General features: G+C 67.3%; 56 protein-coding genes (2 of these 56 only partly in view). 33 read left to right on the top strand and 23 right to left on the bottom strand.

Annotation, left to right across the window (positions count from 1 at the left end):
• The 7 genes from ACZ6O0_RS36575 to ACZ6O0_RS36545 form a co-directional block, all read right to left on the bottom strand.
• Positions 1-633 carry the 5' portion of a sigma-70 family RNA polymerase sigma factor gene (locus tag ACZ6O0_RS36575; RefSeq protein ID WP_465769630.1) on the bottom strand. The gene continues 327 nt to the left of window position 1, outside the view, so 633 of the gene's 960 nt are visible here — the first part of the coding sequence; the start codon lies at positions 631-633; its stop codon lies beyond the left edge, outside the window.
• A gap of 790 nt (positions 634-1,423) precedes the next feature.
• Positions 1,424-2,347, bottom strand: coding sequence for a phosphotransferase family protein (locus ACZ6O0_RS36570; protein WP_465769629.1), 924 nt, complete (start codon positions 2,345-2,347; stop codon positions 1,424-1,426).
• A gap of 156 nt (positions 2,348-2,503) precedes the next feature.
• Complete coding sequence (locus ACZ6O0_RS36565; RefSeq protein ID WP_465769628.1) at positions 2,504-3,280, bottom strand: phytanoyl-CoA dioxygenase family protein; 777 nt, start codon at positions 3,278-3,280, stop codon at positions 2,504-2,506.
• A gap of 159 nt (positions 3,281-3,439) precedes the next feature.
• Positions 3,440-3,595, bottom strand: coding sequence for a hypothetical protein (locus ACZ6O0_RS36560; protein ID WP_465769627.1), 156 nt, complete (start codon positions 3,593-3,595; stop codon positions 3,440-3,442).
• A 349-nt stretch (positions 3,596-3,944) separates the two neighbouring features.
• Positions 3,945-4,109: a hypothetical protein gene (locus ACZ6O0_RS36555; protein ID WP_465769626.1), complete on the bottom strand. Its 165-nt coding sequence runs from the start codon at positions 4,107-4,109 to the stop codon at positions 3,945-3,947.
• Positions 4,110-4,130: 21 nt separating this feature from the next.
• A complete protein-coding gene (locus tag ACZ6O0_RS36550; RefSeq protein ID WP_465769625.1) occupies positions 4,131-4,895 on the bottom strand; it encodes an SDR family NAD(P)-dependent oxidoreductase in 765 nt (254 codons plus the stop codon).
• The gene (locus ACZ6O0_RS36545) at positions 4,888-5,730 is read right to left on the bottom strand and encodes an SDR family oxidoreductase (RefSeq protein ID WP_465769624.1); all 843 of its coding nucleotides are present in this window, start codon (positions 5,728-5,730) and stop codon (positions 4,888-4,890) included. The genes ACZ6O0_RS36550 and ACZ6O0_RS36545 overlap by 8 nt, the downstream gene beginning before the upstream one ends.
• A 158-nt stretch (positions 5,731-5,888) precedes the next feature.
• On the opposite strand from ACZ6O0_RS36545, the gene ACZ6O0_RS36540 reads away from it, so the two are divergent.
• Positions 5,889-6,800, top strand: a complete 912-nt coding sequence (locus tag ACZ6O0_RS36540; protein ID WP_465769623.1) for a helix-turn-helix domain-containing protein — start codon at positions 5,889-5,891, stop codon at positions 6,798-6,800.
• 24 nt (positions 6,801-6,824) lie between these two features.
• On the opposite strand, the gene ACZ6O0_RS36535 is transcribed toward ACZ6O0_RS36540, so the two are convergent.
• Positions 6,825-7,433 carry a TetR/AcrR family transcriptional regulator gene (locus tag ACZ6O0_RS36535; protein ID WP_465769622.1) on the bottom strand — a complete coding sequence of 203 codons (609 nt, stop codon included), beginning with the start codon at positions 7,431-7,433 and terminating at the stop codon, positions 6,825-6,827.
• A 127-nt stretch (positions 7,434-7,560) separates the two neighbouring features.
• Between ACZ6O0_RS36535 and ACZ6O0_RS36530 the strand changes: the two genes are divergently transcribed.
• The 7 genes from ACZ6O0_RS36530 to ACZ6O0_RS36500 are packed head-to-tail and all read left to right on the top strand — an operon-like array spanning position 7,561 to position 14,246.
• Positions 7,561-8,616 (top strand): Gfo/Idh/MocA family protein, encoded by a 1,056-nt coding sequence (locus tag ACZ6O0_RS36530; protein ID WP_465769621.1) that lies wholly within the window; start codon positions 7,561-7,563, stop codon positions 8,614-8,616.
• Positions 8,613-9,398, top strand: coding sequence for a hypothetical protein (locus tag ACZ6O0_RS36525; RefSeq protein WP_465769620.1), 786 nt, complete (start codon positions 8,613-8,615; stop codon positions 9,396-9,398). The genes ACZ6O0_RS36530 and ACZ6O0_RS36525 overlap by 4 nt, the downstream gene beginning before the upstream one ends.
• Positions 9,395-10,705 (top strand): ABC transporter substrate-binding protein, encoded by a 1,311-nt coding sequence (locus ACZ6O0_RS36520; RefSeq protein ID WP_465769619.1) that lies wholly within the window; start codon positions 9,395-9,397, stop codon positions 10,703-10,705. Before ACZ6O0_RS36525 ends, ACZ6O0_RS36520 begins: the two co-directional genes overlap by 4 nt.
• Positions 10,702-11,646: a carbohydrate ABC transporter permease gene (locus ACZ6O0_RS36515; protein WP_465769618.1), complete on the top strand. Its 945-nt coding sequence runs from the start codon at positions 10,702-10,704 to the stop codon at positions 11,644-11,646. Before ACZ6O0_RS36520 ends, ACZ6O0_RS36515 begins: the two co-directional genes overlap by 4 nt.
• Positions 11,643-12,494 (top strand): carbohydrate ABC transporter permease, encoded by an 852-nt coding sequence (locus ACZ6O0_RS36510; RefSeq protein WP_465769617.1) that lies wholly within the window; start codon positions 11,643-11,645, stop codon positions 12,492-12,494. The genes ACZ6O0_RS36515 and ACZ6O0_RS36510 overlap by 4 nt, the downstream gene beginning before the upstream one ends.
• 24 nt (positions 12,495-12,518) lie before the next feature.
• Positions 12,519-13,400 (top strand): sugar phosphate isomerase/epimerase family protein, encoded by an 882-nt coding sequence (locus ACZ6O0_RS36505; protein ID WP_465769616.1) that lies wholly within the window; start codon positions 12,519-12,521, stop codon positions 13,398-13,400.
• 9 nt (positions 13,401-13,409) lie between these two features.
• Positions 13,410-14,246: a 3-keto-disaccharide hydrolase gene (locus tag ACZ6O0_RS36500; protein ID WP_465769615.1), complete on the top strand. Its 837-nt coding sequence runs from the start codon at positions 13,410-13,412 to the stop codon at positions 14,244-14,246.
• Between the two features lie 91 nt (positions 14,247-14,337).
• Here the strand turns inward: ACZ6O0_RS36500 and ACZ6O0_RS36495 are convergent, their stop codons facing one another.
• From ACZ6O0_RS36495 to ACZ6O0_RS36485, 3 genes are read right to left on the bottom strand one after another with little or no spacing between them, the layout of a single operon-like run.
• The gene (locus ACZ6O0_RS36495; RefSeq protein WP_465769614.1) at positions 14,338-15,609 is read right to left on the bottom strand and encodes an ABC transporter substrate-binding protein; all 1,272 of its coding nucleotides are present in this window, start codon (positions 15,607-15,609) and stop codon (positions 14,338-14,340) included.
• Positions 15,610-15,646: 37 nt separating this feature from the next.
• Positions 15,647-16,468 (bottom strand): carbohydrate ABC transporter permease, encoded by an 822-nt coding sequence (locus ACZ6O0_RS36490; RefSeq protein WP_328519772.1) that lies wholly within the window; start codon positions 16,466-16,468, stop codon positions 15,647-15,649.
• Positions 16,465-17,418, bottom strand: a complete 954-nt coding sequence (locus tag ACZ6O0_RS36485) for a carbohydrate ABC transporter permease (protein ID WP_465769613.1) — start codon at positions 17,416-17,418, stop codon at positions 16,465-16,467. Before ACZ6O0_RS36485 ends, ACZ6O0_RS36490 begins: the two co-directional genes overlap by 4 nt.
• A gap of 159 nt (positions 17,419-17,577) precedes the next feature.
• On the opposite strand from ACZ6O0_RS36485, the gene ACZ6O0_RS36480 reads away from it, so the two are divergent.
• From ACZ6O0_RS36480 to ACZ6O0_RS36450, 7 genes are all read left to right on the top strand, one after another.
• Entirely contained in the window at positions 17,578-18,630 is a 1,053-nt protein-coding gene (locus tag ACZ6O0_RS36480) for a LacI family DNA-binding transcriptional regulator (RefSeq protein ID WP_465769612.1), read from the top strand.
• A gap of 123 nt (positions 18,631-18,753) precedes the next feature.
• A complete protein-coding gene (locus tag ACZ6O0_RS36475; RefSeq protein WP_465769611.1) occupies positions 18,754-19,806 on the top strand; it encodes a LacI family DNA-binding transcriptional regulator in 1,053 nt (350 codons plus the stop codon).
• A gap of 93 nt (positions 19,807-19,899) precedes the next feature.
• Positions 19,900-21,267, top strand: coding sequence for an ABC transporter substrate-binding protein (locus ACZ6O0_RS36470; RefSeq protein ID WP_465769610.1), 1,368 nt, complete (start codon positions 19,900-19,902; stop codon positions 21,265-21,267).
• On the top strand, positions 21,264-22,166 hold the full coding sequence (locus ACZ6O0_RS36465) for a carbohydrate ABC transporter permease (RefSeq protein WP_465769609.1): 903 nt from the start codon (positions 21,264-21,266) through the stop codon (positions 22,164-22,166). Before ACZ6O0_RS36470 ends, ACZ6O0_RS36465 begins: the two co-directional genes overlap by 4 nt.
• Positions 22,163-23,014, top strand: a complete 852-nt coding sequence (locus tag ACZ6O0_RS36460; protein WP_465769608.1) for a carbohydrate ABC transporter permease — start codon at positions 22,163-22,165, stop codon at positions 23,012-23,014. The genes ACZ6O0_RS36465 and ACZ6O0_RS36460 overlap by 4 nt, the downstream gene beginning before the upstream one ends.
• A 26-nt stretch (positions 23,015-23,040) precedes the next feature.
• A complete protein-coding gene (locus ACZ6O0_RS36455) occupies positions 23,041-25,089 on the top strand; it encodes a beta-galactosidase (protein ID WP_465769607.1) in 2,049 nt (682 codons plus the stop codon).
• A gap of 155 nt (positions 25,090-25,244) precedes the next feature.
• Entirely contained in the window at positions 25,245-26,078 is an 834-nt protein-coding gene (locus ACZ6O0_RS36450; protein WP_465769606.1) for a DeoR/GlpR family DNA-binding transcription regulator, read from the top strand.
• Between the two features lie 2 nt (positions 26,079-26,080).
• Here the strand turns inward: ACZ6O0_RS36450 and ACZ6O0_RS36445 are convergent, their stop codons facing one another.
• Genes ACZ6O0_RS36445 through ACZ6O0_RS36425 form a run of 5 tightly spaced genes read right to left on the bottom strand, consistent with a single transcriptional unit; the run spans position 26,081 to position 31,435 of the window.
• A complete protein-coding gene (locus ACZ6O0_RS36445; RefSeq protein ID WP_465769605.1) occupies positions 26,081-26,950 on the bottom strand; it encodes a carbohydrate ABC transporter permease in 870 nt (289 codons plus the stop codon).
• Positions 26,943-27,917 (bottom strand): carbohydrate ABC transporter permease, encoded by a 975-nt coding sequence (locus ACZ6O0_RS36440; protein ID WP_465769604.1) that lies wholly within the window; start codon positions 27,915-27,917, stop codon positions 26,943-26,945. The genes ACZ6O0_RS36445 and ACZ6O0_RS36440 overlap by 8 nt, the downstream gene beginning before the upstream one ends.
• Positions 27,914-29,200: an ABC transporter substrate-binding protein gene (locus tag ACZ6O0_RS36435; RefSeq protein WP_465769603.1), complete on the bottom strand. Its 1,287-nt coding sequence runs from the start codon at positions 29,198-29,200 to the stop codon at positions 27,914-27,916. The genes ACZ6O0_RS36440 and ACZ6O0_RS36435 overlap by 4 nt, the downstream gene beginning before the upstream one ends.
• Positions 29,197-30,372, bottom strand: coding sequence for an NAD(P)/FAD-dependent oxidoreductase (locus ACZ6O0_RS36430; protein WP_465769602.1), 1,176 nt, complete (start codon positions 30,370-30,372; stop codon positions 29,197-29,199). The genes ACZ6O0_RS36435 and ACZ6O0_RS36430 overlap by 4 nt, the downstream gene beginning before the upstream one ends.
• Positions 30,359-31,435 carry an amidohydrolase family protein gene (locus tag ACZ6O0_RS36425; protein ID WP_465769601.1) on the bottom strand — a complete coding sequence of 359 codons (1,077 nt, stop codon included), beginning with the start codon at positions 31,433-31,435 and terminating at the stop codon, positions 30,359-30,361. The genes ACZ6O0_RS36430 and ACZ6O0_RS36425 overlap by 14 nt, the downstream gene beginning before the upstream one ends.
• A 279-nt stretch (positions 31,436-31,714) precedes the next feature.
• Between ACZ6O0_RS36425 and ACZ6O0_RS36420 the strand changes: the two genes are divergently transcribed.
• Positions 31,715-33,781 carry a glycoside hydrolase family 36 protein gene (locus ACZ6O0_RS36420; protein WP_465769600.1) on the top strand — a complete coding sequence of 689 codons (2,067 nt, stop codon included), beginning with the start codon at positions 31,715-31,717 and terminating at the stop codon, positions 33,779-33,781.
• Positions 33,782-33,793: 12 nt separating this feature from the next.
• On the opposite strand, the gene ACZ6O0_RS36415 is transcribed toward ACZ6O0_RS36420, so the two are convergent.
• Positions 33,794-34,549: a DeoR/GlpR family DNA-binding transcription regulator gene (locus ACZ6O0_RS36415; RefSeq protein ID WP_465769599.1), complete on the bottom strand. Its 756-nt coding sequence runs from the start codon at positions 34,547-34,549 to the stop codon at positions 33,794-33,796.
• Between the two features lie 206 nt (positions 34,550-34,755).
• On the opposite strand from ACZ6O0_RS36415, the gene ACZ6O0_RS36410 reads away from it, so the two are divergent.
• The 6 genes from ACZ6O0_RS36410 to ACZ6O0_RS36385 are packed head-to-tail and all read left to right on the top strand — an operon-like array spanning position 34,756 to position 41,371.
• Positions 34,756-36,054 carry an ABC transporter substrate-binding protein gene (locus tag ACZ6O0_RS36410; protein ID WP_465769598.1) on the top strand — a complete coding sequence of 433 codons (1,299 nt, stop codon included), beginning with the start codon at positions 34,756-34,758 and terminating at the stop codon, positions 36,052-36,054.
• A 2-nt stretch (positions 36,055-36,056) separates the two neighbouring features.
• Complete coding sequence (locus ACZ6O0_RS36405; RefSeq protein ID WP_465769597.1) at positions 36,057-37,016, top strand: carbohydrate ABC transporter permease; 960 nt, start codon at positions 36,057-36,059, stop codon at positions 37,014-37,016.
• Complete coding sequence (locus tag ACZ6O0_RS36400) at positions 37,013-37,849, top strand: carbohydrate ABC transporter permease (protein ID WP_465769596.1); 837 nt, start codon at positions 37,013-37,015, stop codon at positions 37,847-37,849. The genes ACZ6O0_RS36405 and ACZ6O0_RS36400 overlap by 4 nt, the downstream gene beginning before the upstream one ends.
• 23 nt (positions 37,850-37,872) lie before the next feature.
• Positions 37,873-39,237 carry a family 4 glycosyl hydrolase gene (locus ACZ6O0_RS36395; RefSeq protein WP_465769595.1) on the top strand — a complete coding sequence of 455 codons (1,365 nt, stop codon included), beginning with the start codon at positions 37,873-37,875 and terminating at the stop codon, positions 39,235-39,237.
• Positions 39,234-40,382, top strand: a complete 1,149-nt coding sequence (locus tag ACZ6O0_RS36390) for an SIS domain-containing protein (protein WP_465769594.1) — start codon at positions 39,234-39,236, stop codon at positions 40,380-40,382. Before ACZ6O0_RS36395 ends, ACZ6O0_RS36390 begins: the two co-directional genes overlap by 4 nt.
• Positions 40,379-41,371 (top strand): N-acetylglucosamine kinase, encoded by a 993-nt coding sequence (locus tag ACZ6O0_RS36385; protein ID WP_465769593.1) that lies wholly within the window; start codon positions 40,379-40,381, stop codon positions 41,369-41,371. The genes ACZ6O0_RS36390 and ACZ6O0_RS36385 overlap by 4 nt, the downstream gene beginning before the upstream one ends.
• A 25-nt stretch (positions 41,372-41,396) precedes the next feature.
• Here the strand turns inward: ACZ6O0_RS36385 and ACZ6O0_RS36380 are convergent, their stop codons facing one another.
• On the bottom strand, positions 41,397-41,858 hold the full coding sequence (locus ACZ6O0_RS36380) for a MarR family winged helix-turn-helix transcriptional regulator (RefSeq protein ID WP_465769592.1): 462 nt from the start codon (positions 41,856-41,858) through the stop codon (positions 41,397-41,399).
• 124 nt (positions 41,859-41,982) lie between these two features.
• Between ACZ6O0_RS36380 and ACZ6O0_RS36375 the strand changes: the two genes are divergently transcribed.
• A complete protein-coding gene (locus ACZ6O0_RS36375; protein ID WP_465769591.1) occupies positions 41,983-42,246 on the top strand; it encodes a hypothetical protein in 264 nt (87 codons plus the stop codon).
• Here the strand turns inward: ACZ6O0_RS36375 and ACZ6O0_RS36370 are convergent.
• The gene (locus tag ACZ6O0_RS36370) at positions 42,202-43,251 is read right to left on the bottom strand and encodes an RNA polymerase subunit sigma-70 (protein WP_465769590.1); all 1,050 of its coding nucleotides are present in this window, start codon (positions 43,249-43,251) and stop codon (positions 42,202-42,204) included. The two genes, ACZ6O0_RS36375 and ACZ6O0_RS36370, sit on opposite strands and share 45 nt — an antisense overlap.
• A 128-nt stretch (positions 43,252-43,379) precedes the next feature.
• On the opposite strand from ACZ6O0_RS36370, the gene ACZ6O0_RS36365 reads away from it, so the two are divergent.
• On the top strand, positions 43,380-43,952 hold the full coding sequence (locus tag ACZ6O0_RS36365) for a dihydrofolate reductase family protein (protein WP_465769589.1): 573 nt from the start codon (positions 43,380-43,382) through the stop codon (positions 43,950-43,952).
• Complete coding sequence (locus ACZ6O0_RS36360) at positions 43,952-45,361, top strand: MFS transporter (protein ID WP_465769588.1); 1,410 nt, start codon at positions 43,952-43,954, stop codon at positions 45,359-45,361. Before ACZ6O0_RS36365 ends, ACZ6O0_RS36360 begins: the two co-directional genes overlap by 1 nt.
• Here the strand turns inward: ACZ6O0_RS36360 and ACZ6O0_RS36355 are convergent.
• The gene (locus tag ACZ6O0_RS36355; protein WP_465769587.1) at positions 45,308-45,604 is read right to left on the bottom strand and encodes a putative quinol monooxygenase; all 297 of its coding nucleotides are present in this window, start codon (positions 45,602-45,604) and stop codon (positions 45,308-45,310) included. The two genes, ACZ6O0_RS36360 and ACZ6O0_RS36355, sit on opposite strands and share 54 nt — an antisense overlap.
• 172 nt (positions 45,605-45,776) lie before the next feature.
• Here ACZ6O0_RS36355 and ACZ6O0_RS36350 point away from each other — a divergent pair, with 172 nt between their 5' ends.
• Complete coding sequence (locus ACZ6O0_RS36350; RefSeq protein ID WP_465769586.1) at positions 45,777-46,325, top strand: CHRD domain-containing protein; 549 nt, start codon at positions 45,777-45,779, stop codon at positions 46,323-46,325.
• An 11-nt stretch (positions 46,326-46,336) separates the two neighbouring features.
• On the opposite strand, the gene ACZ6O0_RS36345 is transcribed toward ACZ6O0_RS36350, so the two are convergent.
• Positions 46,337-47,527 (bottom strand): hypothetical protein, encoded by a 1,191-nt coding sequence (locus tag ACZ6O0_RS36345; protein WP_465769585.1) that lies wholly within the window; start codon positions 47,525-47,527, stop codon positions 46,337-46,339.
• Positions 47,524-48,609: a HesA/MoeB/ThiF family protein gene (locus ACZ6O0_RS36340; RefSeq protein WP_465769584.1), complete on the bottom strand. Its 1,086-nt coding sequence runs from the start codon at positions 48,607-48,609 to the stop codon at positions 47,524-47,526. The genes ACZ6O0_RS36345 and ACZ6O0_RS36340 overlap by 4 nt, the downstream gene beginning before the upstream one ends.
• 283 nt (positions 48,610-48,892) lie before the next feature.
• Between ACZ6O0_RS36340 and ACZ6O0_RS36335 the strand changes: the two genes are divergently transcribed.
• The 7 genes from ACZ6O0_RS36335 to ACZ6O0_RS36305 all read left to right on the top strand — a co-directional run bounded on the left by ACZ6O0_RS36335 (position 48,893) and on the right by ACZ6O0_RS36305 (position 55,510).
• Positions 48,893-49,639, top strand: a complete 747-nt coding sequence (locus ACZ6O0_RS36335; protein ID WP_465769583.1) for a P-loop nucleotide/nucleoside kinase family protein — start codon at positions 48,893-48,895, stop codon at positions 49,637-49,639.
• Positions 49,640-50,166: 527 nt separating this feature from the next.
• The gene (locus tag ACZ6O0_RS36330) at positions 50,167-51,537 is read left to right on the top strand and encodes a hypothetical protein (RefSeq protein ID WP_465769582.1); all 1,371 of its coding nucleotides are present in this window, start codon (positions 50,167-50,169) and stop codon (positions 51,535-51,537) included.
• A 54-nt stretch (positions 51,538-51,591) separates the two neighbouring features.
• Positions 51,592-52,584, top strand: a complete 993-nt coding sequence (locus ACZ6O0_RS36325) for a D-cysteine desulfhydrase family protein (RefSeq protein WP_465769581.1) — start codon at positions 51,592-51,594, stop codon at positions 52,582-52,584.
• A 73-nt stretch (positions 52,585-52,657) separates the two neighbouring features.
• Positions 52,658-53,425, top strand: a complete 768-nt coding sequence (locus ACZ6O0_RS36320; protein ID WP_465769580.1) for a maleate cis-trans isomerase family protein — start codon at positions 52,658-52,660, stop codon at positions 53,423-53,425.
• Entirely contained in the window at positions 53,422-54,045 is a 624-nt protein-coding gene (locus ACZ6O0_RS36315; protein ID WP_465769579.1) for a VOC family protein, read from the top strand. The genes ACZ6O0_RS36320 and ACZ6O0_RS36315 overlap by 4 nt, the downstream gene beginning before the upstream one ends.
• Positions 54,042-54,287, top strand: a complete 246-nt coding sequence (locus ACZ6O0_RS36310) for a hypothetical protein (RefSeq protein WP_465769578.1) — start codon at positions 54,042-54,044, stop codon at positions 54,285-54,287. Before ACZ6O0_RS36315 ends, ACZ6O0_RS36310 begins: the two co-directional genes overlap by 4 nt.
• Positions 54,284-55,510, top strand: coding sequence for an alpha/beta fold hydrolase (locus ACZ6O0_RS36305; RefSeq protein WP_465769577.1), 1,227 nt, complete (start codon positions 54,284-54,286; stop codon positions 55,508-55,510). The genes ACZ6O0_RS36310 and ACZ6O0_RS36305 overlap by 4 nt, the downstream gene beginning before the upstream one ends.
• 6 nt (positions 55,511-55,516) lie before the next feature.
• Here the strand turns inward: ACZ6O0_RS36305 and ACZ6O0_RS36300 are convergent, their stop codons facing one another.
• A protein-coding gene (locus ACZ6O0_RS36300; RefSeq protein WP_465769576.1) for a TetR/AcrR family transcriptional regulator crosses the window boundary here: on the bottom strand, positions 55,517-55,683 show its end. Its footprint extends 577 nt past the window's final position; the window shows 167 of its 744 coding nt (coding positions 578-744); the start codon falls outside the window, past its right edge; the stop codon is at positions 55,517-55,519.

The raw sequence follows: 55,683 nt of genomic DNA, 5'->3' as shown, positions 1-55,683 counted from the left end.
CGCTGCCGCGAACCGCTCGACGAGTCCACGCCGCTCCGCCTCGCCGGGCTCCGCGACGTCGTCGACGGCCGGCGTCGCGCGGGCCACGTCGGCACGGGCCCTCCGCAGCGCGCTGTGCACGGCGGTCGGGGTCGTCTCCAGCAACTCGGCAACCTCGGCAGCCGACCACTGCAGGACATCGCGCAGGATCAGGACGGCGCGGGACCGGGCCGAGAGATGTTGCAACGCGGCGACGAACGCGAGCCGGATCCCCGCTCGCGACATCGCCACCGCCGCGGGGTCGTCCGGCAGGTCACCGAGGAGAACGTCCGGGTACGGCTGAAGCCACGCCACGCCGGGTCCGGCCACCAATGGCACGTCCGGGTCGGTGCTCGGTGCGCCGAGACCCGATGGCAGCGGCCGACGGCCACGGCGCTCGATCGCGGTCAGGCAGGCGTTCGTGGCGATGCGATACAGCCACGTCCGCGCCGATGACCGGCCCTCGAAGCCGTCGTACGACCGCCAGGCCCGCAGGTAGGTCTCTTGCACCGCGTCCTCGGCGTCGTCGATCGAACCGAGCATGCGGTAGCAATGCGCGAGCAACTCGCGGCGGTACACCCCGGTGAGCTCCGTGAACTCGACACTCGTCGTCACAGCTTCCCAGGCTACGACCACCACCTGTCCGCGTTCGTCATCGCCGCGATCGGGGATGCGGCCAGGATCGAGTACGAAGCAGTAAAGGCAGCGCGCCGCCGGCCCTCCTGCACCACGCTCGATACGATCATGGATGCTCGCAGTGCCGGCTGCCGAGCTCGAGCACTACGTGACGATGACTTGGGACTGAATCGTGAGCATGCCTATTACCGGAGTCCCGGCACACAAAGGCTTAACCACCCTGCCAGGATCCTTTGGTACATGATCCAAGGCGGCGGCTCGGTAGCACAATCCGCCGCGGTCGTCGCCCGCTCGCAGCTAGCCGTTGTCCACATCGGCGCGCCGAACGAGCTGCACAGCCGGTTCCAGCACCTCGGAGTATGTAACCTCGCAGACGTCACCCGGCAGCGTCCCACGGCAAGGCCCAAGCGCTGCGGTTCATCAACCTGCACCACGTCACGCTGCCCCCAGTTCCGCAAGCTGGCGACGGCGCGCGGACATTCAGGTACGGCGCCGCCGGCGCGACGACCGTCTAGCTCCAGCGACGGCCGATCAAGGCACAACCCGGCACTGTCCTGGTCCTCGACGCGAGTGCTCCAACGATGGCGGTCGTCAGGACGGCAACCCTCGTCGACGTCGTTGCCCGCCGCGGGCCGACCGGTCGGCGCGTTCCTTGGATCTTTGGCTGACCGTGACTGTGCGTCACATCACATCGCTTCGCATCGCCGGTTGTCGGTCGCCGGGACTTCCGAGCCTTCTGGTCCCACCGCAGGGCATTTGAATGCTGCAGTCACACGAGGAGCGTCTCGAGGTCTGGGAGTCGGGCGAACAGGTCGGGTAGGCCGCGTACGCCGTTGCGCGCGGACTCGTGTGACAGGGCGAGGTCGGGGCCTGTGCTCGCCTCGGCTCCGGCCAGGCAGCGGAGGATGTTCCACCTTGTGTGCCCGAGCCAGCCGCCGATCATGTACACGAACCAGCTCGGCCCCGGCGGCGGCAGCGCTCCGCCGCCTTCAACGTAGCCGTCGAGGACCGAGCGGAAGATTGCGGGCTCGATGGTGTCGAAGCCAGGGCCCTTCGCGAGGCTTAGCGCGGTCGAGCCGAGTTCACCGGCCAGGTCGAGCATCCCCGAGAGCTCCCAGTCGAGCACGACCGGCCGACCGTCTCGAGCGAGCAGGTTCCACGGCTGGATGTCCTTGTGGGTCAGTACAACGGGGCCTCGCCGTTCGCAGGTGTCGACGAAGTGCGCAATCGCAAGAAAGGTCTCGACATGGGACGCGAGTTCGTCGGCCCACGGCTGCCCGGTCGCCGCCGCCCGCTCGGCAAGCTCGGGCCAGTCCCGCGGCGCAGGGTCGTCGATCGACACGTCGGTCCACTCGACGTTCAGCGCGTGTATGCAGGCGAGAATCTCACCGATCTCGAACGCGTACGCCTCCGACACTGGTGCTTCGGGCACCTTCTCTCCCTCGACCCACCGGTGCACGAGCGTGTGGTGGCTGGCTGAGATCGGCTCTGGCATCGGAATGCCGGCGGCGAAGGCCGCCCGCTCGAACCTGAACACGTCCTCGATGCGGTAGGTCCAGCGGCGGTCGACGAGGTTCAACTCCTTCACCGCGAACGACCCCTGGTCGGTGTCGAGCCGGTACATCCGGTTGGCGTACCCGCCGTGGACGCGGATCATCGGCCCGATCGGCGCACCGAGATGCGAGAGATTCACCCCGCGCACTCTAGGACTCGGACTTCATCGATGCACCGGAATTGCCCGGAATGCAGGCAACCAGGGCGGTACCCAACGACTGGTTGCAGGTGAAGTCGTGTCGGACACGAGGCACCGGCCTCCGGGTTCAACGCAAGGCCGGTGCCACTTCGGGTGTCAGATCGGCAGCGGGTCGTAGTTGGCGCCGAACGGGGCGTCCGGCCGTGCGAACTCCCCCAGCAGTGCGCGCCTCAGGGGCGTGGTGCGCTCGAGGAACTCGGGGTCGTTGCCGAAACGGTCGGCCATGCGGACCCACGGTGGGCTGTAGACGTAGTGCGTCGTGAAGCGGTCGTAGTCGCCGTCGTGGCGGAAGGTTCGATGCCAGACGCCGTTGTGGAACACCAGAGCAGCCCCGGCCTCGGCGCACACGACATGACCGATCGCGATGTCGTCGTTGGGCTCACGGATTGCGTCGGGCAGACCGACCCGCGAGCGGTGGCTGCCGGGAATCATCTCCATGTTGCCCATGCCGGGCACAGTCTGATCGGTGAGCAGGTACGACACGCGGAGCTGGAGCAAGGGAACCGGGTAGCCCAGGTCCTTGAAGTCGAAGGCGGCCGATCCGTCCTGGTGCCAACGGCCGTTCCCCGCGTGCGCCGGCTGCATGGTGTTCCAGCCTGCCTGCAGCACGAATCGGTCGCCGAGCAGACCCTGCACTTTCGGAAGGACGTCGGGATGATCCATGAGCCGCTCGAGAACCGGCTCGCTCTCGTAGGTCCGGCCGATCTGCCCGAACTCGCGGTCGCGGCTCTGGTGCAGACGCCGCGAAACCTCGTAAGCCTCGGCGGCCTCGTCCTTGGTCAAGACGTTGGGAATCATGAAGTAGCCCCACGACTCGAAGATGAAGCGGTCAGTCTCGGTCAGCTGACCTTTGTCGACGACGGGATCGAGCATCAGTCTGTCCTCTTCTTCATGGTGTTGGAACGGCTTCTCGGATCGGGCAGCACAGTGACCAGGGAGCCGGACGGATCACCGAATCGGCTGGTGGTCAGCGCAACAGCCACCATCTCCAGGCAACCCACGGATGGTGGCTGTCGGTGTTCGCTGAGGTGCTCAGATCCTCAGGGCACGCGACCATCGCCGGAAACGACGCAAGGCGATGGGGTCCTGAGGTTCCGCAAGGACCTCGTGCAGGTACGAGCGGAGCGCGCGGCAGTCCACCGGCTCCCGGCTCGCCGGGCCGTGCACGAGGTGGATGATCGCGGTCACGATCCAATTCTGACGCCAGTCGTATACCGATAAACATCGATCTCACACTTACTGGCACTAGCTCAGAACTCGTCGGCGACTCCCGACAGCGGCGCGATCGCACTCGGCCAGCCCGTCGACGCCACCGGCGCGATTTCCGCGTTGCGAAGGATCTCGCCCGACGCTGGGAATCGCCACGAGGTGCATCCGCGGCGGCCAAGCCCTGGCCACCCTCCTTCGCCGATTCTCGTCGGGTACTGGCGGCGTCGGGCGGCGCACTCACGCCGTACGCGCGTGCCCGTGCCGGTGAAGCTGCGCCGGTGCTCGTTGGGTGGGCGGGAGTGCGGCAGATCGTGAGCGACCGGGCAGGTCAGTCAGCGGTGAAGCCGCCGTCCACGGGCAGGGCCACGCCGACGACGAGGCCGGCGGCGGAGCTGCACAGCCAGGTGGCGGCGGTCGTGGAGGACAGGCCGATTGCGGAAGCGGCTCCGGTGGTCAGGGCGACCTGGCCGGTGAAGTCGTAGGTGGGGTTCATCGTGTTCTTGGCGGGTGGCGGTCAGATCTGGTCGGTGGGCATGAGCCACAGCTCGCCGATCGAGGCGTGCCGGGGGCGGGTGACCATGTAGGTGATCGCGTCGGCGACGTCGTCGGGCGCGAGAACCTCGGTGGTGGCGTAGAAATTGTCGATGTCCTTGCGGGCGGCGCCGCTGTTGTGCGAGCCGAGCTCGGTGGCGACACCGCCCGGTTCGAGGACTCCAACGCGGACGTGGCGCTTGGTGATCTCTCGGCGCAGCGCCTCGGTGAACCCGTTCATCCCGAACTTGGTGAGGCTGTAGACGCCGTACCCGTTCCAGGCGGTCCGCCCGGCGATCGAGCTGACATTGACGATGTCGGCGACGCGGCGAGGACTGTCATCGACCGCTTGGAGCAGATGGGGCAGCGCGGCGTGGGTGACGGAGAGCAGACCTTCGACGTTGACGGCGATCATCCGGTCCCAGTCGCTGCGGTCGGCACCCACGATCGGTCCGAGCAGCATGAGGCCGGCATTGTTGATCAACATGTCTAGCCTGCCGAGCTGCTCGACGACCTGCGCGACGGCAGTTGCCGCCTGCGCCCGGTCGGCGATATCGGCCTCGACGACGACAGCCGTGCCGCCGCCTCGGGTGATCTCGCCGGCGACGGATTCGAGGCGATCGCGGCGGCGGGCGACCAAGGCGACCCTGGCGCCTTCTCGGGCGAGGTGACGGGCGGTGGCCTCGCCGATGCCGCTGCTCGCACCGGTGACAAGAGCAACGGTTCCGGTCAGAGGAGCGTCAGGCATTGTCGTGACCAAGGTTGCTGGACAGCGCCCGGTTGGCGTCAGCCAGGGTGAGGAGCAGCTTGGCCCGGTCCTCGAAGGTGGTCACGGCGTCGGAGCCGGCGGGAAACCGCAGCGGCTGCGTCTCACGGGTTGCGAGCTCGACCAGAGCGGCGGCGAGTTTGGCGGGATCTCCACCCTGCTTGCCGTTCATGCTCTTCCAGGCGGCGACGGTGTCCTCGGTCCTGTCGGCATAGTCCGCGATCGTCGAGGTCGCGTACTGCGTCGATTCCGGCGTCAGGAGCTCGGTACGGAAGAAGCCCGGCTCGACGATCATGGTGCGGATCCCGAACGGAGCCACCTCGGCCGCGATCGATTCCATCAGCCCCTCGACCGCGAACTTCGACGCCGCGTATCCGCTGAGAAACTCCCCACCGACGATCCCCGCGGTCGAGGAGACCGTCAGCAACAGCCCGGACCGCTGGCTCCGCAGGACCGGCAGCGCAGCACGCAGGACGTTCACCGGGCCGAAGAAGGTGGTTTCGATCTGGCCGCGGAACTCCTCCGGAGTGAGCTCTTCGAAGAAGCCGGCGTTGAAGTTGGCCGCATTGTTGACCACCACGTCGAGTCTCCCGAACCGCCCGACACCGGCCTGGACCGCGGCCTCAGCGCCGGCCGGGTCGGTGACATCGAGGGCGACCGTGAGCAGATCGTCGTACTCGCCGAACACAGCTGCGACCTTCTGCACGTCGCGCCCGGTAGCAACGACCGCATGACCAGCCGCCACAGCGGCCTTGACGATATCGACCCCCAACCCACGACCAGCGCCAGTGACAAGCCAGACCTGCTTCTCGACCATGATGTGATGCCTGTTCCCTCGGATGATGTGATCTCTCGCCGCTACCGATCGAGCGACATCACCAAGGAACCACTGCTCAGTCAGGGGCGGGAGCCCCTGTTGAGAGGGCTACTGGCAGGGACTCCCTCGCCTGCCGGAGGGCTCGTAGGGTGGGTGATATGAGCGATTGGGCCGACCCCAGGAACGTCCGCGGTGACGTTCGGGCCGAGATCCAGGAGTTCCTCACCACCCGGCGGGCCCGGATCACACCCGCGCAGGCCGGACTCCAGCTGTACGCCGCCGACCGCCGCCGGGTGACCGGGCTGAAACGCGACGAGGTCGCACTCCTGGCCGGGATCTCCAGCCAGTACTACACCAAGCTCGAGCGCGGCCACGCCGCCGGAGTCTCGGCCGGCGTGATCGACGCGCTCGCCAAGGCGCTCCAGCTGGACGACGCCGAACGCACACACCTCGAAGACCTGATCAGAGCCGCCGGAACCCCCGCGCCTCGCCGTCAACCTGCGGCGAAGTCGGTCCGCCCTACGATCCAGCGAGTTCTGGACTCCATGGTGAACACCCCAGCCGTCGTCCTGAATGCCCGGCTCGACCTCGTGACCGCGAACCCACTCGGGTACGCCCTGTTCGCCCCGATGCTGGCCGATCCGATCAGACCGGCCAACAACGCCCGCTTCGTCTTCCTCGACCCGAAGGCCGACGAGTTCTTCCGCGAATGGCACAAGGTCGCCGACGACACCATCGCGATCCTCCGCGCCGAAGCCGGCCGGCACCCCTACGACCGCAAGCTCTCCGACCTCATCGGGGAGCTGTCCACCCGCAGCGACCCGTTCCGCACCCGCTGGGCGGCCCACAATGTCCAGATCCACACCACCGGGACGAAGCTCATCCACCACCCCGTTGTCGGTGACCTCGACCTGCCGTTCGAATCCTTCCCCCTCGCCGCGGACCTCAGCCAGACCCTCCTCACCTACACCCCAGAGCCCGGATCACCGACCCACGACGGAATCGTCCTGCTCGCCAGTTACGCCACCACCAATCAGCAGACGTCACCCCTCGGATCCGACCAGCGCTGAATCCACCGCTGGTGGCGTACACGCCTAAGTCGCCGGTGCGGTTTTCCAGCGAGCGATGGCTTGGTCGAGGTGGGTGGCAACCAGGCCGGGCAGGTTGATGTCCGCGCCCAGTAACCACTGCAGCTCGACGCCGTCCAGGACCGCGACCAGGATCCGGATCTCGGCGTCGATCTGCTCGTCGGTCAGCGCGCCGACCTCGCCCCGGACGACAGCCTCGCGCAGCTTCTCGGACCAGTTCCGCACGACATCGGCGTACCGGCGCTGGATGAACTCGCGCGCAGGGTGACCCGGATTGGTCGCCTCGGCGGACATCGTGAGGAACAGCTCGAGCGTCCCGCGATGGTCGACGTGGTAATCCATCAGCGCGGGGATCGCGCGGAAGTACTCCAGTCCCGGCGGATCTGCCGGTATCGCCCATCGTGTGGTCTGGACCGTCCAGTCCTCCAGCACCGCCATCAGCAAGCCTTCCTTGCTGCCGAAGTACTGGATCAGGGTGGCCGGCGAGGCGCCGACCCGGTCGCCGATCGCACGCAGCGAGCCGCCGATGTACCCGAGCTCGCCGAATACCTCGGAGGCGCTGCGGATGATCTGCTCGCGGCGTTCGACGCCCTTGCGATAAGGGCCCCTGGTCATGGGCGTCGCCTCGCCGGCCACACGTCCTCCCGATGTCGAGCCACGGTCTTGACGAAACCTTATCACGCGTTTATGTTTGGCGAAATCTTAACGACTGATCGTGTTTCACCCTGGTGAGGAGTCACGGATGCAGTCCTCCATCGGAGTTGGATTTCTCGGCGCCGGGCCGGTCACGCAGGCCATTCACCTGCCGACTCTCGCTCGGCTCGGCGAAACGTTCACCGTTCGCCATGTCACCGATATCGATCCTGCGGTCGCCGCAGGCGTAGCGAGTCGAGTGAGTGCCGCGCACTCGGCCTCGGTCGAAGCGCTCCTCGATGATCCGGCGGTCGAGGTCGTCGCGATCTGCAGTCCGAACGCCTTCCATGCCGAGCAGGTGATCGCAGCCTGCCGGGCCGGTAAGAAGGCGGTGCTGTGCGAGAAGCCGCTCGCGATGTCGGCGGCCGAGGCCGACGCGATCGCGGCCGTCTCGGCGGAGACCGGCGTACCGATCTTCGTCGGCGCGATGCACTCGTTCGATCCGGGCTGGCGAGCGGCCGTCGCGCACTGGGGTGATCTGCCGCGGACGAGTCACACCATCCGCTCGTCGATCGTGCTGCCGCCGAACTCGCGCTTCGAGGACGTCGCCACCGAGGTCCTGGCGCGGCAGCCGTTCCCGGCGCCTGACTGGTCGGACGTCGCCGTGCTGGCCGGCATGGTCCACGCCGGCGTCATGGGTCTGGCGATCCACGACCTGCCGCTGATCCGGAGTCTGCTCCCCCGGTACGACGATCTGCGCGTGATCGACGCGAAGTTCCCGGCACCGTTCGGCTACCGCATCCTATTCGTTGCCGGCGGCAAAAGTATCGAGCTGCACGCGGTGATGTCGCAGACCTGGCAGCCCGACTGGGTGCTGGAGGCGTTCGCCGACCACCAGGTGCTGCACGTCGGATTCACGCCGTCGTACGTGCACGCCGGGTCCGCGGTCAGCACGCTCACCACAGCCGGCTCGGCCCGCATGTTCGGTCCCACTGCTGTCAACGGCTACGAGGCCGAGTGGCGCGAGCTCGCCGCCACCGTCCGAGGCGAAGTGGAGCGACCCGACCTGGACACCCTCGTCGACGATGTGCGCTTCGCCCGTACGGTCGCCGACGCGGCCGCCGAAGCCATCAGGTCGCAGCACGAGGCGGAGGCCGCGGCATGAGCAACGCGTCGATGCAGGCACGCCAGGCGCTCGCGACCCTGCCGTTGTCCTTCCCGGACACGACCGGAGTGGTTTTCGTCGACGGTACGTCCCGGTGGCCGGATGAGGTGCTCCACGCGCTGCGGTCCGGCGCGCACGGAGTGGTCCTTGTCGAACCGATGCCGGTGGATTGTGCCGGGTTGCTCGCCGAGGATCCGTCCACGATCGTTGTCGTCGACTCCCGCTGGGCTTCGAATCCGGTCATCGTCCCGGCCGCGCGTGCGTTCCGTGACGCCGCGGGCAGCGGCAGCCGGGTCGAGTGCCGCGTGGTCATGAAGCCCGGATCCGATTTCGCGAGCGCCTTGCTGGACCAGTTCGTCCTGATCCGCGCACTCCTGGGCCCGCTGACGACAGCACGGGTCCGTCACCTCTCCGATCGTGCGTTGCAGGCGGAGGGCCTGACGGAGACGTCGATCGCGGTCGACTTCAGCGTCGTGTGCACCGCCGCCCTGCCGGACTCCGCGACCGTCCGGGTGCTGACCTCCGATGGAGGTGTCGATGTGCTGATCCCATCCAGCGACACTGCTCAGCCCGCCATGCTCACCACGGTCGGACCACACGGCGCCGTACTCGCACCTACGCACTACGAGAACGCTCATCGCGCGAGCCTTCGGCGCCTGCATGAGCTGCAAGCGACCGGATCGGCCGACGCGTTGGCCGAGCTGCGCCGCCTCCAGGCGGACGTCGAACTGACGACCGCCGCCCTCGGGCACCACATTTCTGAGAGGAACTCAGGACGATGAACAAAGCATCGCATGGCGGCGTGACCCGCCGAGGATTCCTGGGGTTGGTCGGCGCCGCGGTCACCGCACCCGCGCTGGCCGCCTGCAACGTCTCCGGCAGCAGCGGAGCAAGCAAAGCCGGTGGCGGCACCGTGAAGTTCTGGGACATGCCGTGGGGAACACCCGCCTACAACGAGCTGGGCAAGAAGATCGTCACGGACTACACCGGCGCGAGCAAGGCGACGTACCAGATCATCCAGTGGAACGGCTTCTACCAGACCTTCTCGTCCGCGATCGCCTCGAAGACCGGTCCCGCGGTCAGCTCCGGTGCGGGCTTCCAGGCGTTCCAGTTCGCCGATCAGGGACAGATCGCGTACGCCGACAACTTCATCGAGAGTCTCAAGAAGGACGGCACGTACGACGACTTCCTGCCCGGTGTCATCGACACGATGAAGACCGACAAGGGGTACGTCGCCGTACCGTGGCAGACCGACGTCCGGCCGTTCTGGTACAACAAGGCGCTGCTCGATCAGGCCGGCACCAAGGTGCCGACCTCGTGGGACGAACTGCTTGCCGCCGGCAAGGCTCTCCAGAAGATCGGCGCGTCCGGTTTCGCCACCGGGGCCGGAGCCGGCAACAACCTCGGCGCCCACACGATGGTCGCGATGATGATCAACAACGGCGGCGGCCTGTTCGATCCGGACGGCAAGCCGGACTGCGTCACGGACGCCAACATCCAGGCGATGACCTTCGTCCGTGAGCTTGCGAACGAAGGGATCATCGACTCGGGAGCGGTGTCCTACACCGCCGACAACCTCGACTCCCAATGGAAGAACAAGAAGGCCGGCATCGGGATCCACACCCCGGGACTCGCGGCACGGGCAGGCACGACCGGCAAGGATCTGCACGTCATGGATCCGCTGACAAGCCCGTCCGGCACCGTCGCGGGGCTGTTCTTCGTGAACAACCTGATGATGTACACCAACACCCCCTCGCAGGAGGCGTCAGAGGCCTTCCTGAAGTACTACCTGGGTCAGATCCACACGTACTGGCAGAGCCCGGTCGGGGTGGCCGTACCGGTACTGAAGTCGATCGCCAAGGCGGACTACTACGCCAAGGACCCCAACCAGGTCGCGATCGTCGAGAAGTGGATACCGGTCTGCAAGACCTACGCCGCGAAGAAGGCCCAGTCGTTCGCCGCACTGGCGGCTGTCGACGGCGGCCAGCCGCTCGCGCAGTTCGCGCAAGCCATGCTGCAGGGAAAGACCGACCCGAAAGCCGCACTCACCACGCTGCAGCAGGGCCTCGACACGATTGTGAAGCGATGACCCGGACCTTGGAGGTCGCCGCCACGGCGCCACGCCGGCAGGCCGCGCCAGGGGCTCCGCCCGCGGGAGCCAGGGGAATCAGCCGCCGCGCGCTCACGATGATCCTGCTGGTCACGCCCGCGATCGTTCTCGTGGTGCTGATCAACGCCTACCCCCTCGTCGTCGCGGCATCGCAGTCGGTCCACGACGGCACCCTGATCGTGAGGGGCGAGTTCGTCGGCCTCTCCAACTATGCCGACGTTCTGACGAGTCCGCGCTTCTGGACGGCCGCCCGTTTCACCGTGATCTTCACGATCGTGGGCGTGTTCGGAAGTTGGCTGGCCGGCATGGGACTCGCCTTGCTGCTGCGGACGAAGATTCCCGGGAGGAACACGTTCAAGGTCCTGCTGATGCTTCCGTGGGTGGTGCCGATCGTCGTGTCGTCCACCGCTGTGAACTGGCTCGTCGGCACGCCGACCAGCCCGCTGCCCACCCTCGCGTCCGCGCTCGGATTCGGCGACGTGCACTTCCTCGCGGACCCGACCCTGGCCGCGATCACGGTCTGCCTCTTCAAGGTCTGGGTCAGCTTCCCGTTCATGATGCTGATGACCTCGGCCGCACTGGCCGCCGTCGACACCGCTGTGTACGAAGCCGCCGGAATCGACGGCGCCGGCCGCTGGCAGCAGTTCGTCCACATCACGCTGCCACTGATCTCGCGATCGACGTACATCGGCTGGATCCTCATGACGATCTTCTGCGTCAACGACTTCCCCACGATCTACCTGCTCACCGGTGGCGGGCCGGTCGACGCGACCTCGTCGCTGGTGGTTCTCGCGTATCGCACCGTCTTCCAGGACCAGCTCACCGGCCCCGGCGTGGCGATCGCGTTCCTGATGACGCTCGTCCTCGTCATCATCTCGACCACGCTGTACCGCCAGATCCGAAAGGTGGACATCGCATGACAACCAGCCAAGTCCTGCGAGCGGGTCCGTCCAGGGACCCCGCGGCCCGCGGACAATGGTGGCGCTTCGGCGCCCTGCTGCTCATCACCCTGATCGTGCTGGTGCCGGTCTTCGCCACCCTTCTGCTGGCCATCCGGCCCGGCGCAACGAGCAGCACCACCAGTCTTCTCACGCTGGAGAACTTCCGCTACATCTTCACCAGCACCGACGTCGCTCTCTGGCTCGGCAACAGCCTCGGCGTGACCCTTGCCACCGTACTCGTCTCGGTCGTCGTCGCCGCGCCCGCCGGCTATGTGCTGTCCCGCGGCCGCAGCAAGGCCGTCGCCGGATTCTCCCTGCTGCTGTTCGTCATCCAGTCGCTGCCGGTGATCACCGCGATCATCCCGCTGTTCGTCCTCTTCGCGCGGATCGGGCTCGCCGACAACCTGATCGGCCTGGTCATCGTGTACGTCGGAAGCACGCTGTCGGTCGCCACCTGGATGATGGCGGCGTACTTCGACTCCATCCCGCACGCGCTCGAGGAAGCCGCGTGGGTGGACGGCTGCTCGGTGTTCGGCTCCTTCACCAGGATCGTGCTCCGCAACTCGCTGCCCGGAATTCTGTCGACCGCGATCTTCGCGTTCCTGCTGGCCTGGAACGACTACCTCGTCGCCCTGGTGTTCCTGCGGTCCAGCGTCATCTTCACGCTCCCGATCGGCTTGCAGACGTTCTTCCAGCAGAACGCGACGGACTGGGGCTCGGTGATGGCCGTCTCGGTCGTCATGTTGTTGCCGCCGGCCATCATCTTCGCCGTCCTCAACAAGTACTTCAGCATCGGCGGCATCGGCGGCTCGCTCGCCGGACGCTGACCTCAACCACTGAAGGAGTTCCTGATGCCGAAATTCCGTACCGGCCTGAATCCGCTGCCCTGGGTCCTCACCCCCAACGGTTTCGAGCTGAGCGTTCCCATCCTCCGATCCGCCTTCGCGGAGATCATGACGACGCCGTTCAAGGGCATCCACGCCGATCCCCCACCCGGCCTCGACGCATCCGGCTATCACGCGCTGCTCGCGGAGTACGACCTGGAGCCGGCCCCCGGCTACTTCTCCGCCGACTTCCACACGGCCAACCCACGTGATCTCGCCGAATCGGCCAAGCAGCATGCCGCGGTCCAGGCCGAGCTCGGCAACACCGAGGTCTTCCTGGCGGCCGGCCTGACCGCCGAGCGCATCGCTCACCCCGCCATCGGGTACGGCGGTGATGCCCAGCTGCAGAAGGTGATCGACGGCATCGGGGTCGCCGCCGAAGCGATCACCGCCGCCGGAGTCACCCCGGCTCTCCATCCGCATGTCGGCAGCACGGTCGAGACCGAGCCCGAGATCCGTGCCGTGCTGGACGCCGTACCGGACTCCGTCCTCGCCTTCGGCCCGGACACCGGTCACCTTGCCTGGGCGGGTATCACACCAGCCGCCCTGATGACGGAGTACGCCGATCGGATCGCCGCCGTACACCTCAAGGACGTCCACCTCGACCAGGCCCGGGCGGCCAAGGACGCCGACGCGAGCTACTTCGAGGCCACCGTCACCCAGTTCACCGTCTGGACCGAGCCCGGTCGAGGCGACGTCGATCTTCTCGCCGCCATCCGAGCTCTGCCGGACGCCTTCGCCGGCTGGCTCATCGTCGAGGTCGACGTCCCCGAGGCCGGCACCAATCTCGCGTCGACCGAACTGTCCGCCCAGTGGGTCACAGCCCAGCTCGGCGCCGACGCCTTCTGAGGGAGAAAGATGCAGGACTTCGAGCCACTGTTCAACGGCAAGGACCTCACCGGCTGGTCGGTCATTCCGCGCAGCTACGGATCGATCTGGCCGGGCGGCCCCGACGTACTCGACGTAGCACCGGACTTCCCCCGCGACTACGCCGAGCAGGCCGCGCTGCATCCTGCCGCCTGGTCGGTCGAGGACGGCGCGATCGTGGGCCGGCAGCAACCGCTCGGGAGCGGGTACGGCGGCTACCTCATCAGCGACGAGCAGTTCGGCGACTTCGAACTCACCCTCGAGCTGAACCCGGACTGGCCCGCCGACACCGGCATCATGCTCCGCCGCCGATCGGACTCCTGGCACGGACTCCAGGTCCTTGTCGACCACCGCCAGTCCGGCGCCATCGGCGGCTTCTTCGGCAACGGCCTCGGCAGCTTCCACGCCATCCCGTTCGCCATCACGGCGCAACTCGACGCAGCCGGACAACCTGTCGGTCTCCGCGAGGACGATCCGGAGAACTCCGCCGAACCCTTCACCCCGGCCAAGGCCGACCTGCTCGAGTACGCCGCGACCCTGGACGAGTTCCTGGCCGCCTGGCAATGGCTGGACTGGAACTCGCTCCGTATCCGTTGCGTCGGCGAGCGCCCACACGTGACCACCTGGATCAACGACGTCAAGATCGCCGAGATCGACCTGGCCACCCTCGCAGCACCGAACTACGACGCCGACGAAGTCGCCGCATTCCTGGGCCCGAAAGGACACATCGCCTTCGAAGTCCATGACAACGACCCCCTGCTCGGCACAGACCGCTGGGCTCCCGACGCGGCCTGCCGCTGGCGAAACATCATGCTCAAACACCTGTGAGCCGCGCCCAGACTGGCACGCTGCCGACGATCGAAGGATGCCGCGGTCGCCCCGAACCTGGCGAAGTTCTACCCTCCCAACCCTCGGCCCGTCATGAGCCGGCCTTGTAGTCGGTGTCCATTGCTTTGAGGACCTTGTCCGGGGTGGACTGGCCGCTGAAGATCTCCTGGAGACCGCTGAGCATCGTCTGCTGGACCTTGGGGTTGGGCCAGAGCTGGTCCATGAACGGGACAGTCTTGTTGTCGGTGATGTACTTCGAGAGTTCGGTCAGCGATGGGTCAGGGGTGAAACCGGTGTCGGGAAGGGACGGGAGGCCGCCCTGCTTCTGGACGAACAGGTTCATTCCCTCGGGCGACATAACGTAGTTGACGAACTTCAGTGCGAGATCCTTGTTCTTCGCCTTGGCATTGACGCCGTACCCGGCACCGGCCGCGGCGGGCATCATGAACTCGTCCGGATTGTCGGTGGCCGGCAGTGCCTTGAGGGTGAACTTGCCGGCCGGATTCTTCCCCTTGAGCAAGGCAACGACCCAGTTGCCCTGGATGATGCCGAGCGTCTTACCGGTGGCGGCGAGTGTCTGGCTTGCCTCGTAGCTGGTGCCGAGGGGGTTCTTCTGGAAGCAGCCGGCCTTCTGCATCTGCAGGTACTTGTCCATGCCCACGGTCCAGTTCGAGTCCGCGAACGTGACCTGGCCATCCTGCATCTTCTGGGCGAAGTCCCGGTCCGGCCCGTATACGGTGGTCGCGACCAGCGCGTAGAGCACGATCTGCGTCACCCAGTTGTCCTGGATGCCCAGGGCAAACGCGGGCGTTCCCTTGCCCGCCGCGGCCTTGCAGAAGTTCAGGAGTTCACTCCAGGTTCCGGGCGGAGTGAGCCCTGCCTTGGTCATGGCGTCCTGGTTGTAGATCGCGCCGATGCCGTTCTGCCCGAAGACTCCGGTGTAGGTCTTGCCTTCGTACTGCGCAACGCTCTTCATTGCCGGGGGCAACTTGGCGGCCCACGGCTGGTCGGAGAGGTCCAGCAGGTAGCCGGGCTTGGCCAGGACATAGGTGGCGCCAGGGTTGCCGTTGCCCGGCCACACCGACATCACGTCGGGCGCCGTGCCGGAGGTGAGCTGGGTACGGATCTGCTGCTGGTACTGATCGGCGCCGCTGGTGGTGAATCGAACGTCGACGCCGGGGTTGGCCTTCTCGAACGCTTTGACCACGTCCTCGAGCGAGCCCTGGTCGACCGAGGCGACGGTCAGGACGTTCGAAGTGCTGCTACCGCCTCCGCTACTGGCATTGGTTCCACCGCTGCAGGCCACCAGGAGGCCGGCAGCCGTCGTCGCGGCGATGAGGGCGGACAGTCTGGGTGTTCTCATGATCTCTCCCCAATAGATTGGAATTGCGTACGGCTGGTCAGCCCTTGAGCCCGCCTGCGAAGCCGTTGATGATGCTGCGTTGGAGCGCGAAGTAGACAGCCAGGATCGGGACGATGCTGATCGCCAGCGCTGCGAAGACGAGGTTCCAGTCGGTGACGTACTGACCGACGAAGCCGGCGATGGCGACCGGCATGGTCTGCTGTGCGCTGCCGCTCAGATACAGCAGCGGTGTGAAGAAGTCGTTCCAGACGGCGACCGCGTTGAGCACCAGGGCCGTCACGGTGATCGGCTTGAGCATCGGGAACACCACATAGCGGAAGCCCTGTGTCGGCGAGCAGCCGTCGATGAGCGCGGCGTCCTCGAAGTCGCGGGGCAGCGCTCGCAGGAAGCCGACGTACAGGAAGGTGGTGAACGGAACCTGGAGACCGGAGTAGAAGAGGATCAGCGCCCACGGGGTGCCGAGCAGGCCGAGGTCGCGCATCGTCTGGTAGAGCGGTAAGGCCGCCAACTGGAAGGGCAGCACCAGGCCAAGCATGATCAGCAGGAACGTCCCGCGTGACCAGCGTGCGGTCGCACGAGCCAGCGGGTAGGCGGCGAACGACGAGATCGCCAGCACGATGACGACGCTGACGGCCGTCACCAGCACACTGTTGAGGAGTGCCCCGCCCAGCGCGCCCCGCTGCCATGCCTCCGTGAAGTTGTGCAGTGTCGGAGAGGCGGTCGGCCGAAGCGGCGATGACGTGTCGGACGGAGCTCGGACGGCCAGGTTGATCAACACGTACAGGGGGAAGCCGACGACCAGGGCGACGGCGATCATCACCAGTTCCAAGCCGAACGTGCGGCGACGGTAACGGCTCATGAGGCGGCCCTCTCGTTGCGTTCCAGCACGAAGTACTGACTGGTCGAGGCGACCGCCACGATGATCGTGAGCACCACCGCGAGCGCGATGCTGTAGCCGAACTCGCCGAGGGTGAAGGCGTCCTTGTAGATCAACGTCGACAACGTGTCGGTGGCATGGCCGGGGCCGCCGCCGGTCAACGCGTAGACCTGGTCGAAGAGCTTGATCCCGCCGATGATCGACAACATCAGGTTGATCGTGAACGCCGGGGCGAGCAGTGGGCGGACCACCGACCAGAAGCGTCGTACCGGACCGGCGCCGTCGATGTCCGCGGCCTCGTAGATCTCCTTCGGCACAGACTGCAGCCCCGCCAGGAAGATCACCATGGAGTACCCAGCGAACTGCCACACGATGACCCCGACGATCGACCACAGGGCGACATCCGGGTTGCCCAACCAGTCCTGCTTCCACGCGTCCAGCCCGACCGCACCCAGCAGACTGTTCACCGCACCGTCCGGACCGAGCAGGTTGCGCCACAGATAGGCGGTCACGATCGGCGTCACCACCGCAGGCGCGAAGAGGAACACTCTCAGCACGTTGCGGGACTTGATCGCGCTGTTGACCCCGAGCGCCAGCAGCAGGCCGAATCCGTTCTGGATGATCGTGATCGCCACGGCGATCAGCAGCGTGTGCCAGATCGCCTGCACCGCGTCGGGATCGCGGAACACCGCGGCGAAGTTGTCCAGGCCGATGAAGGAGTAGTTCGGGTCGAGCCCATCCCAATCGGTGAAGGCGTAGTACACGCCACGAGCGCTCGGTAGGAGGACGACGAAGGCGAACAACACCATCGCCGGCAGTGCGAACCACCAGGGCGGCGTGTTCCTCAGCCGGCGACGGGCCGGAGCGGAGCCGCGGTCGACGGGCACGACAGCAGCCCGGTCCGGAAGCTTGTCGCTCGGTGCAATGGTCACAGACGAACCCGCTCTCATGAAACGTTTCACTCATTATGGGTAACGTTCCCCAAAAAGTTGTCCAGACTCTAGGAGCGGATCTGACAGGACGTCAACATGTCAGGCGCATACCCTGTGGGTAACGTTTCTCATTCGTGATCTGTGTGAGAAGGTCAGCACATGGAGCCATCAGGGCCGCCACGACGGGTCACGATCGTCGACGTCGCGCAGCACGCGCAGGTGTCCACCACCACCGTTTCCAAGGTGCTGCGCAACGCGTACGGCGCCAGTCCCGCGATGCGGGCGAAGGTGCAGGAGGCCATCGCGGAGCTGGGGTATCGGCCGTACGCCGCGGCCAGGGGGATGCGCGGCCAGACCTACACCATCGGCGTCATGCTCCCCGACATCCGTAACCCGTTCTTCCCCGAGATCGTCGACGGACTGACCGAGGCTCTTGGCGACACGCCGTACCAGGTCCTGCTGGGGCCGGGCGGCTGCAACGACGAGCAGGCGGAGGTGCGGGTCACCGAGGCGATGATCGACCGGGGCATGGACGCCATGGTCCTGGTCGCCCCGATCTCATCGCGCTCGCGCCTCGAACACGTCGCCAGGACCGTGCCGACCGTTGTCATCGGCCGGCATGGGCACTCCCCCGCCTACGACACGGTCTCCGACGACGACCTCACCGGCGCCGCACTCGTCGTCGACCACCTCGTCGGCCTCGGGCACCGCCGGATCGCCCACATCGAGCACGCCGAGACCGACCCCGCCCGCCTCGCCGAGATGCCCAACGCGATCCGTGCCGAAGGCTACAAACAGGCGATGCGCGCCCATGGCCTCGGCGACGAGATCGACATCGTGTCCACGACGTACACGCAGGAAGGCGGCTACCTCGGCGCCCGGCAACTGCTCACCCGGCCACAGCGACCCACCGCCATCTTCGCCGGTGCCGACGTCGTGGCCATGGGCGTGCTCGAAGCCCTCGCCGAGACCGATCTCTCCGTTCCCGGCGACCTGTCGATCGCCGGCTACGACAACACCACACTCGCCGCCCTGGGTCCGGTCTCGCTCACCAGTGTCGACCAGGCCGGCCGCCATATCGGCGCCGAAGCCGCGCGCCTTCTGCTGGACCGGATAGACAACCGACAACGGCCGTCGGCCCAGATCAAGCTCTCCCCAACCCTGGTACCTCGCCGCACCACCGCTCCGCCCCGGGAGAACCCTGCCGCGTGAAGCGGGCGTTCCCACTCGCAGTGGCGTAGGTCACAGTCTGATAACCAGGGATTGACGTTCTGACTACGTAGACACATTCTGACTACGCAGTCAGATCGAGTATCCGGCATAAGGTGAGGGCCCATGAACCAGGCGAAACCGGCGTCCGAGGGCGGGCGTTCGCGCCGTCCCGGCAGCACGGATGTCGCCCGGCTGGCGGGTGTCTCGCAGAAGACCGTCTCCCGGGTGCTGAACGACGAGCCGTACGTCAAGGAGGAGGTCCGCCTCCGCGTCCAGGCCGCGATGCGCGAGCTCGGGTACCGCCGGAACGACGCCGCTCGGGCGCTCAACTCCGGCAAGACCCGGCGGATCGGCGTGGTCTGCCTCGGTACGGCGCTGTTCGGCCCGTCGACCCAACTCGTGGCGATCGAGCGTGCGCTGCGCAGTACCGGCTACTCCCTGAGCATGGTCAACACCTTCGAAGGCGATGCCGGGGGCGTTGCCGGCGCCGTCGACGTGCTGCTCGAGCAGGGTGTGGACGGCATCATCCTGTCCGAGCCGATCGACGAGGGTGCCGACCAGCCGATCGAGCTCGACATCCCGGTGCTGAGCTTCGGGCGGTTCCCGGGACTCAGCGCCCAGCCGCTGATCCTGACCGGCGGCGACGGGGTCGGCGCCGGTCGGTCCGCGACCGAGCACCTGCTCGGCCTCGGGCACCGGACCGTCTGGCATCTCGCCGGCCCGCAACGCTGGTGGGCCGCCCGGGACCGGCTCGAGGGCTGGCGACAGGCCCTGGCCGACGCCGGTGCCCCGGAACCACCTGTCCTGCAAGGCGACTGGCTACCGGCCTCAGGATATGAAGCCGGCCGGGAACTGGCCGCGAACGACGAGGTCACCGCGATCTTCGTCGCCAACGACGACATGGCCATCGGTGTGCTGCGCGCGCTCACCGAGGCCGGCCGAGCGGTGCCTGACGACGTCAGCATCGTCGGCTTCGACGACATCCCGTCCGCGGCGTTCCTGACGCCGCCGCTCACCACCATTCCGCAGGACTTCGACGTGCACGTCGCCCGCGGGATCGCGAACCTCGTCACGGAGATCGAGTCGCCCACCGGCGACCGCTCTCCCGCCCTGGAGCCACCACCGCTCCGGCTGGTCATCCGTCAGTCCACCGGCACCGCTCGTACGGCGTCCTGACCGCAGCTCAACCCCGCCAGTAAGCCATCCAGGCGCTGGGCCGATGCCCCGTGCCCAGGCACCGCCATGCCTTTTTCCGAGGAGTTGTTCGCAATGATCACGTTCCCGAAAGCCCGGCGCCGCGTCCGCATCGCCATCACCCTCGCCGGCGCGCTCGCACTCGCGGCCTGCGGTGGTGGTGGCGGCTCGTCCGGCGCCCCGAGTCAGGCGCAGGCCGTCAGCCAGGCCGACATCGACAAGGCGATGTCCACGCCGACCGAGCTCACCTTCTGGACCTGGGTGCCGGACATCAAGAAGGAGGTGGCTCTGTTCGAGAAGAAGTACCCCGCGATCAAGGTGAACGTCGTCAACGCGGGGCAGGGCGAGCCGCAGTACACGAAACTCCGGACCGCGCTGAAGGCCGGCACCGGTGCCCCCGACGCGGCCCAGATCGAGTTCCAGTACATCCCCACCTTCTCGATCACGAAGAGCCTGGTGGATCTTCGTCCGTACGGCGGGGACGCGCTGAAGGACAAGTTCGTCGGCTGGACCTGGAACCAGGTCACCGGCTCCGGCGGTGAGGTCTGGGCGATCCCGCAGGACACCGGGCCGATGGGGATGCTGTACCGCAAGGACATCTTCGACAAGTACGGCATCACTCCGCCGAAGACCTGGGACGAGTTCGCCGCCGCGGCCCGCAAGCTGCACGCCGCCGACCCCAAGGTCAGCATGACCAACCTCGCCTCGAACCAGAACGGCGTCTGGATGGGCTTGCTCTGGCAGGCCGGGGTCAAGCCGTTCGAGGTCACCGACGCCGACTCGGTGAAGGTGAACCTGAACGACGACCAGTCGAAGAAACTCGGCAGCTACTGGAGCGGTCTGGTCAAGGAAGGTGCCGTGTCGACCGACCCCGACTTCACCGACCAGTGGTACCAGGCGCTGAACCGCGGTCAGTACGCCACCTGGCTCACCGCCGCGTGGGGGCCGGTGTTCCTGTCGGGCTCGGCCAAGTCCACGAGCGGGAAGTGGAGGGCCGCGCCGCTGCCGCAGTGGGACGCCAGCAAGCAGACGTCGGGCAACTGGGGCGGCTCGACCACCGCGGTCGTGGCCGGCACGAAGAACCCGATCGCGGCCGCGAAGCTGGCCGAGTTCCTCAACACCGATCCCGAGTCGACGAAGATGTTCGCCACCCAGCAGTTCCTGTTCCCGGCCACCAAGGCACTGCTGGCGGACCCGTCGTTCGTGCAGCAGAAGCCGGCCTTCTACGGCGGGCAGACGGTCAACCAGGTGTTCTCCGAGATCAGTGACACGGTCGACGACAAGTTCCAGTGGCCGCCGTTCCTGGATCAGACCGTGAACGACTGGGACGAGACCGTCGGGAAGTCCTTCGCCGACAAGTCCGACACCGGCGCGGCCCTCGACCAGTGGCAGTCGCGGACCACGACGTACGCGAAGAACCAGGGCTTCAAGGTCGGCCCATGAGGCGGCTCGCTTCGAGCCGGACGCGGCGGGGCGTCGACCCCGCCGCCACCGGCTACCTGTTCGTCGCGCCCTTCATGCTGGTGTTCGCCGCCATGCTGGTGCTGCCGCTGGCGTACGCGGCGTACCTGAGCCTGTTCCAGGACCGGCTCGTCGGTGGCACCGTCTTCGCCGGGCTGGACAACTATGTCACCGCGCTACAGGACGACCGGCTGCTGCAAGGCGTCCTGCGGGTGGCCAGGTTCTTCGCGTTCCAGGTGCCGATCATGCTGGCCATCTCGTTGATCGCGGCCCTCGCCATCGACAGCGGACTGCTGCGGTTCGCGAAAGCGTTCCGGCTCGGGATCTTCCTTCCGTACGCCGTTCCGAGCGTGGTCGCCACGTTGATGTGGGGCTACCTGTACGGACCGGACTTCGGACCCGTCGCCCAGCTCGCGGACAAGCTCGGCCTGGCCGCACCCAAGTTCCTCACCGAGGGCTGGATGCTCGGGTCGATGGCGAACATCGTCACCTGGGAGTTCACCGGCTACAACATGATCATCCTGTACGCCGCGTTGCGCGCCGTACCGCACGAGCTCTACGAAGCGGCGGCCGTCGACGGCGCGGGTGCGTGGCGGACCGCCTGGAGCATCAAGATCCCCGCGATCCGGCCGGCCCTGCTGCTCTGCCTGATCTTCTCCGTGATCGGCAGCTTCCAGCTGTTCGCGGAGCCGAACCTGCTGCAGCGGCTGGCGCCGAGTGTGATCGACAGTGCCTACACGCCCAACCTGTACGCGTACACGCTGGCCTTCACCGGCCAGCAGGTGAACTACGCCGCCGCGGTCTCGTTCCTGCTCGGTGCAGTGATCGTGGTCGCGTCGTACACCGTGCTGTTCCTCACCAACCGCAGGAGCAAGCGATGAGCGAGCGACGCAGCAACCTGCTGATGATCGGCATGATCGCGCTGTTCGTGTACTTCCTGCTGCCGTTGTTCTGGTTGTTCGTGGCATCCACGAAGACCACCGGCGACCTGTTCTCCAGCTTCGGACTGTGGTTCAGCAAGGACTTCTCGCTGTTCAGGAACATCCGCGAGACCGTCACGTACGACGGCGGCGTGTACGCCCGGTGGATGCTCAACACCGTCTTCTACTCTGTGGTCAGTGCGGGCGGCGCGGCGTTCCTCAGTGCGCTCGGCGGCTACGGGTTCGCGAAGTACCGGTTCCGCGGCAACGGGGCGATGTTCGCGATCGTGCTCGGGTCGATCATGGTGCCGACGACCGCGCTCGCGATCCCGACGTACCTGCTGTTCAGCAAGGCCGGCCTGGTGAACAGCCCGTGGGCGATCATCCTGCCGTCGCTGGTCAGCCCGTTCGGCCTGTACCTGATGCGGATCTACGCCCAGGACGCGATTCCGGACGGCATCATCGAGGCGGCCCGGATCGACGGTGCGAGCGAGTTCCGGATCTTCTTCCAGGTGGCGCTGCGGATGCTCGCGCCGGGCCTCGTCACGGTGCTGCTGTTCACGCTGGTGGCGACCTGGAACAACTACTTCCTGCCGCTGATCATGCTCAACAACCCCAAGCTCTACCCGGTGACAGTCGGCCTGGCCGCGTGGTCGTCGCAGTCCGTCGGCGGCGGCGGATCCACCGGCGCGCTGCTGTCCTCGGTCGTCACCGGTTCGCTGCTGTCGGTCATCCCCCTGATCGCCGCGTTCCTGCTCCTGCAGCGCTACTGGCAGTCAGGCCTGTCCGCCGGCGGGGTCAAAGGCTGATCTCCCCTTCTATCATTGGAGAAAACGTGCAAGACCGTGTGCTCTTCGGGGCTGCGTACTACCACGAGTACCAACCGCACGACCGGCTCGAGCAGGATCTCGACCTGATGGCCGCGGCCCGGTTCTCGGTGATCCGGGTCGGCGAGTCGGTCTGGTCGACCTGGGAGCCGGAGAACGGCCGGTTCGACCTGGACTGGTTGCAACCCGTCCTCGACGGTGCCCACGCGCGCGGCATCGGCGTCGTACTCGGCACCCCGACGTACGCCGTACCGCCGTGGCTGGTCCGGCTCTACCCGGAGATCACCGGTGAGCGGAAGACCGGGCAGCGGATCGGCTGGGGTGCGCGGCAGGAGGCCGACTTCACCCACCCGGCTTTCCGCTTCCACGCGGAGCGGATGATCCGCAGGATCGTCGAGCGGTACACCGGGCATCCCGCGGTGATCGGGTTCCAGGTCGACAACGAGCCGGGGAACGAACTCCTCCACAACCATGGCGTGTTCCAGCGGTTCGTGGACAGCCTGCGGCACAAGTACGGCGACGTTCAGACGCTCAACGACGAGTGGGGACTCGTCTACTGGTCACACCGGCTGTCCGACTGGGCGGATCTGTGGACGCCGGACGGCAACGTCCAGCCGCAGTACGACGTCGCGTGGCGGCAGTTCCAGGCCGACCAGACGACCGAGTTCATCGGCTGGCAGGCCGACATCGTCCGCGAGTACGCCCGTCCGGACCAGTTCGTCACCACCTGCATCGCCTACGAACGTCCTGCCATCGCCGACGACGACCTGACCCGACGCCTCGACGTGACCGCCGGCAATCCGTACTACGCGATGCAGGACGGACTGCACCAGCCACAAAAGGGTCCAGCACGGCAGGGCTGGACCACCACCGGCACCTGGGCGCTTTACCTCAGTGCGGACCGGATGTACTCCTCACAGCAACGCCCGTTCCTGGTGACCGAGACGAACGCACAGTCCATCGGATACCCGTGGGACAACAGACCGGCGTACGACGGTCAATGGCGGCAGGCGGCGTGGGCACTCATCTCGCGCGGAGCCAAGATGATCGAGTACTGGCACTGGCACACGCTGCACTTCGGCGCGGAGACGTACTGGGGTGGTGTGCTCCCCCACAGCGGTGAGCCGGGACGCACCTACCACGAGGTCGCCCGGCTGGGCGCCGAACTGGAGACGGCCGGCTCGCTGGTGGTCGATCTGACGCCTGACAGCGACGTGACGATGTTGTACTCGATGCCGAGCAAGTGGCTCATGCAGAAGTACCCGCCGCTGGCCCACGACGACGGCAGCCCGGACGAGCGCTCGTATCACGGTCTCTTCGATCCCTTCTATCGTGGGGCTTTCGACGCGGGCTTGCAGGTGCGTATCCTGCACACCAGCCAGTTCACCGGATCCGTCGAGGACCATCCGGTTCTCGTCGTACCCGGGCTGTACCTGGCGGACGACACCTTGCTGGACCAGCTCGTCGCGTACGCCGAAGCCGGCGGCCACCTGGTCATCGGACCGCGCACCGGCTACGCCGACCACGAGGCACGGGCTCGCACCGACGTCCAGCCGGCTCGACTCGCGGCCGCGGCGGGAGTCGCGTACGACGAGTTCAGCAACCTCGGCGACGAGGTCCGGGTCCATGGCGTCGGCCTGCAACTCGGCGACGACGCCGCCGCCACCCGGTGGGCCGACGGCCTCCAGGTCGACGACGCCGACGTACTCGCGACCTACGACCACCCACACTTCGGCCGCTGGCCGGCCATCACCACCCGGACCCACGGCAACGGCCGGATCACCTCCGTGGGCACTGTCCCCAACAGCGCGCTCGCGATCGCCCTGTTCCGCTGGATCGCCCCCACCCCATGGACCGATCTGCCATCCAGCGTGACCGCGACATCCGCAACCGCCGCCGACGGCCGCCGCCTCCGCTTCATCCATAACTGGTCCTGGGACACCGTCGACGTCTGCCTGCCGCACCCCCTCCGCGACGTACTCACAGACACCACAGCCGACCGCAAACTCACCCTCGCACCCTGGGACGTACGCGTCCTGGCCGAACCGACTCAGTAGCCGATCTGTATGCGTGACCGGCTTCGACCGCTCGGGCCGCCGGTGCCGTCCGATCCTCAGCGCTCAGGTTGGTTGCGCGGAACCTCGACGGTGCGACCGCGGTGCCTAAACTGAGGCGATCCACTCGCTGCGCAGGTCGGAACGAGGTGATCGTCATGAGTACGGCAGCCCTCCCGACGGGGCGCTCCTGGCAACCGTCGGCGCCATCTCCCCGCCGCACCGAGCGACTGGTCGAGATCCTCGACCTCCTGACCGCGCGCGGCGCGATGTCGGTCGGCGTTCTGTGCTGCGAGCTCAGGGTCTCTCCGGCGACGCTGCGCCGGGACATGACCCACCTGGAGGAGCAAGGCCTGATCACCCGTACCCGGGGCGGCGCCCGGGCCAACACCGGGCCGGAGCTCCCGGTCCGCCTCCGGGACACGAAGTCCCCACTGGCCAAACACGCGATCGCCGTCACGGCAGCTGCCCTGCTACCGGTCGACAGGCCGCTGGCGGTGGCGATCGGCGGTGGATCGACGGCCGCCGAGGTCGCCCGGGAGCTTGGTCACCGCCGGCGGCTGACGATCGTGACGAATGCGCTCACGACCGCGGCGGCGGTGGCCGCCCGACCGAACCTGCAGGTGATCATGACCGGTGGGGTGATCCGGTCGAGCTCGTTCGAGCTGGTCGGGAGCCTGGCCGAGAGTGCCTTCAACGGGATCAGCGTCCACCTCGCCATCCTCGGCGCCGACGGCGTCAGTGCGGCCAACGGCGTGACGACCCACGACCACACCGAGGCCCGCACCAATCACGCCATGGTGTCCCACGCGCATCGCCTGATGGTGGTGGCCGATGGTTCCAAGATCGGTCAGGTCACCGTGGCCAAGGTCGCCGATGCGTCGGCCATCGACATCCTGGTCACCGACTCGTCGGCGGATCCGCGCGAACTCGCCGAGCTGACGGAGCTCGGCGTCACGGTGCATGTCGCCCGGACGTCCCGGTCCCGCTGAGGTCAGCCCTTCACCCCCGAGAACGCGATGCCACTCAACAGGTGGCGCTGGAAGACGATGAACACGACGATCACCGGCAGGCTTGCCAGCAGCGATCCGGCCATCAGCACGGGAAAGTTCGTCGTGTACTGCCCCTGCAGGCTGGCCAGTCCCGCGGAGACCGGCATCTGCCGCGGATCCGAGTTCACCACCAGCGGCCAGAGCAGGTCGTTCCAGGACCAGATGATCACCAGTACGCCGAGCGCGATCATGCCGGGTGCGCTCATCGGCAGCATGATCCGCCAGTAGATCTGCAGGATGTTCGCACCGTCGATCCGGGCGGCCTCCTCGATCTCGAGTGGAAGCTGCAGGAAGAACTGACGCATCAGGAAGGTGCCGAAGGCGCTGAACATGCCGGGCAGGAACAGCGCCACCAGCGTGTTCAGCAGCCCCAGCCCCTGCATGATCTGGTACTGCGGCAGCAGGAACACCTGGTAGGGAACCATCGTCACCGACAGGAAGACCGCGAACAGTACGCCGCGGCCGCGGAACTGCATCCGGGCGAAGGCGAAGCCGGCCAGCGAGCTGAACAGCACCTGACCGACGGTCCGCGCGATCGTCATCAGGGTGGTGTTCAGCAGTTGATGGCCGAACGGCAGGGCGCTGAAGACGGTCGTCACGTTCGACCACTGCGGTGAATGCGGCAGGAAGGTCGGCGGCACGCTCACCGACTCACCGAACGTCTGCAGCGAGGTCGAGAGCTGCCAGAGGAACGGCCCGACCATGAAGATCGCACCGATGCCGAGCACCAGATGCGCGATCGGATGGCGCGGCCGGAAGCGCCGGTGGCCGTGTCGTCCGCGCCGGACGGGCAGGTGGACCGACTCAGCCATAGTGCACCCACCTCTTCTGCAGCCGGAACTGAGCCGCGGTCAGGATCAGGGTCGCGATGAGCAGCAGTACGCCGATGGCCGCCGCGTAGCCTCCGTCGTGCTCGGCGAACCCGCGTTGGTAGAAGAGGTAGACCAGCGTCTCGGTCCTGGCGATCGCCGGACTCTGCTGGCCCACCATCAGATAGACCAGGTCGAAGGCCTGCAGCGCGTTGATCACCGTGATCACCGTGACGAAGAAGATCGACGGAGTCAGCAGCGGAACGGTGATGTGGAAGAACTGCGAGACCCGGCCGGCGCCGTCCAGTTCCGCGGCCTCGTAGTAGTCGACGGGGATGCCACGGATGCCGGACAGGAAGATCACCATGTTGTAGCCGATCGACCCCCAGACTCCGACGATGCTGATCGCGAAGATCGCCGTCGCGGGATCGGAGAGCCAGTGCGGACCGTCGATGCCGACCTTGGACAGCAACCAGTTGATCAGGCCGTAGTCGCCGTTGAAGAGCCACTTCCAGGTCAGCGCGACCGCTGCCGGCAGCGTGACCACGGGCAGGAAGTACAGCGTTCGGTAGACGGTGACTCCGCGCATTCCCGGAAGGCTGAGCAGAGCTGCCACGATCGCCGACAACGGCACCGCGAGCAACGTGATCGCGGTGATGATCGCCGTGTTGACCACGGCATGGACGACGTCGGAGTCGGCGATCAGCGTCCGGTAGTTCTCCAGCCCCGCCCAGGTGTGGCCGCCGAACGCGCCCCAGCTCGTGAACGAGTAATAGATGGTCTGGAAGGTCGGCCAGATCTCGAAGACGACGAGCCCCGCGGCGGCCGGCAACAGCAGCATCAACGCCCACCAGCCGCTGTCCCGGGTGGGTGGTCGCGGTCGCCGCCGGCGGCGGTCCGTTCCGGCGGGCTGCCCGGTCGCCCCCGCGGTCAGCGGATCGGCCGCCGCCGTGGCGGTGCCCGGGCTCACCCCTGCTCCTTCGACAGCGCGGCATTCATCTTCTCCGCGACGCGTCGGGAGACCTCTTCGACCGAGGCCTTACCGGTCCAGGCGTCGGCGAACTGCTTCGTCGCGTCGTCCCGCCAGGCAGCGGTGTCCCTGGACGCGGGGAAGGGCTGGGCGTACTTCAGATGGTCGACGAAGACCTGCAGGTCGAACTCCGGCATCGCCTTGGCGTACGCGGCGGCGTGCCCCTGGTACGCCGGGATCACGGTGCCGGTCTTGGCCTGGATCTCGGCGGCCCGGTCGGAACCCAGGAACTGCAGGAACTCCCACGCCTGATCAGCGTGCTTCGTCTTGGCGGACATGCTGTTCGCCAGCCCGTTGCTGTAGTAGTTCCGGTTCCCTGCGGGGCCGGCCGGCAACGGCGCGACGTCGATGTTCGCCTTGCCGTACGGTACGGCGGCGATCTCCTCGGGTTCCCACGATCCGCAGTACCGCATCGCGACCTTCCCGGAGGTGAGCATCGCGAGCGGGTCGGTGTCGGTGGTCTGCTGCAACGTCGGCGAGACGTGGTACTTGGTGATCATGTCGGTCCAGAACTGGATGCCCTGGGCGGTCGCCGGCTGGTCGTAACCGGAGCTCTTGCCGTCGTCCGAGATGACGTTCCCGCCGACCTGCGGCACGGTCAGGTACCAGCTCAGCTCGTCGGCCTCCGGTGCCACGAACCCGTAGATCCCCTTCTGCGGATTGGTCAGCTTCTGGGCGGCGGCGACCACATCGCTCCAGGTCCAGGACTCGTCCGGGTACTTCACCTTGGCGGCGTCGAAGAGCAGCTTGTTGTAACAGAGCCCGAACCCGTTGACGTCCTTCGGTACGCCGTACACCTTCCCGTCGACCGTGTAGGCCTTGGTGACCGCGGGCACGTACACGCTCAGGTCGAGCTTCGAGCTCTTGATCTGGTCATCGAGCGGAGCGATGCCGCCGCCGGTGGCGTAGTACTTCGCGTACACCATCGTCATCCAGAAGACGTCCGGGCCGGTGCCCGCGGTGACGCTGGTCTGCAGCTTCGTCCAGTAGCTCTCCCAGGGCGTGACCTGGACCTGTACGTCGATGTTCGGGTGGTCGGCGTGGAACTCGCTGATGATCTGCTTCATCGCGGCCACCTGCGCCTGGTCCCAGATCGCGTAGGTGAGGGTGACCTGCTGGCCGTCGCCTGACTCGGAGGATCCCGAGCAGGCGGCCACTGCGAGGAAAGGTGCCACGAGCAACAGGCTCAGCAGCCGTCGGCGGATTCGTCGTACCGTATTCATGCGCACTCCTTGGGGGATGGGCGGCCTGGGCTGAGGAAATCGAGGCGTGCGGGCAGGTCGTCGCCGAGGGCGTGCCGAGCTGCCAGCTCGCCGAGCAGGGGGCCGAGCGTCAGGCCCCACGCCCCCAGGCCGGTGGCGACGTGGATCGCCGGTGCCACCGGTCCGACCAGGGGCAGGCCGTCGCTGGTCGCGGGCCGCAGACCGACCCTCGTCTCCAGGACGGTGGCGTCGGACAGACCCGGCGCGAGATTCAAGGCGGCGTTCAGAACGGCCCGCTGCCCGCCGGCCGTGACGCGGGCATCGAAACCCACGTCCTCGTGCGTCGCACCGGCGACGATGCGGTCGTCGAAGCCGAGCAGGTAGCCGGCACCAGGCGTGTTGACCACCGGTCGCATGCCTGTCTGCCGGCCGTCGAGTCGCAGGTGCACGAGCTGCCCGCGGATCGGCCGGATATCGACCTCGACGCCGAATCCGGCGAGGTCTGCTCCCGCCCAGGCGCCGGTGGCCAGGAGCACAGCGCGGCCGTGGAGCACCCGGTGCCCGACGCGGACCCCCGGGGCCGAGGGCTGCAGGTCCAGCGTCGCGGCACCGGGGATCACCTCGAGTTCGGCGTCGTCGCGGCGGGCCAGCGCGCGCCGGCGTGCCGCGGTCATCAAGCGGTCGTGCAGCCGGGAACCAACGACCCGGCCGACCTCGGCGATGAACAAGCCCCGTAGATCGCCGCGCAGTTCGGGCCAGTAGTCGCGAAGATCCGCGCCGTCGACGGTCTCGAGCGGCTTGACGATCCCGTGCGCCCGGCGCCCCTCCGGATGCGCGAGCCGCTCGGCCACCGCGTCGAGCGCCGCCTGCTCGTGCGGATCGTCGCCGGCCACGACCAGCTCGCCGACCTGCTCGAACGTCGCCGAGCCGGCTCCGGCCGGATCGACGGCATCGAGCTCGGCCAGGAGACTGTGGTAGTAGCCGACGCATTCGGTGATCAGCGACGTCCAGTCCGGACGTTGCTCGCCACGGTCGAGTGCGACCGGCGACACGATCCCCGCCCCGGCGTCGGTCGCCCGACCGGCCAGGCCGGCGTCGACGAGCGCGACCCGCGCACCCTTCCGCACGCCGGCCAGCGCGGCGCTGGCTCCGACGATGCCGCCGCCGACGATGATCAGGTCAAAGTCCGCCATCGCCGGTCCTCGCCGCGAGGGCGGGGATGAACGCGCGGGCGTTGTCCCCTTCGACCCGCGCGGCCAGCTCGTCCGGGAGCCCGAGCCCCGAGATGGTCCAGCGTCCGGTGGGCGGCGGTTCGGTCGACGAGTAGGCGAAAGCCTCGTCGGTACTGGAGAGGAAGCGCAGATACATCCGGTAGTCGGCGATCTCCGGCGGCGCGCAGTCGGTGCCGAGCAGCACCCGGTCGGGGTGGCGCTCGATCAGCGCCCGGGTTCGCCGCGGCTGGCGACCGAGCTCGGCGATCCGTGCGGCGAGGTCGACGCGGTAGTTCGGGTAGCGGTCGAGCATCCCCTCCACCCGGTCGAGGTTCTCCGCCAGGCAGCCGACGTGAGCGCCGATGAAGCGCACTTCAGGATGTGCCGCGACGACGGCCTCGAACGCGTCCATCAGTCGCTCCAGCGGCGGGAACTCAGGTCCGTAGAAGTGCCAGTCGGGATGCCGCAGCAGCTCCTCGAGCCTTTCGTTGCGATGGTCGAGGGGCTGGAAGAACGCCACCGGATCCGCGGTATGGATCAGCGCCGGCACACCTGTCTCGGCCAAGGCGGCCCACAACGGTTCCAGCCGTGGATCATCGAGGAAGACGAGTTCGGAGTTCTCGTCGCGAACCCGGAGCCCGATGTCCTTCCAGAGCTTGAGTCCGGCCGCACCACGGCGCACCGAATCAGTCAGCGAAGCCGCCATCCGGTCGCCCCAGCCCGGCGTCGACGTGCCGGTCCAGTCGACCCGTGCGAAGGTCACGAAACGCCCCGGATACCGGCGGTCGTAGCGATCGAGATTCGCCTCCAGCTCATCGGTCCACTCACCGTCGAGGTTGACGATCGTCGCCACGCCCGCCTCGTCCATCGTCTCGATCAGGGCGGCCGGGTCAGGCACCTGCCAGACGCCGGTGAGGCGGCGACCGAGATGGTTGTGTACGTCGACGATCGGCGCGGCCGGATCGGTCACGGTGGTGACAGCCGTGGTCAGCATCGGCACCGGGGTGAAGTCGCGCAGCCGGATCTCGGTCAGTGGCTCGGGCATGTATCCCTCGATTCGCAGCTCAGTAGGGAAACCAGCGAGATTCGGGATGACGGTAGGACCGGCGATCGACCGGCACCCAGGAACTGATCAGTCGGACTGAGCGGTCCGGGGAAGGTGATCCCGACCCGTGCACACTTGCTCAATATGCTGCGCATTTCCTCGATCTATTGACGTTTTTTGCTCGTCAGATCTAGCTTTCAGTCCTCATCGCGCATCTCAGCGCGACAGCTGCGCAGCTGTCTCAACTCCCACTCCTGCAACGAGCAAAGGAGTTCTGGCATGAACGACATCAAGCGGCGGACCGTACTGAAGGTGGCTCTGGGGGGTGTTGGCCTGGCGGCGCTGCCGGCCGCGACCGCAGCCGCGGCGCCGCAGCACGGCCCGAAGGTCGTGGGCGTGGGCGACACCTCCATCACGGTGGAGTTCGACGACCAGCTGCACAGCAGGGTCGCCTTGAACGGTTCGAAGCTGACGCAGTTCGACGCCGCAGAGGCCCTGCTCCTCGGTGGCACAGCGATCGAATCCTTTGCGTACAAGGGACATCGGACCCGCAAGACCTGGCACTCGCGGCATGGGGCGGGCGTCCAGGTGACGATCGAAGGTGACTCCGGGGAACGCGTACGGAAGACCGTGGAACTGACCTGCTATCAGCGGTTGAGCGGCATGGCCGTGCTGCAGGTGACCTACACGAACCTGTCCGGCAACTCGTTGAGCATCACCGGCTGGCGGAACGGAGCTCACGAGCTGCTGGAGAAGCCAGGCGGTTTCTACACCTTCTCCGGCTCCACGCACGAGGATCGGCGCGATTGGATCCAGCCGGTGACCGCGGACTTCTTCCAGGAGAACTCGCTGGGGATGGACGCGTCCGACTACGGCGGCGGCACGCCGATGGCGTCGGTCTGGCGTCGGGGCGCCGGCCTGTCGGTCGGGCACGTCGAACCCAAGGCGCGGATCCTGCGGATGCCGGTGCGGAAGACCGCTGCCGGTGCGACCCTTGCCATCGAAGGCGATGCGGTTCGTGTGCTGAAGCCCGGCCAGCAGCTGACCACCGACACCACCTTCCTCACGGTCCATTCGCGCGACCACTTCGTGCCCCTGCAGCGGTACCGCGAGTACATGGGCGACATCGGCCTGCGTGCGCCCAAGGTGCCGAAGTCGGCGTTCGCTCCGGTCTGGTGCGCCTGGGGCTACGAGCGAAACTTCACCGTCGAGCAGGTGCTCGCCACGTTACCCAAGGTCCGTGACGTCGGTTTCAAGTGGGCCGGTCTGGATGACGGCTGGCAGACCAACGAGGGCGACTGGGATATCAACCTGGCGAAGTTCCCGCGCGGCGAGGCGGACATGCGGGCGTTCACCCGGCAGATCCGCGACGCCGGCCTGCTGCCTCGGCTCTGGTGGGCACCGCTGGCAGCGGATCCCGACAGCAACCTGTTCAGGGAACACCCGGACATGCTGCTACTGGATGCTGACGGCAACAAGCAGGACGTCACTTGGTGGGATGCCTACACCTTGTGCCCGGCGTACCAGCCGACCGTGGACTACTTCGCGCGGCAGGCACGGAAGTTCATCGGCGACTGGGGGTACGAGGGACTCAAGATCGACGGGCAGCATCTCAACGCGGTGGCGCCCTGCTACAACCCCGCCCACCGGCACGTTCGGCCGGAGGAGTCGACCGAGGGCCTGGCCCGGTTCTGGCAGGCGATTCACGACGCCGCGCACGCCGCGAATCGCAATGCGGTCGTCGAGCTCTGTCCCTGCGGTACGGCGTTCGCGTTCCACAACCTGCCGTACGTCGACCAGTACCCGGCCTCGGACCCGCGGTCGTCGTACCAGGTCCGGACCAAGGGCAAGTCGATGAAGGCGCTGATGGGGCCGGGCAGCAGCTACGCCGGCGACCACGTCGAACTGAGTGACGGAGGCAACGACTTCGCCTCCAGCTACGGCGTCGGCGCAGTCCTGTCGACGAAGTTCACCTATCCGGCCGATCCGCCCGGGACGAGGCCGGGACGGGAGAAGGTGCTCACTCCCGAGAAGGAGGCACTCTGGCGCAAGTGGGTCGACCTGTACGAGAGGAACATGCTGCCCACCGGCGAGTACCGCGGCGAGCTGTACGACGTCGGGTTCGACCTGCCCGAGACCCACGTCATCGCGAAGAACTCGACTCTCCACTACGCGTTCTACGCCGACCAGTGGGACGGAGAGGTGGAGCTGCGCGGTCTCGGACAGGGCCGATACCGGCTGACCGATCCGTTCAACGGGACGTCCCTGGGTACGGTCGACGCACGGCACAACACCGTCCGGCTGACGTTCGAGAAGTTCCAGCTCGTCGTGGCCGAGCGTCACTGACGAACTGATCGCTCAGACGGCGGTCACGCGGACGCCGGCCCGCTCCAGCGCCTCGAGCTGCTCGGGGCGGGCACCCCGATCGGTGACGACGTCGGTCACGCCGGAGAGCAGACTGATCCGGGCGAAGGTCACCCTGCCGAGCTTGGAGCTGTCGGTGATCACGACACTGCGACGCGCGCGACGCAGGAACGCCAGATCAGTCTGCGCCTCCATCTCGTCGTACGTCGTACACCCCTCCTCCGGGGTCAGGCCGTCCACTCCGATGAACGCGATGTCGAGGTGGTAGTTGGCCAGCATCGCCTCCGCGGCCGGGCCGACCAGTTCGTACGACGAACGCGCGATGCCGCCGATGAGCACGAGCCGGACCCCGGAGTGGCCGACCAGTTCGGAGGCGATGTTGATCGCGTTCGTGACGACGGTGATCCCGCGGCGCTGGGCGAGGGCGCGGGACAGCTCGAGCGCGGTCGTGCCGCCGGTCATGCCGACCACCGAGCCCTCTTCGACGAACGCGGCGGCGGCGCGGCCGATGCTTCGCTTCTCCGCCTGCCGGAGGGCCGCCTTGACCCTGGTCGGCACCTCGTCGCCGGCTTCGTTGGACATCGCTCCGCCGTGCGTGCGCACCAGCAGCTGATTGCGGCTCAGCGTCTGCAGGTCGCGGCGGATGGTGGCCCCGGAGACGCCGAGCGCCACCGCCAGGGCCGCGACGTCCACGCTGCCGTGCACGCCGACCTGATCGAGGATCGCGCTCAACCGCTCTGACTTCCGCACGAACGGCACTGTACAAGATGCACACAAAGTGCGCAGTCGCGCAAAAAGTTGCGCATGTATTCGAATGTCTTGACCGGTAGTTTTCTCTTCAGCTACTTTCCAATCACTATCGAGCGTTGAACTGCGCACTTGCGCACCCCTCCCCCGGAGAAACCATGCTGAGCAGCACACGTCGAACCGGTACCGTGCGGTGGCGCGCGGGACTGATGGCAGGCGTCACGAGTCTGGCCCTCGTCCTCGCGGGCTGCGGCGGATCGGACACCAAGCAGAGCAGCGGCGGGTCGACCCAGACCAGTGGCGTCACCATCACCGTCGCGCTCGCCTCGGACGCGCCACCGAAGGCCGCCCTGGACGCGTTCACCCAACAGACCGGCATCACGGTCAACTGGGTGAACCTCGACTGGGACAGCCTGCAGAGCAAGATCTCGGCCGCGGCCACGGCGAAGACCTACTTCGCCGACGCCACCAACGTCGACTGGTCCCGGGTCGGGCAGCTCGGCAAGCTCGGCTGGTACTACCCGATGGACTCCTACGTCGACACCAAGGCGATGGCGGCCGACGTACCGCAGCTCGCCTCGTTCACCGTCGATGGCCACGTGGTCGGCATTCCGTACGACGCCTCGTTCATGGTGACCACCGTGAACACGGAGATGTTCCAGAAGGCCGGTGCCGACCCGGCTCCGCAGACGATCGACGAGTACACCGCGGCCCTCAGGACCATCAAGGCCAAGGGAGTTGCCGAGCACCCGTTGAACATCCCGTTCGCCGCCGCGGAAGGGCTGTCGACGTACTGGTACGAGACCACCGGGGCGTTCGGTGGCACGGTGCTCGACAAGGACGGCAAACCTCAGTTCACCAGCCCCGACTCGGCCGGCTACAAGGCGGCCCAGTGGATGGTGGACGCACTGAAGTCCGGTCTCGTCCCACCCGGCAACATCAACGTCACCGACTCGCAGGGGCAGCAGAACCTGATGGCCAAGGGGCAGGTGGCAAGCACCTTCTCCGACTACTCCGGCAACGTCGGCACGCTGTACAACGTCAAGAAGTCGTCCTCGGTCGTCGGCGAGGTGAAGTACATCAGGACACCGGGCGTCTCGGGGCCGGGAGCCAACCTCAGCAACCCCGACGGCATCGGCATCCCCAAGCAGGCCAAGTACCCGAACGCCGCGGCCAAGTTCATCGAGTGGTTCACGGCCACCGAGCAGCAGGCCGACTTCGCCGGGGTGAACGGCCCGGAGAAGACGTTCCCGACCTACCCGATCCCGTCACACCTGTCGGCGGTCAAGCAGATGACCGCGAAGGGCAACCTGGTCGGCGGTGAGGACCTCGTGCCGATGCTGCAGGGTTCCAAGCCCGTCTTCGAGGGCGGCGCGCCCTCGTGGTACCCCAAGTTCTCCAACGCGGTGTACACCAACCTGCACTCCGCGGCCACCGGCTCGATGACCGTCGAGCAGGCGATGAAGACGATCGGCGACACGGCGAACGAGTTGGCGTCCGGGTCGTGAGCGTGAGTTCTTCGACCACGACGCCGGCGCCGGCCGGGGGCGAGACACCGCTTCCCCCGGCCGGACCGGCGAACCGCGGGAAGCCGGTCCGCCGCTCCCGGATCGATCTGCTGCCGTACCTGCTGGTCGCACCGGTGATGATCTTCATCGCCTGCCTGGCCCTGGTGCCGGCCGTGTTCACCGTGGTGCAGTCGTTCTACAAGGTCAGCGCGCTGGATCCGCCCACCCGCTTCGACGGACTGGGCAACTTCATCCGGCTGGCCAAGGACCACGCCGTCGTCGGCAGCATCGGCAACACCGCGCTGTACGTCGTGATCGGCGTGACGCTGTCGACCCTGATCGGTATCGGGGCGGCCGTCGTCCTGCAGAAGCCGTTCCGGGGACGCAGTCTCGTCATCGCCGTCCTGATCCTGCCGTGGGCGATGCCCGGCGTCGTCGAGGGCATCCTCTGGACCGGCATCTTCGATCCGAACGCCGGCCTGATCAACAGCGTGCTGTCGTCGCTGCATCTCAGCGACGGGAACGCCGTCCTGCTCGGCCAGAACCGGCTGCTCACGATCGCCCTGATCGAGCTCGTCCAGGTCTGGCAGATCGCGCCGCTGTCGGTGCTGCTGATCCTGGCCGTCCTGCAACTCATTCCGGGCGAGCTGTACGAGGCGGCCCAGATCGACGGCTGTACGCCGTGGTCGGCGTTCCGGCGGATCACCCTGCCGCTGGCCCGGCCGGGGATCGCGGTCACCATGGTGCAAGCGGTGATCGCCACACTCAACGTCTTCGATCAGCCGTACGTCCTGAACGGCGCGGCGAACACCGGCGCCTCGGTCACCATGCAGACCTACTTCATCAGCTTCCAGGACCTCGACTTCGGTGAGGGGTACGCGTTGTCCTTGCTGATCACCATCGTCACGCTGCTGATCTCGCTGGTCGTCGTGCGTCTCGTCTATCGGAGGGTCGAACTGTGAAGCGACGTACGGGCGTCGGCCGGGGTATCGGGGTGGCGCTCATTCTCATCTGGTCCCTCGGGCCGGTGTACTGGACGATCAAGACCAGTCTGCAGACCGAGGCCGACGCGCGCGCCCGGCCGGCGCACTACTTGCCGACGAACGCCACCTTGCAGAACTACTCGACGCTGCTGGGCGGCGACAGCGACATCGCGCCGCAGATCCGGCGGTCGGCGGTGAACATCGTCGTCGAGTGCGGCGCCGCGACCATCCTGACCGTGCTGCTCGCGACGCTGGCGGCGTACGCGTTCGCCCGGATGCGGTTCCGCGGCCGGAACGTGTTGTTCTACGCGGTGCTGGCGACGATGGCGTTCCCGGCGTACACGACGCTGATTCCGCTGTACCGGATCATGAGCACGTTCGGGCTGGTGAACACCTACAGCGGCATCGTGCTCGTCTATGTCTCCGGCTTCCTGCCACTGGCGACGTGGATCCTGCACAACTACTTCGCCAGCCTGCCGCTCGGGATCGAGGAGGCCGGGCTCGTGGACGGCGCCCACCGGCTCCAAGTGCTGTGGCATCTCCTGCTGCCGCTCGCCCGGCCAGGCATCATCTCGACCGCCTTGATCACCTTCCTGTTCGCCTGGGGCCAGTTCCTGTTCCCGCTGGTGCTGTCCAGCGATCTGTCCACCCAACCGCTGACGGTGGTCATCGCTGCCCTGCAGGGGAGACACGTCGTGCCGTCGACCCTGCTGAACGCGGCCGGAGTGCTGGCGATCATCGTGCCGGCAGCACTTGCTCTGGCGTTCAACCGCTACATCGTCAACGGCCTGCTGGCCGGCAGTACCAAGTGACCACCTTCCTGAAGGGGAAATCCGTGAGTGAGAAGTCCATCGTCCTGATCGGCGCGGGCAGCACGGTGTTCACACCGGGTCTGATGACCGATCTCGCGTCCACGCGGACGTTCGATGGCTGGACAGTTCATTTGGTCGACCTGAACGGCGAGGCCGCCGAGACGATGGCCAGGGTCGGCCGCCGGATCGCCGCCGAACGCGGAGCCGAACTCGAGTTCGTCCCGCACGTCGACCGGCGGGAGGCGTTGCCCGGCGCGCGCTTCGTGACCACGACGATCGCGGTCGGAGCCGCCGCGGGCTGGCGCGCCGACGTCGAGGTGCCGGCCAGGTACGGCATCGCCCAGACCGTGGGCGACAGCGTCGGGCCGGGCGGCGTCCTGCGGGCCCTGCGGCACGTGCCCGAACTCGTGGCCATCGGCAACGATGTCGCCGACCTCGCACCCGAGGCACAGCTGATCAATTATTCCAACCCACTGACGGCGAACGTCCGGGCGATCACCGCCGAGACCGGCCTCAACGCGGTCGGCCTCTGCCACGGCACCATGCACACACTGTCCAAACTGGCCGCCGACCTGGGATACCAGCCCGGTGAGCTGAAGGCTGTCTTCGCCGGCCTGAACCATCTCTGCTGGCTCCTCGACGTTCGGCACGGACCCGAGGATGTGTATCCGCTCCTGCGTCGGGCCGTGGCCGAGCGCGCGGGTGGAGTCGACGCGCCCTCCACCAGCGAAGAAGGCGTGCACCTGCCGGTGTCGGCCGACCTGCTGCGGACGTTCGGGCTCTACCCGGCACCGGGTGATCGTCATGTCGCCGAATTCTTCGGCGGGTACCTGCGCGCCAAGGACGGCAGCCCGGCCGACGACACGGATCTGCCCTGGGGCCTGCAAGGTGGCCGGGACGCCACCATGCGGTACATCGGCCAGAAGGACGATCTCTGGGAGAGGCTGCACGCCCAGGCCGACGGCAAGGCACCGCTCCCCCGGACCGACAATCAGGAAGCGGAGCGGCTGGTAGCGATCGCCGAGGCCATCGTGACCGGCAAGGACCACGTCGAACTGGCGGTGAACCTGCCGAACGAAGGCAAGATCCCCAACCTGCCGTCGACCGCTGTGGTCGAGGTCCCGGCGGTGGTCGGCGCCGCAGGGATCATCGGCCTCGGGGTAGGACCGTTGCCGGACGGGATCGCGGCCGTCCTGTCCGCGCGAGCGCAGCAACAGGAGATCACCGTTCGCGCTGCCCTGACCGGCGACCGGTCGCTCGCACTGCAAGCCTTGGCCCTGGACCCGCTCGTCGGCGGACTCACCGTCGCGACCAGCATCCTGGACGACGCGATCAAGGCCCATGCGCCGCTGCTCGATCGCTTCGCCGCGTCCGAGGTCGCCGCATGAACCGAGCGCCCGTCGGCACTCCGGGGGATCTGACGTCGCTGGCCACCTACCAGGAGGTCGTCCAGCAGCCCGCCGTCTGGCGGGAGGCCGCCGCGACCCTGGCCACCAGGTCTCCCGAGGTTGCCGCGTTCCTCGACCCGTTGCTCGCGCTGCCGGACCTGCGGATCGTGCTGACCGGGGCGGGCACGTCGGCGTTCGCCGGCGAAGTGCTGGCTCCCGCGCTGGCCCGAACCCTCCGGCGCCGGGTGGAGGCGATTGCGACCACCGACATCGTCTCGAACCCCCGGGAGATGTTCGCCGAGGACGTCCCGACGCTGCTGGTCTCGTTCGCCCGGTCCGGTGACAGCCCGGAGAGCGTCGCAGCCACCGAACTCGCGGCGACCTGCCTGGCGTCTGTGCACCAACTGGTCATCACCTGCAACGCCGATGGCCGACTCGCCCGCGAACATGCGCGCACCGCCGCGTCACTGGTCCTGTTGATGCCTCCGGCAACCAACGATCGGGGCTTCGCGATGACGTCGAGCTTCACGTCGATGCTGCTGACGGCCTGGCTGGCGCTGGCCCGGGATCAGCATCCCCGGCTCGCCGATCGGCTGGCCGCGGCGGCCGAGCAGGTACTCGCTCGCTCGGACGACCTGGCCCGACTGGCAGGCGGCCATTACGACCGGGTCGTCTACCTCGGGAGTGGCTCCCTGGGCGGTCTGGCCAGGGAGTCGGCGCTGAAGCTCCTCGAACTGACCGCGGGCAAGGTCGTCAGCTACTACGACACCCCACTCGGATTCCGGCACGGGCCGAAGGCGGTCCTCGAGAAGCGGACCCTCGCGGTCGTCTACCTCTCCAACGACCCCTACACCCGCCAGTACGACCAAGACATCGCGGCAGAGCTCCGCGCGGCGATCGGTCCCGAGAACGTGCTCGTCGTCAGCGCCCGGCCCGAGGATCCGGCAGTCGCCGCGGATACCTGGCAGATCGACGGAGTGGCCGATGTGAACGACGCCGTACTGACGCTGCCGTTCGTGCTGATCGCTCAGGTGCTCGCGGTGCAGTTCTCCGTGGCGCTCGGCCGGATGCCGGACAACCCGTTCCCCGACGGCGAGGTCAATCGTGTCGTCCAGGGCGTGACCATCCACCCACTCCAGCCGTGAGCATCTATCTCGGCGTCGACGGAGGCGGATCGGGTACGGCGTTGTGCCTGATCACCGGAACGGGTGAGCTACTCGCGACATCGGAGGCGCCCAGTTGCTACTACCTCGATTCGAGTTCGGAGGAAGGCGCTTCCCTGGTGGAGCGTGTCCTGGCCGAGGCTGTCCCTCGAATCTGTGCCCTGGCCGGCATCCAGCCTGCCGCGATCACGTCCGCGTTCTTCGGACTACCGGCGTACGGCGAGGTGAGCGCCGACCTACCACAGCTCGACGCTGCCCCTCGGGCCGCGCTCGGGCACGACCGGTACCGCTGTGACAACGACATGGTCTGCGGTTGGGCGGGTTCACTCGCGCTCGCCGACGGCATCAATGTGATCAGCGGGACCGGATCGATGACCTATGGCCGCTACGGCCACACCGGCATCCGGGTCGGCGGCTGGGGCGAGTTGTTCGGCGACGAGGGATCCGGCTACTGGATCGGGGTCCGGGGTCTGCGGGCGTTCTCTCAGATGAGCGACGGTCGGCTTCCTCCTGGCCCCCTGCTCACCGTGTTGCGCGAGCATCTCGAGCTGTCGTCCGACCTCGATCTCATCGACGTCGTGCTCAATCGCTGGCGGGGCAGCCGGCGGGCCGTGGCCGCATTGTCGCGACCGATCGTGCAGGCAGCCGGGCTCGGGGATGCGGCGGCGGCGCGCATCGTGGATCAGACCGCGTCCGAGCTGGTGCGGCTCGTGGAGACGACACGGACACGTCTAGGCTTCGCACCGACGAGAGCAGTGCCGGTTTCGTACTCAGGCGGAGTGCTCACCACACCCGCCGTACTGCACGCTTTCACGAACGAGCTTGCGGCGCTCGAGCATCCTTACGATCTGCGGACCCCGGCGTACAGCCCGGTCATCGGCGCAGCGCTCTACGCAGCAGACATGGCCGGCGAACCGCTGGAAGTGAATGCCAGGCAAGCGCTGCGGCGCAGTCAGGTAAGTCCCACCTGACGTTCGGGTGACCGTGGCTACGCCGTCAGCTGTGGGTGGCGGTGGCGGCGGCGATGACTCGGGTGAGGCGGGCGTGGAGGTCCATCAGTTCGTCGATGTCCATGCCGAGACGCTCGACGATGGCGGGGGGCACTTGGAGGGCTTGGGCGCGGAGGGCGCGGCCTTTGTCGGTGAGGGCGACGGCCAAGGCGCGCTCGTCCGTCGCGGAGCGGTCGCGACGCAGGAGGCCGGCGGCTTCGAGGCGTTTGAGCAGCGGGGACAGCGTCGCCGGCTCGAGCTGGAGCATGCCGGACAGGTCCTTCACCGAGACCGGCTCGAACTCCCACAGCGCCAGCATCACCAGGTACTGCGGGTGCGTCAGGCCCATCGGCTCGAGGACCGGCCGGTACAGCGCGATGACGCTCCGCGAGGCGACCGCCAGGGCGAAGCAGACCTGATGCTCGAGAGCCAGCGGATTCTCGGGCGGAGTGATCTTCGTCGCTGCCATGTGATTAGCGTAGCAACCTTGTGTAGCCTAATGCTTAGTACACTAATCATTGGGAGAGACGATGGAGCAACAGACGCGACCCACGGAGCGACGCGTGCTACGACGCCGGCGTACTCCTCGTCCGATGAACATCGAGACCGTCCAGCGCTGGGTCGTCTCCGCCGTCCTCTTCCATGTCGGCAGCGTCCCCGCCATCACGCTGGCCGTCTACAGCATCGGTGTCGCGGCCGGCGACTTCGGCCGCGGTGTCGGCCTGTGGTTCATGTCCGGCGTGATCGGCGTCCTCACCGTCGCCGGCATCCTCGCCATCTTCCGCCGCAGGCTGCTGTCCCCCTGGCTCCTGCTAGGCATCCTCCCAACCGCCGTCACCGGGTTCTACATCTTCTGACCCCCGTACGGCGGGCAGCGTCCGGGGCAGCCCGCATCTGGCCAGGAACATCTTCTCGAACCGGGTCAGCGCGCTGATCTGCTCGCCCGCGAGGGTGATCACGAACAGCCCGGTGCCGTGGAAGGCACCGTCGGCACCGCGAACATAGGCGCCGAACGCCGGCTGGCCGTTGGCGTGGGTGGGAATCAGGCGGTACTCGCGGCTCGCGGTGAACAGCAGCCGCCAGAACTCGGCGACGATCGGCTTGCCCTCGTACTCGAACGGCATCGGCGGCATCGAGAGGAAGACGTCGTCCGTCAGGAGTGAGATGACCCCCTCGACGTCGCTCGCCTCGTACGCCCTGACGAACTCAGCGACCAGTGTCGCTTCGGCGGATGAGCCGGACTGTGCCGCCGCCCGCCGCGGCGGTTCCTTGAGCAGTGCGGCGCGCGCTCGTTTGAGGGCGCTCGTCACCGACTCCGTCGTGGTCTGCAGCATGTCGGCCACGTCACGAGCCCGATAGCCGAGGACGTCACGCAGGACGAGCACAGCGAGCTGGCGTGGTGGCAGCAACTGCAACGCGGTCACGAACGCGAGCGAGATCGACTCGCTCTGTTCGTACTGCGCCTCCGGTCCGGGCGCCGTACCGACATCGGCTGACAGGTGCTCGGGTAATGGCTCGAGCCAAACGACCTCGCCGTACCGCGTCGCGGCCGGTGGTTGCACTCCGGGCACGTCCCACTCCTTCGCCGGCCGACGACGGGTCGCCCGCCGCGCGTTCAGGCACCTGTTGGTCGCGATCGTGTAGAGCCACGTGCGGACCGACGAACGGGCTTCGAAGTCCGGGATGGCCCGCCAGGCTGCGAGCAGGGTCTCCTGCAGCGTGTCCTCCGCGTCCTGCAGCGAGCCGAGCATCCGGTAGCAGTGCACCAGCAGCTCACGTTGATACGGCTCGCTGAGCTCGCGGAACGCGTCACCGTCACCGGCCTGCGCTCGTACCAGCAAGTCGTCCTCGATCGGTCGCATCCGCCGACCACCTCCTTCGCCGATACAGACACCTCCGGGAACGAGAACTGGGCGGTGCCCCGCCGCCCAGTTTCGGAGTCGCCCGGTGCCTACCTCAACCGTCCGTACCAAAACGACAGGAGAGTTCGATGGGACGCATCGTAGTCAGCACCAACGCCACGCTGGACGGGATCAGCCAGGACCCGACCGGCGAGGAGGGTTTCGAGTTCGGCGGCTGGTTCACCCGGATCCCCGACGGCGACCGCGACGCCTGGGCCAAGGTGGAGTTCGAGGAGGCACTCAACACGGCTGCGCTGCTGATCGGTGGCCGCAGCTATGAATGGTTCGCGCAGCGGTGGGTGGGACGTCCGGGCGAGTGGGCAGCCGCGCTGGACCGGCTCCCCAAGTACGTCGTCCGTTCCACTGCCGGCCGGACGGACTGGGGCCCGACCACCGTCCTCTCCGGTGACATCGCCGCTGAGATCGCGAGCCTGCGGCAGCGGGTCGACGGCGACATCGTGGTCTATGCCAGCTACGAGCTCGTCCGCACGCTCGCCGAGAACGACCTCATCGACGAGGTGCGGCTGATCGTCTTCCCGCACATCGTGGGCTCGGGCGGACGGGTGTTCAGCGACCTCACAGTTCCCCGCGCGTTCCGGCTGTCCGGTGTCGCGACCGTGGGCGAGGGCCTCGTCCAGCTGACGTACGAGCGGAGCGCCTGATGCGGCCCAGATCCGGACTTGTTCTGCTGCTGTGCTGCCTTGCGCAGTTCATGGTCGTGCTCGATGTGGCGATCGTGAACGTCGCGCTGCCGACGATCCAGCGGGACCTGCACATCACGCAGGACTCGGTGCAGTGGATCGTCACGGCGTACGGGCTGATGCTCGGCGGTTTCCTGTTGCTCGGCGGCAGAATCGCCGACTTGTGGGGACGGCGCCGTACCCTGCTCGCCGGGCTGGCGGTCTTCACCACGGCCTCGGTCCTCGCGGGATTCGCCGGCTCGTTCGGAGTACTCGTTGCCGCGCGGGCACTGGAGGGTCTGGGGGCTGCGATGATCCCGCCGGCAGCGTTGGCGATCCTCGCGGTGACCTTCGCCGAAGGCACCCAACGCAACCGGGCGCTCGGCGTCTTCGGCGCCACCACGGGCATCTCGGCGTCGATCGGCGTACTCGCAAGTGGTCTGCTCACCGCCGGTCCGGGCTGGCGGTGGATCTTCTTCATCAACGCGCCGGTGGGGGTGGGGCTGATCGCGCTCGCCGTACTGACGCTTCCTGGCCAAGCTCCCGGGCGCGCAGCGCGGCAGCGCTTCGACCTCGGCGGTGCGGTCACGGCGACCGGCGGTCTGCTGTTGCTCGTGTACGCCGTGAGCCGGTCGAGCGTCCACGGGTGGGGATCGGCCGGCACCCTGACACTGCTCGCCGGATCGGCCGCGGCGTTCGCCGTGTTCCTGGTCATCGAGACCCGATCGTCCGCGCCGCTGGTACCGGCGGCAGCGATACGGAACCGGTCGCTGGTTGCTGCGAACCTCGCCGCATTCCTCTTGTTCGGCGCGATCTTCGCATCCATCTTCCTGGGGTCGCTGTTCATGCAGCAGGCGCTCGGCTACTCGCCCACGCGCACAGGTCTGGCCTGGCTCGCGACCACCGTCACGTCCTTCGTGACCGCGGCGACGAGCGGCGCGAAACTCGTGGGAATCGTCGGACCGCGGCGCCTGATCGCCGTGGGCTTCGGGGGGCTCGCCGTCGCCGCGTACCTGCTGACCCAGGTCGCCGCACATCCGCACTACGCGAGCGGCCTGATGCCGATGTTGTTGCTGACCGGGTTCGCCGGAGGCCTGGCCGCGCCGGCCATCCAGATCAGCGCTCTCACCGGAGTGCGCCACGACATGGCCGGGCTGGCCGGCGGGCTCGTCGAGACAATGCGCGAGGTCGGCGGAGGCGTCAGCGTCGCCGTCGTCGCCACGGTGCTCGCGTCCCGCGGTCTGGACGTCGACGCGTTCCACCGCGCGTACTGGGCCGTACTCGCGGCGGCCGGCCTGGGACTGCTCGTGACACTCGCGGCGTTCCCCCGCCCTCAGCTACTTGACCGCGATGACGTCGATCGTGCGGATGTCCGGGTCGGCGGCCAGTAGGTCGGGACCGACCTGTCCGAGGGCGGCCGGGATCTCGCCGTTGAGGTGAGCCTGCCGGCCGTCCTCGTCGGCGAACGTGTCGAAGATCCCGAACGTCGCCGGCCCGAGCCGGAACGCGTACCAGGTGACGGTCCCCGCCTCGGCGGCCGCCAGCTCCCGCCCCTTCTCGAGGAACGCGCGCAGTTCCTCCTCCTTGCCCGGCTTGGCCTCCAACGTCGCCAGCAGTCCCCGGTCGATGCTCATCGCGGTGGTCCTCTCGAGAGTTCCCTCCTTCGACCGTACTGCGCGCCGCCGGCAGCTCACGCTCCCGGGACGGCCGGCTAGGCAGGCCCGGGGCGCGAAGCCTTGCCAACCGACTTCTGTGTGACGAGGATCACATCAACGATGCTCCGGTCCGGCCGAGGAGGGGACAGAGATGGTGTCGAGAGGACGTTTCCTGGCAGTGGTCATCGGGATCGGAATGGCGGTGACCGCGTCCGGCAGTGTCGCGACGGCGGGCCGGGACGACTCGGGCAGCGTGCCGACCACCGTCCGCGAGCAACTGACCGGGTTCGAGGAGGACCCGGCGCCGATCTCGACGAACGGCTCGGGTCAGTTCCAGGCCCGGATCGATGAACGGCGGCAAGAGATCACCTATCGGCTCAGCTACACCCAGCTGGAAGGCCCGGTCCAGCAGGCCCACATTCACTTCGGTGGGAAGGCCCAGAGTGGCGGCATCAGTGTGTTCCTGTGCACCAACCTGGGCAACGGCCCCGCCGGCACCCAACTGTGCCCGGCGGCACCGGCGACCGTGACGGGCACGATCAGGCCGGCCGACGTGATCGGCCCGGCCGCCCAGAGCCTGACCGCCGGCCAGTTCGCCGACTTCGTGAAGGCACTCCGGAACGGCACCACCTACGTCAACGTCCACAGCGGAGCTTTCCCTGGCGGTGAGATCAGAGCCCAACTCGGCCACCAGCACTGACCCGTCGCGATTCACCGGCCCGAGGTCCGGGCTGCGGTGATGGTTGTGCGGAGGACGCGTGCGGCGCTGCGGACGGCGCCGTACATCATCAGCACGTTGGGAACTGCGGAGAGGAGGGCGCTCACCACGCCGGCCAGGCCGAGCGGGCTGAGTAGGCCGTGCTGTACGACGGCGTCTGCCGACATGCGCAGGATCAGCCAGATCGCGGGCAGTGCGAACTTGACGTAGTACCAGGTCCCCCAGATCACGCCGGGGACGTACAACAGCAGGTAAGCGGTGCCCCAGCGGGCCTCGCGGCGGCCGACCGCGTCCAGATGGGCGAGGTCGTCCGGCGTGGCCCGGCCGATCAGCCGGCGCGCCACCGCGCCCTTCGTGGTCCACAGGTTCCGGCACCCGGTGACCACGACGAAGATCGCGTAGAGGTCCGTCCTCATGAAGACCTCGAACTGGAAGACCAGGCTGCCGAACCGGTTGAGGACAGCCGCGCGCAGCATCGCCTCGAGCAACGGGTCGGTGTCGCGCAGGGGCCAGGCCAGTAGTGCGAGCAGGACACCCATGACCGCGACATCGACGAGCAAGCCCGCGGCGAGCGGAAGGACCCGCTGCCGTCGCGGAATCATCCACATCCGGCTCAGGTCGGTCTGGAAGACCAGGCTCCACAGCCGGCGGCCCATCGAGATCGACGCCGGCACTCCGCGCGCTGCGGCGGCGAGTAGATGCGCGAACTCGTGCACCATCGTCAACGCGGTCGCAATCACGCTCGTGATGAGGATGCTCACCAAGGGAATCGACGTGACCACCGCATCGGCGTACACCGGTCGTAGCTCTGGTCGAGTCAGCAACAGCACAGCTCCGACCGCGGCCAGCGTCGCCTGTACTGTCACGCCGACCCGGCCGAAGAGGATTTGCCCCAGGCGCCGGCCACGCGGCGGTCGCTCGAGGTCGGGCGCAGAGTCTGTCCCGGGAGAGATCAGCAGGCCGGCCGCCTCCAATCCGGCCACGAACCCAGCGACGTCCACCGCCTCGCCCGCGTGCTCTTCGGCGCGCCGGGCGCACTCGTCGATGTCATAGCCATCCTGCAACCACTGCACGACCAAACCGCCGACTGGCGGCACCGCCACGTAGTCCGCCGCGTGCCGACTACCGAGGATGTATCCGTCGCCGTCCGCGACCAGCGTGAGGTCGCGGAATCGCTCGGTCATCGCTTCGGTGGACACAGCTCACACTCGGGGTGGTATTGCCAGGACGCCTGCCGGGTCTGCATACCGCCGGCCAGCTCCAGGACCTGGTACGTCGCGGCCGACACCGGCGGCTCGATAGCGGTCAGGTAGCGCATGACCTCGAGAGACACGAACCCGGCAGCGAGCTGCACCACTGGACCGGTCGCACGGTTCACGGCCGGCGGCTCGATGATCGGATCGGTGCGCAGTACGTCGGGTAGAGCGGATTCCTGGTCGCGGTGGTGGAGATCGAGGCAGCGGCGGCACGGGCTGACACCCGGGTGCACCGACCGGTACGACAGTGTCGAGTAGCGGAGTCCGGCGACGACGTACGGAACGCCGAGCTTGAAACACGCCTCGTTCACGATGAGTTGAACGCCCTCGGGCGAGTCGATGGCCGACACCACCACGTCGGCGTCGCCGGCCAGTGCGACGATCGATGCCGCGTCGGTGATCCGCTGGTGTACCGCGACGACCTCGGTGTCGGGTGCGTACGAGCGCATCCACCGCGCCGCACAATCCACTTTGCGCTGACCGATGCTGTCCGGCCCGTAGAGGAACTGCCGTGCCAGATTCTTGCTCTCGACAACGTCGCAATCGACGATCGTCACCTTGCGCACGGCCAGTCCGGCCAGCGACTGGAGTACGCCGGAACCCATGCCACCGACGCCGAGGATGAGCACGTGTCCCCGGTTCGCGGCCTGCAGCAGGTCGACGCTCGACCGTCCGAGGTTGGAGAACAGGTCGTAGAAGTACAGGTTGCTCCGATGCCGTTCGAGGACCTCCGGCTGGAGGGTCAACTCGGCGTCGGCCTGCTCGAGGAGTCCGAGCCCGTCGAGTTCGGCCAGCACCCGGCCGACTTCCTCCGTCGTCACCGGGAACCCCTGCTGCGTCAGTACGGCGGACAGCGCGGGCGGCTCGTACTGGCCTGTCGTGAGGAGAGACAGCAACGCAACGAGCGCCCCGCTGTCGTCCTCCAGGTGGAGACGCTCCAAGGCGCCGCGCTCGATGACCACCTGCGCACCGGACCGGTTGACAGTGACCGACTTGAGGCGCGGTCTCACGGTATCTGCGGTGACCACGGTTTTCCTTTCTCTACGGGCAGGCCGGGTGAGGCGCTGCGGGCAGGCCGGGCGGGCCGATCGCCCACCCGGCCGGCCTCGATCACATGTGGCCCTCGATCTCGTTCATGTGCCGGTCCGTCGCCTCGATGCGCTCGACCTTGGTAATCGTGATCTGCATGTCTGTCCTCCTCTCGTTCCCGAATGACTCCCACTACGTCCCCCGCAACAGAAGCGGTTCCACACTCATTCGGACGAGAAGCGCCGAAGGTTAGACTCTGGTCATGTGAGCGAAGAACCGGACCACGAGCACGCGCGTGTCTTCTGGGTGGGCGGTCCGGCGGCAGCGGGCAAGACCACGGTGAGCCGCCGACTCGCGCGAAAGCACGGATTCCTTTGGTACAGCGTCGATGCCTATGCATTCGCCCACGAGAAGCGTGCAGCCGCGGCCGGCCTTCATGTCCTGGGCACCGGTCCAGGAGACTTCGATCGCAGGCCGATGATCATGGAAGACATCCAGTCCCTGCCCGTAGACACATCGGTTGTCGTCGAAGGCGCATTCGTCACCCCCGAGATGGTCGGGGTCGCCGGGAACGCGGTCTGGCTGATGCCTTCCCGAGAGGAACAGCTCGCACGACTGGAACGCAGGCATCCAGGTGGTGCGCACAAGGATCTCGTCTGGGGCTGGGAGCTGGTGCAGAGCCAGCTAGAGGGCACCACCGCAAGCGTCATCGTGGTCGACGGTCAATCTGTCGAGCAAACACTCAAGGCGGTCGAGCAGAGCTTCGGCACGATCCTGGAATCCTGCCCTGCAGCCCGCACCACCGAAGACCGGCAGTCCCTGATTCGCACAAGCAATCGCCAACTCGCCGACCACACAACCGAAAGACACCGCACGCTCGCCACATTCGATTGCGAGTGCGCACAAACAGACTGCCATGAGCTTGTCGAGCTCACCCTCGATGACATGCCAACCGCGCTCGCTCAGGCACCCCCATCAATCGTCTCCCCCGAACACTCCGACTTGCCCTGAATGGGACCGTCCCTCGAACTGAGCCGGCTTCGGGGTTCGAGTCCGTGGCGGCGCACAACAGCCGAGATCAGAAGTGCCGACCTGGGCTGCGCCCCGTCGCGACCGTTGTCAGAGGTGTTTGGCCGGTGGGAGACTGCTGGCAGCGGATGAGCAGCCGACGCACCGGGCGCTTCTGCTCGCCGCTGTTGGGTCTGCTTGCCGCGGGCGCTGTACATGCAATGCCAGGACGACGCCGAGATCGTCCGCCGACAAAATGGAAGGGAGGCGTTTATGACGAAAGAAATCAGATCACTGCATGAACACCCAATCTAGGTATGTTTGGGTCTAAGCTGATCCATAAGGATAAACAATTCACCAGGGCTCGAGCCGATGCTGGATAAGATCGAAATGAGCCGGTTGGCGGGATTGGTGACCCGCAAATGCAATAAAAGCTCCAACCGCGGCTTTGTCCCCCACTGATTCGGGAGTGGGGGACTATTTACTCCCTAGGGGCAGAGCGTTTGTATCTCATGGCTCAGATTCCGTTCGTGGATCTTCGTTCCTTCGTGCACGATCCGTCCACCCAGCGACTGACGAAGCCGCAGTGGCCGGTGCCGATCGCCGGTCATGAGTTCGTCCGCCGCTTCGGTGTGGTCAGGAAGGATCCACGGGGAAGTCTGCTCGGGTGGGCCGGTGAAGAGCACTACTGCAGCGCCGCGAAGGCGATCACCTTCGGCGAGTCGCCCAAGCGGTCGACCGCCTTCCACCTGCACCCGCTGTACAAGCGGCTGATCACCGACGGCGTCGTCGGCCGGATCGAGTTGGGTTTTCGCGCCCGTGACACGACGGACTACCTCGCGGTGGCCGACGCGATCGGGCAGATCGAGGTCAGCGTCGGGAGAGAGAAAGTCCGGAAGCTGCATCAGGCCGGTCCGGCCATCGCTCTCCTCTATGCGCGTTCGACGACGGCTCTCAGCCTCGGCGACGGACACCGCGCCGGGCTGGTGCTCCCAGGGGCGCCCCTCACGCTCATCGAGAGAGGGACGGCTTCGCGGGGCAGGGCGGGCGTCGATACGGTGCACGAATTGGCCATCGAACATCAGTGGCATTGGCGGGAGGGGACGGGAACGGCACTGTGGGTCCTGGAGCAGGAGGCGGGCACCGCTGTCTGGTTGGTTCGCGACGCCAGGAAGCACGCGATGCGACTGCACTGCGAGTACGAGGCCTTCGCCGCGATCCTCCGGGCCTGCATCAGCGGCCGCATTCTTCCGCACGAATCTCCGGAGCTGACCGACTACTTGTATTCGCGCGCGAAGCGGCTGCTGCGGTCGGATTTCCGGAGCATGCCCCAGGGCGACATCCTCGGGCAGGTCGCGACGGCACGCCGCTCCTTCACGGAGGGAGACATCGCCTCCATGGAACAAGCGTTCTCCAAGGTGAATTCCAGTCTCCGGAGACTGATCAAGGAGGCGGCCTACATCCCGGCGCCGGCAGCGGCCGGACAACAATATGACGACGGGCCCGCAAAATACATTATCCGTGTTGAAACTGGAGGAACGGTCCACGTGACTGACCAGAGCTGGAAATTCGAGAACTCGACCGTTGCCGGGGTGTTCGGCAACAATGCTCACGTCGAAGGTTCGCAGATCGGAAATCAGTACAACAGCGCCACGGTGGATCTTCCGGGGCTGGCGAAGGCCTTGCTGGAGCAGCTGACCGTTCTCCGCCAGGACGGCCTGGCCGTCGAGGACAGTCTCGAGCTGGCTCAGGTCGTCTCGGAGGAGACCTCCAAGCCCCAGGTCAACAAGAACCGGATCAAGACGCTGATCTCGAGTATTGCGAGCTCTGTCAAAGAGCTGGGACAAGCATCCGTGCCCGTCATGCAAACGATCGAAGGCATCCACAAGATGCTCCAGTAGTTTCGGGCAGGGCATCATGAGAGCTGGCCCGTGCCGGCCCAGTGAGGAGTACCTGTGACTGATGATGTGGAGTCGAGTCCGCGGGTGTCGCTGGGGAGCTGGCCGACGCCGTTGGAGGCCTTGCCTCGGTTGGCGGAGGAGCTTGGGCTTCGGGCAGGGGATCTTTGGGTCAAGCGGGATGATCTGACGGGTGTCGGGGGTGGGGGCAACAAGCTGCGTAAGCTCGAGTGGAGCTGTGGTGCCGCGCTGGCCGAGGGCGCCACGGTACTGATCACCACCGGCGCTGCGCAGAGCAACCACGCTCGCCTGACTGCCGCCGCGGGGGCGCGGCTCGGTCTTGAGGTCGTGCTGGTGCTGGCGGGCACGGCTGGATCCTCGGCCTCGGGCAACCTCGCGCTGGATGGTCTGTTCGGCGCGAGGATCGTCTGGGCCGGGGACGCCGGGGACGAAGAGCTGGCCATCGCCGCTGAGAGCGTCGCCGACGCCATGCGACGCCGGGGCGCTGTTCCGGTCGTCATCCCGTTCGGTGGTACGAGCGTGACCGGCGCGCGAGGCTATGTCGAGTGCGCGAAGGAGCTGCTGGAGCAGGCGCCGGATCTGGGCACCGTCGTCTGCGCAGTCGGTTCGGGCGGCACGATGGCAGGCTTGGTCGCGGCCCTCGGACCTTGTCGCGTTCTCGGTGTCGACTGCGGTGCCATCGCGGATCCGGCAACGACCATCGCCAACCTCGTCTCCGGGCTCTCCGACGAGCCTGTCACCCCTGACTCGTTGCGACTGGACAGAAACCAGATCGGAGCGGGCTACAGCACGCTGACGGAGCCGGTGAAGTCTGCGCTCGCCCTGACCGCCCGCACCGCCGGCATCATCCTCGACCCGATCTACACCGGGCGTGCGATGGCGGGATTGATCGCGGCGGTAGGCGCGGGAGCATTGCGCCCGGGCCATCGGATCGTCTTCCTGCACTCCGGTGGACTACCTGGCTTCTTCGGACATCCCGCGACGGTGGCGTGGGCCGAGTCGCAGTCACCAAACCCAGCCGGCCGCTGAGGTCGGGCGTGGCCTGCGTCGCAGATTTGACGGTAGCGTTGACTTTTTGTCGGAGGCGTCGAATCATGGAGGTATGGATCAGGTTCGGGTCGGGCTGGTGGTGCCCAGTTCCAATGTGACCGTCGAGACCGAGTTGCCGGCTCTGTTGGGGCGGCATCCGGGGGCGGCGTTCTCCTTTCATGGCAGCCGGATGCGGATGGCCAAGGTGTCGCCCGAGCAGCTGATGGCGATGAACGCGCAGCGTGAGCGTTGCGTGATGGAGCTCGGGGACGCGGATCCGGATGTGCTGTTGTACGCGTGCCTGGTCGCGTTGATGGCGGTCGGTCCCGGCGAGCATCAGCGGGTCGAAGGGCTGATCGCCGAGCAGCTCGCGACCGGCGGGTCCAGGACGCTGGTCCGGTCGAGCGCCGGCGCTCTCGTGGAGGCCCTCCGGGCTGTCCCGGCGCAGCGGATCGCGATCGTGACGCCGTACCTCAAACCGCTGGCCGAGCGGGTTGTCGGCTATCTCGAGGCCGAGGGCTTCGAGGTGGTGGACTGGCGAGCCCTCGAGGTCGAGGACAACCGCGAGGTCGGCTGCATCCCGGGCGATCGAGTGATGGCGGCTGCTCGGTCGCTCGACTTGAGTCGCGCCGATGCGCTGGTGATCTCGGCCTGTGTCCAGATGCCGTCGCTGCCAATCATCGACCTAGCCGAGCAAGAGTTCGGTCTGCCCGTGCTCTCGGCGGCGACCGCCGGTGCCTACAGCATTCTCCAGGCGGTGGGTCTGCCGCTCGCGCTGCCGGGCGCCGGGTCGTTGTTGCTGCGCGACACCTACCAGCGATCAGGAGGAGCACCTCGATGAACGACCTGGCCGGCCGCCATCTGGCCCGCGGTGTCGACCACGCCGCCTTCCCGACCTTCGACCCGGCCGGGACGATCCGGTTCTACCGTGACGTTCTGGGCTTCCCGGTCGTGCATTCGATCTGCGCCGCCGGGTGGGGTCCGGACGACCACCCGGACTTCATCCACTTCTTCTTCGACATCGGCAACGACGACCGGATCGCGTTCTTCTACTACTTCGGCCTGCCGAAGCCGACGACCGAGGAGAAAGGCGATGTGTACGCGCGGTTCGCGGAGACCACCCCCGAGTGGTTCGTCAGGTCGCGTCATCTCGCGATCCATGTCGACTCCGAGGACGCGCTGCTGGAGTACCGCCGCCGTCTCGACCAGAGCGAGTGGCCGGTCGAGATGCAGATCCAGCACGAGACGATCGAGTCGATCTACACCCACGACCCGAACGGCTACATGATCGAGGTCACCCGGGCGTTGCGACCGGTCACCCCGCAGGAGGACCTGGACGCCAACCTCACCATCGACGCACTCGTCGACATCGTCCGGCGCGACGGACACACGATGGACGATCTGCTGACCCGCAAGGCCGAGCTGATCGTCGAGCGCGCACCGTCCTGGCAGCCGGCATGACCAGACTCTTCGTGCTCGACGTACCCGAGAACACGTCGGTCGCCAAGGTCGCCGGGCAGGCGAACGGTGTCGTGGTCGACAAGCTCGGGCCGTACTTCGTCATCGCCTCGGACCAGGCGATCGTCGTCGACCGCCGCGCGACCGGATGCCGGCACGCGGTCTGGTACAGCTGTATTGCCGGCCTGGACGGAGGTCGCATCGTCCAGTGGGACAAGGACGCGTTGCGCGTGGAGCCGAGATGACGGCGACGCGGCTCGGCTCGGGGCGCTACGCACCGGGCATCGACGAGCCGGACGGTGTCGAGACGAGCGTGCACGAGCTGACCACGAGCGACGGAGCCAAGATCGTCGGCGTTCTCCGCGTGCCGCGCGGCGCCCGGACCGCCATCACGATCATGCATCCACGGCAGGACGTCACGCACCACGCGCTCGTTCCCTACCTCCTGGGCATGGGGCACGCGGTCTGGACGCAGGGCTCACGTTCGCCGAACAACGACCTCAATCTGCTGCACGAGCAGGCGATCATCGACTTCGCCGCCGGCCACACCTTCCTCCGCGACTTCGGCTTCGGCACGGTCCACTCGCTCGGTCATTCCGGCGGCGGTACGCTCGCCGCCTTCTACTGTCAGCAGGCCGGTCTGCCACCGGCGGAGCGGCTGACGGCAACGCCGTCCGGCCGGCCGGTGCACCTCGCGGAGACCTCGATGCCGCTGCCCGACGGTTGCATCTTCCTGGCGCCGCATCCCGGCCAAGGAGCGCTGCTGCTCCGCGTGATCGACCCGTCGGTCGCCGACGAGTCCGATCCGCTGTCGGTCGACCCCGAGCTCGACCCGTTCAACCCGGCCAACGGTTTCGTTCCGGCTCCGGCCTCGAGCCGCTACGAGCCCGGCTTCATCGCTCGCTACCGAGCCGCTCAGGAAGCCCGGGTACGGCGTCTCGACGCAAGAGCCCGCGGTGACGTGACAGAGGCCCAGACGGCCAACAGTGCGTTCAAAGCGACCGGCAACTCGGCCGACCGGCGTCGTGCGCTCGCACCGCGGATCATGACGGTCTTCCGGACCGACGCCGACCTGCGCACCGTCGATCTGTCACTGGATCCGAACGAGCGCCCGTACGGATCGTTGTTCGGTCGCCGTCCCGATCTGACGAACTACGGCCTCGTCGGCTTCGGCCGGTTGTCGACCGCGGAGGCTTGGCTCTCGACCTGGTCCGGCCCGTCGACCAACGCCGACTTCGTCCGCTGCGCGCCGGGCGTGACCGTACCGACGCTGCTCCTGGAGTTCACCGGCGACCAAGCGTCGTACCCGGCCGACATCGCCCGGATGGCCGATGCCCTCGGCGCCTCCGACCTCACCGTCGATGCCGTCGCCGGGACGCACTTCGGCGGGCCGATCGCTCCCGGCGATCCGACAGGTACGGCGTTGGCCGCGGAGAAGATCGCGCCCTGGCTGGCCGCCCGCACCTGACCGGGGTCACTCGTCGGCGGCGAGGAGCTGCTCGAGGTGGGCGACGTCCTGCTTGAGTCGTTGCAGCGCTCGTGTCCGGGCATCGATCCCCGGATCGGCATCGCCGGCGGACAGCACGGAGGCAACCGCCAGGTCGGCGATCGTGTCGGCGACCCGGCTGTTCTGCTCCGGCG

The sequence above is a fragment of the Kribbella sp. NPDC048837 genome, assembly GCF_055586945.1.
This window is presented reverse-complemented; position numbering and strand designations above follow the sequence as displayed.

Bases quoted from the DNA above. Each gene is read 5' to 3' on its own strand.
- ACZ6O0_RS36450 (WP_465769606.1), top strand. From the start codon at position 25,245: ATGAGTACGGCAGCCCTCCCGACGGGGCGCTCCTGGCAACCGTCGGCG.
- ACZ6O0_RS36550 (WP_465769625.1), bottom strand. From the start codon at position 4,895: ATGCCTGACGCTCCTCTGACCGGAACCGTTGCTCTTGTCACCGGTGCG.
- ACZ6O0_RS36480 (WP_465769612.1), top strand. From the start codon at position 17,578: ATGGAGCCATCAGGGCCGCCACGACGGGTCACGATCGTCGACGTCGCG.
- ACZ6O0_RS36420 (WP_465769600.1), top strand. From the start codon at position 31,715: ATGAACGACATCAAGCGGCGGACCGTACTGAAGGTGGCTCTGGGGGGT.
- ACZ6O0_RS36315 (WP_465769579.1), top strand. From the start codon at position 53,422: ATGAACGACCTGGCCGGCCGCCATCTGGCCCGCGGTGTCGACCACGCC.
- ACZ6O0_RS36540 (WP_465769623.1), top strand. From the start codon at position 5,889: ATGAGCGATTGGGCCGACCCCAGGAACGTCCGCGGTGACGTTCGGGCC.
- ACZ6O0_RS36510 (WP_465769617.1), top strand. From the start codon at position 11,643: ATGACAACCAGCCAAGTCCTGCGAGCGGGTCCGTCCAGGGACCCCGCG.
- ACZ6O0_RS36435 (WP_465769603.1), bottom strand. From the start codon at position 29,200: ATGAATACGGTACGACGAATCCGCCGACGGCTGCTGAGCCTGTTGCTC.
- ACZ6O0_RS36360 (WP_465769588.1), top strand. From the start codon at position 43,952: ATGCGGCCCAGATCCGGACTTGTTCTGCTGCTGTGCTGCCTTGCGCAG.
- ACZ6O0_RS36545 (WP_465769624.1), bottom strand. From the start codon at position 5,730: ATGGTCGAGAAGCAGGTCTGGCTTGTCACTGGCGCTGGTCGTGGGTTG.
- ACZ6O0_RS36555 (WP_465769626.1), bottom strand. From the start codon at position 4,109: ATGAACCCCACCTACGACTTCACCGGCCAGGTCGCCCTGACCACCGGA.
- ACZ6O0_RS36350 (WP_465769586.1), top strand. From the start codon at position 45,777: ATGGTGTCGAGAGGACGTTTCCTGGCAGTGGTCATCGGGATCGGAATG.
- ACZ6O0_RS36305 (WP_465769577.1), top strand. From the start codon at position 54,284: ATGACGGCGACGCGGCTCGGCTCGGGGCGCTACGCACCGGGCATCGAC.
- ACZ6O0_RS36380 (WP_465769592.1), bottom strand. From the start codon at position 41,858: ATGGCAGCGACGAAGATCACTCCGCCCGAGAATCCGCTGGCTCTCGAG.
- ACZ6O0_RS36505 (WP_465769616.1), top strand. From the start codon at position 12,519: ATGCCGAAATTCCGTACCGGCCTGAATCCGCTGCCCTGGGTCCTCACC.
- ACZ6O0_RS36430 (WP_465769602.1), bottom strand. From the start codon at position 30,372: ATGGCGGACTTTGACCTGATCATCGTCGGCGGCGGCATCGTCGGAGCC.
- ACZ6O0_RS36355 (WP_465769587.1), bottom strand. From the start codon at position 45,604: ATGAGCATCGACCGGGGACTGCTGGCGACGTTGGAGGCCAAGCCGGGC.
- ACZ6O0_RS36565 (WP_465769628.1), bottom strand. From the start codon at position 3,280: ATGCTCGATCCCGTCGTCGACAAAGGTCAGCTGACCGAGACTGACCGC.
- ACZ6O0_RS36495 (WP_465769614.1), bottom strand. From the start codon at position 15,609: ATGAGAACACCCAGACTGTCCGCCCTCATCGCCGCGACGACGGCTGCC.
- ACZ6O0_RS36500 (WP_465769615.1), top strand. From the start codon at position 13,410: ATGCAGGACTTCGAGCCACTGTTCAACGGCAAGGACCTCACCGGCTGG.
- ACZ6O0_RS36460 (WP_465769608.1), top strand. From the start codon at position 22,163: ATGAGCGAGCGACGCAGCAACCTGCTGATGATCGGCATGATCGCGCTG.
- ACZ6O0_RS36490 (WP_328519772.1), bottom strand. From the start codon at position 16,468: ATGAGCCGTTACCGTCGCCGCACGTTCGGCTTGGAACTGGTGATGATC.
- ACZ6O0_RS36365 (WP_465769589.1), top strand. From the start codon at position 43,380: ATGGGACGCATCGTAGTCAGCACCAACGCCACGCTGGACGGGATCAGC.
- ACZ6O0_RS36515 (WP_465769618.1), top strand. From the start codon at position 10,702: ATGACCCGGACCTTGGAGGTCGCCGCCACGGCGCCACGCCGGCAGGCC.
- ACZ6O0_RS36320 (WP_465769580.1), top strand. From the start codon at position 52,658: ATGGATCAGGTTCGGGTCGGGCTGGTGGTGCCCAGTTCCAATGTGACC.
- ACZ6O0_RS36410 (WP_465769598.1), top strand. From the start codon at position 34,756: ATGGCAGGCGTCACGAGTCTGGCCCTCGTCCTCGCGGGCTGCGGCGGA.
- ACZ6O0_RS36530 (WP_465769621.1), top strand. From the start codon at position 7,561: ATGCAGTCCTCCATCGGAGTTGGATTTCTCGGCGCCGGGCCGGTCACG.
- ACZ6O0_RS36465 (WP_465769609.1), top strand. From the start codon at position 21,264: ATGAGGCGGCTCGCTTCGAGCCGGACGCGGCGGGGCGTCGACCCCGCC.
- ACZ6O0_RS36310 (WP_465769578.1), top strand. From the start codon at position 54,042: ATGACCAGACTCTTCGTGCTCGACGTACCCGAGAACACGTCGGTCGCC.
- ACZ6O0_RS36525 (WP_465769620.1), top strand. From the start codon at position 8,613: ATGAGCAACGCGTCGATGCAGGCACGCCAGGCGCTCGCGACCCTGCCG.
- ACZ6O0_RS36345 (WP_465769585.1), bottom strand. From the start codon at position 47,527: ATGACCGAGCGATTCCGCGACCTCACGCTGGTCGCGGACGGCGACGGA.
- ACZ6O0_RS36520 (WP_465769619.1), top strand. From the start codon at position 9,395: ATGAACAAAGCATCGCATGGCGGCGTGACCCGCCGAGGATTCCTGGGG.
- ACZ6O0_RS36445 (WP_465769605.1), bottom strand. From the start codon at position 26,950: ATGGCTGAGTCGGTCCACCTGCCCGTCCGGCGCGGACGACACGGCCAC.
- ACZ6O0_RS36370 (WP_465769590.1), bottom strand. From the start codon at position 43,251: ATGCGACCGATCGAGGACGACTTGCTGGTACGAGCGCAGGCCGGTGAC.
- ACZ6O0_RS36375 (WP_465769591.1), top strand. From the start codon at position 41,983: ATGAACATCGAGACCGTCCAGCGCTGGGTCGTCTCCGCCGTCCTCTTC.
- ACZ6O0_RS36475 (WP_465769611.1), top strand. From the start codon at position 18,754: ATGAACCAGGCGAAACCGGCGTCCGAGGGCGGGCGTTCGCGCCGTCCC.
- ACZ6O0_RS36470 (WP_465769610.1), top strand. From the start codon at position 19,900: ATGATCACGTTCCCGAAAGCCCGGCGCCGCGTCCGCATCGCCATCACC.
- ACZ6O0_RS36425 (WP_465769601.1), bottom strand. From the start codon at position 31,435: ATGCCCGAGCCACTGACCGAGATCCGGCTGCGCGACTTCACCCCGGTG.
- ACZ6O0_RS36535 (WP_465769622.1), bottom strand. From the start codon at position 7,433: ATGACCAGGGGCCCTTATCGCAAGGGCGTCGAACGCCGCGAGCAGATC.
- ACZ6O0_RS36390 (WP_465769594.1), top strand. From the start codon at position 39,234: ATGAACCGAGCGCCCGTCGGCACTCCGGGGGATCTGACGTCGCTGGCC.